Genomic DNA, 55,676 nt, shown 5'->3' with positions numbered 1-55,676 from the left:
CGGATACACCAACGGCGGGGGCCCGGGGCGCCGGCCCGGCGTGCACGGTATGGTCACGCCGCGTTCCGCCAGGTAGGGAACGGGGTCGATGCCATGATTCATGCTGGTGTCGCGTCGCACCCGCAGATGGAGATGGGGACCGTCGGCCTGGCCTTCGGCACCCATGAGCGCGATCTGCTGACCGGCCGTCACCCGGTCGCCCACGGCCACGTCCCGCCGGTACATGTGCCCGTACTCGGTCACGGTTCCGTCGGGGTGCAGGATACGGATCCACTGGCCGTAGCCGTCGGCAGGGCCTGAGTTGATGACCTCGCCGTCGCCCACAGCATGGATCGGAGTGCCGTAGGGGGCGGCGATGTCGATGCCGTCGTGATCGCGAGCGCCGCCGTAGGCATCGGAAATGAAGCCGACCGTCGGGCATGAGGCGACGTATCCGGCCGCCTGGGCTCGAGCGGCGGCCGGGGACGTCGTCACCAACGACGGCAGTACGGTGACGGCCGCCGCGAGAACGAGGCGCAGCGCGCGTCTGGAAAGACCGTGTAGCACGTGGCGTCCTTCCCCCCTCGGGGTACATGTCGGAACGGACGGGTGGGGTACGGTCGCGGCGCGTTGAGCGACGGCTCGTGCGCACCGGCGGGGTGGACGCTAGCCACGGCCGCCCGGTGAGGGCATCGGGAACGCTACGGATTGACAAGGTGGCGTCCGCGGCGACCGGGGGCCGGTGCGCAGGCCGTGGTTCTTGTCATGGGATACGGACGGGGTGGAGGAAAGACCGTCGCCTGTTCCGACAAGGCGGGCTCCGCCGTCTGCAATATGGCAATGTCCCCTCATAGGAGGGGACATTGTGGACTACTTGGCGCGCACCTTGCGGCCCTTTGGCGGCTCACATTCCTTCGCGGCCGCAATGAAGGGATTGAGCGCATCATGGAGCTTATTCAGCGAGTCGGGCCCGAGCTCGATCTGGTAATACTGGACGGACGGGATCAACCTGGTTTCGAATTCGCCGCTTCCGTCCTCATCGCTCTTCGCGGCCCCGACCCGGACTTCCATGCCTGGGACTGCGAACGTGTGCAGATGGACGTCCCCGGTCACGGTCGGATCGAGGTCGTCGTAAGCTTCGACCTTCACCCATATCTCCTGGGTGAAGGACTGGTCTCCTACCGTCAATGTTCTCCCTCCCTTCTGCACACCCGGCTCACCTTGCCGCGATTCGTCTACCTCAATAAATCTGGTGCCCATCAGCGCCCCTTCTCAAGAACGACCAAATCCTAGCCGCTGGTGGGGAGTTACACTCAATCGGGAAGACACCAGGACGCACCCGTCGCTCCGGGCATCCTTTAACCGCCGTCCCATTGGGTGAGTCGGCAGCAGCAGATGGGGGTGCGCACGATGCCGAGAGGCCGTCTCAACCCACTCCGACGCTCACCGGTCGCGCCTCGGCACAGGGCCTGCCCGGCGGATCTTCATGGATCAGCGAGCGGCTTGGGGGCACCTCCCGGCAGTAGCCGGTGGAGCGTGCGACCGCAAGGCGGAGGGTCGCCCTCGTACTGGGAGCAGCGGCCCGCCGGACAGGGAGCCAGGTGGCACAGGTTGGGCCCGTCGATAAATGCCTCGACAACGGTCGCGGTGATCGGGGACGCTTCGCGCGATGACCAGAATCGACGACACCCCGCCCGCGTGGGACGAGCGCACCCAGCTCACCACGTTCCTCGACTACACACGTGACACCGCCCGCGCCAAGTGCGTAGGCGTCTCCGCGGAGAACGCCCGCAAGGCGCTCCTGCCGGGCTCACCACTGATGACCATGAGCGGATTGATCAACCACCTCCGCTGGGTCGAGTACTACTGGTTCCAGGTGGTCTTCCTCGGCGAGGAAGACCGGGCCCCCTGGACCGAGGAGGACCCCGACCGCGAGATGCGCATCGCCGTCGACTTCCCGCTCACGCAGTTGCTCGACGAATACGCCGAACAGAGCGCCCGCTACCGCGAACTGGTCGCCTCGAACGGCCTGGACAACCAGGCCAAGCGAACCGTCCGCGACGGCCTCCACGTCGACCTGCGCTGGATCCTCCTCCACCTCACCGAGGAGACAGCCCGCCACAACGGACACCTGGACATCCTGCGCGAGCTGCTCGACGGCACGACCGGCGACTAGGGACTGCCCGGCGGGGTCACGGGCCGAGCCGGAGTCAGGTCGAGGCGTCCGTGAACGACCAGCGCGGGTCCGCCCGGCGCGGGCGAGGGCAGTGTCAGTCCCAGGGGTTGGCCGGCTGGTCGTTGATGGCTGTCCAGAAACGGGTGCCGGCAGGGACGTCACCGTAGGCCCAGTAGCTCCAGCCTCCCGAGTTCTCCAGGCCGGGGCCGTATCTGCCGTCGTGGAACTCGGCCATGCGCCATCCCGGCCCGAAGCTGTTCGCGCAGACTCCGTCGGCGACCGCGCGACTGGTCAGGCGGGTGCCGCGGATCGGGCCGGTGGCCGCGACCACGCCGCGCGCCCAGCCCGCATAGAAACCGGGTGTGATGCCGGCGGGGGCCGTCCGGCCGTCGATTCTCAGGCAGAGCAAGGGCAGCGCCGTTGCCGTGGGGGTGTCGCCCTGGTAGGGGTTGCTCAGAGGACCGCCGCCCACCTGGACCGTTCCACTGGGGCCGTCCGCGAGCAGAGTCCAGGTCATGGCCTTCCCGTTGGCGCCGGCGGAGGGAGTCGCGGCTGCCGCAGCCGGGGTCATGGTGCTTCCCGTCACGGCCAGCGCCGCGACACCGAGAGCGAGGACCGTCTTCACCGAGCGCATGTCTTCTCCTCACCGAGGTGACCTGAGATGTCTGGCGCGACGGTCGGGATTCTTCACGTTCCTCACAAGACATCCAAGGGGGGAACCGGACACCGCGCGTACGTCGCCTGCACCTCGGGGAAGTGGCGGCATGACCACCCCCGTGACCGGCCCCTTGAGTGAACACCCCCGGCGCTGCCGGGGGTGTTCGTCTTGCTACAGGCCTCTTTCCACCGTCCCCGGCGGCGGTCCGGGGGCCGTGCCGACGTGCTTTCGGCCAGGCCCGGAGGCGGCTCGGGGGTCGGAAGTCAGGACAGGGTGCCGGTGACCACGGAGGCCGCTTCCGCGATCAATTTGTTGTCGTAGGGGGCCTTCTCCTCAGTGCGGTTGGACATGATCGCCATGACGATGGGGGCGGCGTTGGGCGGCCACACCACGGCGATGTCGTTGCGGGTGCCGTAGCCCTGGCCGGCTCCGGTCTTGTCGCCGACCACCCAGCCCTTGGGCACGCCGGCCCTGATGAGCTCGTTTCCGGTGGTGTTGGTTTGCAGCCACTTCGTGAGCCGGGCCTTTTCGCTCTTGCCGAGGGCGTCTCCGAGAACGTACGCGCGCAGGTCCTTGGCCAGTGCTCGCGGTGTGCTGGTGTCCTGGGTCCCGCCGGGGGCCCATCGGTTCAGCTCGGGCTCGCGGCGCTCCATGCGGGTCTCGTGGTCACCCATCTCCTCGAGTGCGGCATCGAGGGCCTTGGGGCCTCCGAGCGCGTCGAACAACAGGTTGCCCGCGGTGTTGTCGCTGTAGCGGACGGCGGCGTCACACAGCTCGCCCAGGCTCATGCCGGTCTCGACATGTTTCTCGGTCACGGGGGAATAGTCGACCAGATCGTCCTTGGAGTACGTGACCACCCGGTCCATCCCGCTCAGCGAATACTTTCGCAGCACGGCGCCGGCGGCCAGTGCCTTGAACGTGGAGGCATGGGCGAACCGCTCGCCGTCGTTGTAGGCGACCTCGCGCCCGGTGCCGGTGTCGACGGCGTAGACACCCAGCCGCGCGTCGAACTTTCTCTCAAGTTCCTTGAATGCGCGGGCGAACGGCTTCGTGGCCGTGCTCGGCCTCGTCGTCGCGGCGGACGGGGACGACGAGGCCGGGGAGCTGCCTTGGCCGCAGGCGGTGAGCGGCACGAGGGCGAGCGCGGCGAGCGCGCCGAGAACAGCGCGGCGGGCACGAGTGTGGTGCATGGTCGAAACCTCCAGAGGCGCCCACAGTCCGGGCGCGTCGGGGACGGGTAATACGGCCGTCCCGGTGCGTGGTCATGACGGCCCGACCACCCTCGCCTTCGGGCGGCCATGCGGTCCAATACGCTTGTGCGTCGTTTCATGCCGATCCGGCATAGAGTGCAGGGTGTGGATCTGGTGGGGGCATGTCGCGCGTTCGTCAGCGTCAGCAAGCACGGCAGCTTCACCGTCGGAGCGTCCGCTGCCCGGATGTCCCAGTCGGTGGCCAGCCGTCGCGTCGCGGCGCTGGAAGAACGTTTCGGGGAGCAGTTGTTCGAGCGCACGTCGCGGCGGGCCGTCCTCACCCCCTTCGGCCGGGATCTGCTGCCGGTGGCCAGGCAGCTCGTGCAGGCGGCCGATGTGCTGCTCCATGAGGCGGAAGCCGCCAAGAGCAAGCCGTGGCGGCTCGCGGTGCCCGGCACCTGCTCCACGGTCGATCTCGCGCGCCTCGTCGCCGACGCGCGGGGGCACGGTGTCACGCTCGACGTCCGCCGCGCGGAGCCCGTGCAGCGCAGGGAACTCGTCCACGCGCAGCAGGTACGTGCCGCCCTGCTCGCGGTGCCGTCGGACGAGGCGGGGTGGTCCGTGCCGCTCGGGCTCGCCGCCGCGCGGGACACCGGCGCGAAGCGCGTCTACATGGAGACGCTGCGGGTCGGACGGGGCTCGCCCGACCCGGCTCGTCGTATCTGGCTCCAGCCGGAGGACGACGTACCGCACATCCGGGACCCGTTGGCGCGACTGCGCGACGCGGTCGGCCTGCGGCCCGCGCAGCTCGTCGTAGCGGCCGACCTGACGGCCGCCGCGGCCGAGGTCCTCTGCAGCCGCGACCTGCTGTTGTGCTCCCCCGCGCAGGCCGAGGAACTCGCCCTCCGCTGGCGTCCCATCGGCGAGATCACCCTCCGCCGGGGGTACGCGCTCGCCGTCGCCGCGGACGGCAATCCCCAGCACATCGAAGCGCGCCTGGGCGACGCCATCGCCCGCTGCCTCGGCGCGGACACCCTGACAGGCACCGCGGAAGGGACGACGACGTGAACACCGAGGCCCTGCTGAGCGACCTGCGCCGGCAGTTGCACGACGGCGGTCTGCACGGCTGTCTGCTCGTACGCGACCTCCACACCGGCGACGAGCTGGGGATCGAGCCGGACACTCCGCTGCCCTCCGCCTCCCTGGTCAAGATTCCGCTCGCGCTGGCGACGGCGGAACGCGTCCGGCGGGGCGAACTCGACGGCGCCACGACGCTCGACGTGCGACCAGGGCGGATCACCACGCCCGGTCCCGCCGGACTGAGCCGCTTCCGCCACCCCGCCCGGATCGCGATCGACGACCTGCTCTACCTGAGCACCTGCGTGAGCGACGGAACGGCCGCCGACACGCTGTTCGACCTCACCCCGCCCGCCCGCGTCGCCGACATCCTCCACGAGCTCGGCCTCCGTGGCATCACCGTCCGCCACACCATCCACGAGCTGTCCGACACCCCCGCGGAACGCTTCGATGCCGCCCAAGCCCACCTCGCGCACGCCCTGGCCATCGACGCCGGCACCGGCGGCCGCGGGCACCGGGTCCCCCAACTCGACACCACACGCGCCAACACCGGCAGCGCCCGTGCCTGGGTCGAACTGCTCGAGGCCCTGTGGACCCCGTCAAAGATCCACCCCACGGTGGCCGAGCGGGTACGTGACCTCATGGCACACAACGTGCTCCGGCAGCGACTCGCCCCGGACTTCAGCTCCGACGCCTCCACCTGGTCCTCCAAGACCGGCACCCTCCTCAATCTCCGCCACGAGATCGGCGTCGTCGAGCACTCCGACGGTCAGGCCTACGCCATCGCCGTCCTCACCGAGTCAGTCGTACCGGCCGGCACCCAGCCCGGTGCCGAAGCCCTCATGGCACAGGTCGCCCGGACCCTTCGCGACCACCTTCGGCACTATTAGGGGCTGTGCCCTCTGAGCGAAGGCGAGTTGGGCATCTGACGTCACCCCCAGCACAGGCCCGGACCCGGAATGGTCGTCGCGAGCCTCGGGGAGCGCTGCCGCATCGTATGCCCCATCGCTGGGCCTGATGGGATGCATGGCCAGATACCGTCCCATGTGACGGGGTGGCCGGTTTTAAAGCCGTGGTGTTGCCGGGGAGTTAACTCAGGGACATGATCACTGCTCGTATCGACCTGATCACTCATCCAGGAGCCGAGAAGTGATACGCAGAACCGCTCTCCGCACCTTCACCACCATCGCCGTGACCGCGACCCTCGCCCTGCCCCTCGGCCAGGGAGCCCAGGCAGCCACCCCGGATACGACCGCTTTGGCGACCACTACCACAGCTGCCACGATCAATGCGGACGACGACAACCCCTTCCGCTGGATGGAACTGGACGGCCTGCGGGCGGACTTCCAGTTCATGTGTCCCGCGGGTCACTGTGTGGGCTTCTGGTCCTTGGTCCTGACGGACGATGTCGCGCAGCAGAAGTTCGAGGGCCGCGAGTTCTTCGTCTACGCCCCGGCCACCGGTGAGTTCAGCTTCTTCCTCGACACGGACATCGCCGTGCGCACGGTCGACCACCCAAGCCAGGTCCGCCTGGTCGACACCGAGTTCATGCGCTCCCACCCGCGCGTCGAGGTCCGCTACGGCGACCCCGACCACCCGGACCGGGCCCGCGTCGTCGCCTCGGCGACGACCCTGATGTAGCGAGCCACCGGCCCCGCCGGACCGGGCGGCCGAGTCGTGCCCAGCCCGCCCTGCGGCCACCACGGTCATGACCGGCGACGCCTTCCTGGCCACCGGTGCAGCGACACAGGACACCGCAGCCAAGTCCCTGAGCGGCAGTTCGCCGCGACCCCCTCCAGTGCGTCGCGCTCTCGCATGCCCTCGTTCCACGAGGCTTCACCCCAAAGGAGTTATTGATTTCCATGTACAAACGTCAGAGATTTCTCACCTTCGCCACCATGGGCGCGGTCATATGCACCGCTGGATTCACGCCGTCGGTCGGCCAGGCCGCCAGCGGCGGCGACAAGGCAGAGAAGGGGTCCTACGCCGAAACGCACGGCCTGACGGCGGATGACGTCAAGAACATCAACGCACTGAACGACAGGGCTCTGGCTATCGGTCGGCCCGGCAAGCCTCCGGCGGAATTTCCCCCGAGTGCCGGCGCGCCCACCCGGACCCCCGACTCTGCCGACGACAGGGAAACCCCTCCCGCCGAGCCGCTCGACAGGATGCCTGACGCATACCGGGCCTACGGAGGCAGAGCCACTACGGTCGTCAACAACTACATACGCAAGTGGCAGCAGGTCTACAGTCACCGCGACGGCAAGAAACAGCAAATGACCGAAGCGCAGCGGGAAAGGTTGTCCTACGGTTGCGTTGGCGTCACCTGGGTAAATTCGGGGCCCTACCCGACGAACAAATTGGCGTTCGCGTTCTTCGACGAGAACAAGTACAAGAACGACCTCAAAAACGCCAGCCCCCGGCCCAACGAAACGCGGGCCGAGTTCGAAGGTCGCATCGCCAAGGGCAGCTTCGACGAGGGGAAGGGTTTCAAGCGGGCGCGTGATGTGGCGTCCATCATGAACAAGGCCCTGGAAAACGCCCACGACGAGGGGGCTTACGTCGACAACCTCAAGACGGAGCTCACGAAGAACAATGACGCTCTGCTCCACGAGGACAGCCGCTCGAACTTCTACTCGGCACTGAGGAATACACCGTCCTTCAAGGAAAGGGACGGCGGCAACTACGACCCGTCCAAGATGAAGGCGGTGATCTACTCGAAGCACTTCTGGAGCGGGCAGGACCAGCGCGGCCCCTCCGAAAAGAGGAAGTACGGCGACCCGGAAGGCTTCCGTCCCGCCCCGGGTACCGGTCTGGTCGACATGTCGAAGGACAGAAACATTCCGCGCAGTCCGGCCAATCCCGGCGAAGGTTGGGTCAATTTCGACTACGGTTGGTTTGGGGCTCAGACAGAAGCAGACGCCGACAAAACCACATGGACCCACGGCGACCACTATCACGCGCCCAATAGCGACCTGGGCCCCATGCACGTACACGAGAGCAAGTTCCGGACGTGGTCTTCCGGGTACGCGGACTTCGACCGTGGAACCTACGTGATCACGTTTATACCCAAGAGCTGGAACACCGCCCCCGCCGAGGTGAAGCAAGGCTGGTCGTAACAGGCCGACCGCTCGGGAGGGGGGCGAGGGGCGGGTGAAACTCCAACGGGGGTCGGGGGAAGAGGGTGGGACTCGGGATTGCGCAGCCCGGATGTGGCGTGGCCGGGGTAGAACTCACCGGGTAGCCTCCGCGAAGGTGCACCCAGTCAGCATCCGAGCCGCCGGCCGACGGGCGCAAGGTCTACTACCGCATCCGCAGACGAAAGCGCTGGCGCGAGTTCCTTAGGCTGCTCAAGGCCCTGTGGGCCCCGTGGACCGGGGAGAAGCTGTACGTCGTGCCGGACAGCTTCTCCCCGCGCAAGCGCCCCAATGTCCGGGCATCCGCCCCGGGCCGACGACGCGTACCGCCGTACTCGGCGCGCCACCTCTTCGCGAGACGCCTGCCGGTTCCAGCGGACGACAAAAAGGAAAAGGCAAAGAGATCTCTCTCCTTGCCACTCCTAATGTATAGCGCACTGGGGGGCTTGCGGCAAGACCCGGGTGGTGGCGCAAAATCGTCGACCGAGGCCACAACCGGCGGAAATAAGGGGCACGACGTGCGTGTGTTGTCGACGAACCAGTGGGGGGACCGGCAGTGCGGTCACGAGCGTTCGGGGCGGTGGTGGCGGGGTTCGTGCCGCCCGACTCGTCAGGAGGGCAGCCAGGGACGAGGGCGTGCTCGACAGAGGGTTCGACAGGGGGCGCCGGTGGTTCGATCGGCCGCCGCAGTGCACCGGAGCACGGCTGCCTCGGAGGTATCGCAGTGATTGAGCAGTACGTGCGGGATCTTCAAGAGGTTGACGAGACGCAGGTCGCGGTCGTTGGCGGTAAGGGCGCGCACCTGGGCGGGCTGTCGCGGATCGAAGGCATCCGCGTGCCGGGTGGCTTTTGCGTGACGACGGATGCCTTCCGGCGGATCATGGCGGAAGCACCGTCGATCAACGATCGGCTCGATCAGCTGTCGCGCGTGAACCCGGACGACTGGGAGGCGATCCGCACGCTCAGCGCGGAGATCCGCCGGACCATCGAGGGGATTGCCATCCCGGGCGATCTCGCGGCGGCGATCACCCGCTCGCTCGCTCAGCTCGGCGAGCAAGCCGCCTGCGCCGTCCGATCCAGCGCGACGGCAGAGGACCTGCCGACGGCCTCCTTCGCCGGCCAGCAGGACACGTATCTGAACGTCGTGGGGCCGGCAGCGATCCTCCAGCACGTCAGCCGGTGCTGGGCCTCGCTGTTCACCGAGCGGGCCGTGGCCTACCGTCGGCGGAACGGCATTGACCACCGTACGGTCCACATGGCCGTGGTCGTGCAGCAGATGGTCTTCCCGCACGCCGCCGGCATCCTGTTCACGGCCGACCCCGTCACGGGCAACCGCAAGGTCGCCACCGTGGACGCCGGCTTCGGCCTCGGCGAGGCCCTGGTCTCCGGCCTGGTGAACCCGGACGTCTTCAAGGTACGACACGGCGAAGTCGTCGCCAAGACGATCGCCGCCAAACAGCGTGCCGTTCATGCCTTGCCGACCGGCGGTACGCAGGAAGTGGCGATCGACTCGCAGCGGCAGGAGCAGCCGGCGCTGACGGATGCGCAGGTCGTGCGGCTCGTGCAGCTCGGGCGGCGGATCGAAGCGCACTTCGGCCGCCCGCAGGACATCGAATGGTGTCTGGTCGACGATGGCTTCCAGATCGTCCAGAGTCGGCCGATCACGACGCTGTTCCCCGTCCCCGAGACCGATGACCAGGAGAATCACGTCTACGTCTCCGTCGGCCATCAGCAGATGATGACCGACCCCATGAAGCCCCTGGGGCTCTCCATGTGGCAGCTGACGGCCATGGCGCAGATGCACGAGGCCGGCGGGAGGCTGTTCGTCGACGTCACCCGGCGCCTGGCCTCGCCCGCGAGCCGCGCCGGTCTCCTGGACCTCATAGGGAGAGGCGATCCGCTGGTCAGGGACGCTCTGGAGACCGTCCTCGACGGCGACGACTTCGTCCCGTCGCTCCCGGACACAGGTCCCGGCGGGCCGCCGGTCGGCGGTGCGCCCGCTCCGATCGAGACCGATCCCGCCATCGTCACCGAGCTGATCGAGCGCAGCCGGGTATCCATCGCCGCCCTGGAGCGCAGCATCCGGACGAGGACCGGACCCGCACTGTTCGACTTTCTGCTGGAGGCCTTCGAGGAGCACAAGCGAGTCCTCAGTGATCCGCTGAGCATGCAGGCCGTCATGGCGGGGATGGAGGCCACGTGGTGGCTCAACGACAAGCTGCAGGAGTGGCTGGGCGAGAAGAACGCGGCTGACACGCTGACGCTGTCCGCCCCCGACAACGTCACGTCGGAGATGGGACTGGCGCTGCTCGACGTCGCAGATGTGATCCGCCCGCAGCCGGAGGTGGTGGCCTTCCTGCAGGGCGTCGAGGACGAGGGCTTCCTGGACGAGCTGGCGAAACTCGCGGGCGGGACCGAAGCGCGCGACGCCATTGAGGCCTACCTCGACCGGTACGGCATGCGCTGCGTCGGCGAGATCGACATCACGAGGCCACGTTGGCGCGAGCGCCCCACCACGCTCGTGCCCGTGATCCTCGACAACGTCAGGAACTTCGAGCCGGGCGCCGCCGGGCGGCGCTTCGAGCAAGGGCGGCAGAAGGCGCGGAAGAAGGAACAGGACGTGCTGTCACGCTTGCGGGCCCTGCCTGACGGGGACCGGAAAGCCGACGAGACCAAGCGGATGATCGAACGGGTCAGAACCTTCATCGGGTACCGGGAGTACCCGAAGTACGGCATCGTCAGCCGCTACTTCGTCTACAAGCAGGCCCTCCTGGCGGAGGCCGAGCGCCTCGTGCAGGCCGACGTGCTTCCTGAGAAGGAGGACATCTTCTATCTCACGTTCCAGGAACTCCACGACGTCGTGCGCACCCACCAGGTGGACGACCAGCTCATCCAGCAGCGCAAGGACGCGTTCCGGTCGTACCACGCGCTCACGCCACCGCGGGTGCTCACGTCGGATGGCGAGGCCGTCACCGGGGCGTACCGGCGCGATGACGTGCCGGCCGGCGCCCTGATCGGCTTGCCGGTCTCCGCCGGGACCATCGAGGGGAGGGCCCGCGTCATCCTTGACATGGCGGAGGCCGATCTCGAAGCGGGCGACATCCTGGTCACGACCTTCACGGATCCCAGCTGGTCGCCGCTGTTCGTCGGAATCGCGGGCCTGGTGACGGAGGTGGGCGGCTTGATGACCCATGGCGCGGTGATCGCCCGGGAGTACGGCTTGCCGGCCGTCGTGGGCGTGGAGCAGGCCACCCGGCTGATCCAGGACGGGCAGCGGATCCGTGTGCACGGAATCGACGGATACGTCGAGATCCTGCCTTGACCTCCGGGTGGTGAGCAGCCGGGTTCCGTGCACCTTCGGTGGTCCGACTACCGCGGGGAGACGGGGTGCTGTGGGCCACCGCCGCCGCGCCCTTGACGGCGGTGACAGGCGCGAGGGCGGCAGTTGTCGCTGCTGCTGGGCGCCTTCGCGCTGACCGGCGTGGACGTGCTCGTAGGCCACAGCCCTCTTCCACGGCGTGCGCCGCGTGGCGCCCGGACGCGTTTTCGTCCTGCCCGACCACGGCACCGCCCCGACCGTCCCGACCCGCGAGGACTCCCGGCCCGTACCGCCCGGGCAGGGCGCTCAGCGGTTTCGCGCCGCCGTGCAGACGACCGTCGGGCAGCGGAGCGGTCGTCCACGGACCTGTCCGGCGGGATCGACAGCAGCTTCCTCGCCTGCCTACCCTCTGCTTCCTTGCCAAAGTGCCCGTCCACGGTGTCCGCGCTTCCGTCACGAAACGGGCGGCAGGATATGCGTGACCGGTAGTACAGCGAGCGGGGGAGCGCTGTTCTACGGTGTCGGCCATGACCGAAGAACAGACTGACCACAGTCTGGCGTGGCTCGGGCATCACGCCCATGACGCCAGGGGGACTGTGGACGGGATGCTCGGAAGCATCTCACTCACCGCCATACGCAGTACGGACCCGGTCGATTTCCTTGTACGCATGGGGGCGGACCGAGACGTGCTGGAGCGAGGGGTCCCGTACAAGGACATCGCTGCCCAGTGGTCCGGGGGCGACTTCAAAGACGGACAGTGCATGTTCGGCACCAGCGGGGAATGGACGTTCCTGCTGGAGGACTTCTTATGCGCCACGTGGTACCTGGACTGGATCGAAGAGGTTCAGGACGCGATGCCCCGCCCCAGCGAGGAACTGGTGTGCGTGACGCTGAACCATCAGCAGTCTCCCTCCAAGCTCCTGTACTCGCCGGGCGACGGAGAGGTGTGGAGCATGAGGATCGGCGAGGAGAGCCTGCTGGACTACCCTGAGCGCGACGATCCAACGGGGAAGGTCGCCGCGCTGGATGAAGCCCTGCGCAGGGCCGGTGTGGTGTGGCAGGGCGAGGACCTGCTTCCCCGCACCTTCCAGACGGTGGGAGAGCATCTGGGCATCCGTCTTCCCCGCCAGGAGATTGTGACGGGGTTGCTGCCTGCCGCGGGCTTGCCGGACCCGACTCAATAGGGGTGCGGGCGGCACACCGGATGGTGTGCCGCCCACACCTGTGTCATGGCTGCGGTTGCCGGTTCACCGGCCGGTTCGGCCGAGCACTCCGGTCACGGAGAAGTCGAGGCACGGACCCAATGTGACGGATAAGCCCGAAGGAGGAATGACTGGTGATGGTAGGGATTGACTGGCCCGTAGTCGTTGAACGGGCCGCGCCCGGCGATCTGCTGAGGTTCCGGCCCGACGTGGCGGCATGGATCTGGCCGGACGGGGACGGCGCGCGCTTCGTGACCGAGGTCGGGATCCCGCACTCCAACGGGCTGTTCCGAATCCTCGAGGAGCTGGCGGACCGGGATCCGGCGAGCTCAGAGACAGCCTTCACAAAGGACCTGGGCGCCGAGCCGGTCGACACCCCGCACGGGAGGCTGCAGCCGCTGGGCATGCTCTTCCAGGCGGTTGTCTTCGTGAGCCTCGACGACGGGACGATCTGGGTCTCCGACCCGGATTCCGAGATCGAGTACGAACTGATCCACGGGGACGTCTCCTCGCTCGGCTACCTCGTCTACAAATTCGAGGTGGAGCGGCCGGGACCGGACGAGCGCCCGGACCCCAACGACTGGGCCGACGTGGAGGAGATCGTCCGGGAGGGGATGGAGGCCTGGGATTCGCTGCCGTTCATGAGCGAGTTCTGGACGTCGTTTCTCGACTCCTACCCGATGCTGTGACAGAGCCGGTTCGGACGTGAGCGCGGACATGGACGACGAGCTGGCGGGCTGGCACTCTTCGGGCCGCGCGGGAGCTCAGCCTGTCGATTACTCCCGCGGGGCCAGTTGAGGCACTACCTCACAGCGCCGTCACGACGCCGCCCATTTGAGTCCGAGTTGTGGGAGTGCAGTGCGTTTGTCGGCACCGCGATGCGAACCCTGGCTCTCACCGTCTACGACCACCGCGGCGAGCACTGACCCCACCACGCTGCTGCGCAATGTTTGCCCTGTTGGACGCGATACCGCCCGAAGGGCCGATTCATCAGGGCCCACTGAAGATGTCGTGTCCGCCGATGCGGCGCCAGACGATGTGCTGCGCACCCCGTATCCGCTCCGGCCCGTGACCGGGTCGTCCAGCCGCCGCTGGGCCAGGTGAGTTCGTAGACGCCGGGCGCGCAGCGGACGCGCTTGAGGAAAGGCACCGGCGGCCGACACGTCAGCGACTGCGGAACCGGGCAGGTGGGCCGCTGCCGGCGGAGCAGCGATGGCAGGCCCTCGGGTAGCACCCCTACCTCTGGTGGTGCTGTCCGAGAGCCGAGTGCCGGGATCAGACGGCTTCGGCTTCGATGATCGACGTCAGTGCGGGGGTCGGCATGACGCGGTCGAGGCGGAAGCCGGAGCGGCTGAGCAGGTCGGCGAACTCCTCGGCTGTGCGCTCACGTCCTTGGAGGGTCATCAGCATGACGATGTCGAGGGGGATGGCCGGGTGGGGGTGGCGTCGTCGGGCAGGGTAGGCGACGGCTTCGGCGACCTCTTCCGGTTCGATGAGCCGTTTGAGTGCCTGCCCGGCCAGCAGTACCTCCGTCAGAACGCGTTCGACGGGCAGGGAGTGCGCGGTGGCCTGGTCGGCGAGCTGCCTCTCGACCAGCGGTGTACGCACGTAACCGGGGCTCACACAGTTGGAGGTGACGCCGTGGGGCGCTCCTTCGAGGACGGCGGTCTTCGAGAGCCCTTCGAGGCCGTGTTTTGACGGCCACATAGGCGGACTTGTAGGCGGACGCACGCAGCCCGTGGACGGAGGAGACGTTGACGATCCGCCCCCAGCCCCGCTCGTACATGTGCGGCAGAGCACCCCGCAGTAACCGGAAGGGGGCCTCCAGCATGACGGTGATGATCCGGTGGAAGGCATCGGGCGGGGAGTCCTCGATGGAGCAGACGAGTTGGATGCCTGCGTTGTTGACGAGGATGTCGGTTCCGGCCGCCGCGGCGCGCTCGGCCGCGTCGAGGTCGCCGAGATCGAGCACCACGGCCTCGACACCACCGGGCAGGACCTCCGCTCTCCGGCCGAGCGCGTCGAGGCCGACGGCGTCGAGGTCCAGGGCGCGCACTGTCGCCCCGGCGGCGGCGGGCCGCAGGGCGCAGGCCGCGCGGATACCACTGGCGGCGCCGGTGACGAGGGCGGTACGCCCCGCGAAATCAGCACGGCGCTCCGCGACATCAAAGGCATTGAGACGGACGTCGCGGGGAATGGCCGTGGGGCCGGTCATACGGAAGCCCAGGGAGGCGATGCCGGCGGATCGACGGGGTGCGGGTACGTAGGGTCCGCGCGGTGAGGGGGCGCAGGCCACATAAGTCAGAACGACAGCCTGGATAACATCCCTGCATGGCACACACATCCTTAGCCCGACCGGTATCAAAGGCGCTGGCTCTGACGCTCGCCCTGACGGCATTCCTGAGCGCTGCCACCGCCACCGCGACGGCGGCCGGGCCGCAGGTCGGTCCGCCTCCCACTCTCTCGGTCTCCGACCACGATGTGGTCACCGGACTGGAGCGGTACGCGCACCGGTTGCGCGCCACCGAGCCCGGCGGTTCGGGAGAAGACCTGGCCGCGTTCGCCTCGATGACGCGGGGCGCGAACATCGTCGGACTCGGCGAGGCCTCGCACGGCTCGAAGGAACTGTTCACCGTGAAGGACCGGTTGCTCAGGCAACTGGTGACGCGCGAGGGGTTCTCCGCCTTCGCCATGGAGATCACCTGGTCGGCGGCCGCCCGGATCGACACGTACGTCCGTACCGGCGAGGGCGACCTGCGGCGGATCCTGCGTGAGGAGTTCCAGGACGGCTACTCCTTGTTGAACACGGAGGAGCTCCTGCACCTGTTCAGCTGGGTGCGGGAGCACAACCGCACCAGTGCGCGACCGGTCCGGATCGTGGGCCTGGACTTCTCCGACGCCGCACCGGAGCAGTACGAGCACATCCTCACCTGGGCAGAGGGCAACGAGCCCGCTCTCGTTCCCGAACTGCGCCGCCGCTACGCCACACTGCGCGCCTTGCCCACCGGGGTGGCCGCGCGCATGGCGGCGTACAACGCCCTGCCGCTCGGTGAACGCAAGGCGATCGAAAAGAACGCGGCGGCCGCCTACCGGCTGCTGTCCGAGGCCGGGACGCGGGATCCCTGGGTGTTGCAGGAGGCCCGGGTCATCTCGCACATGGCCACGGAGTACACCGTCGACTGGAGCGATCCGGCCCAGGCCAAGGCCGCGAGCCGCCACCGCGATCGGACCATGGCCGAGACCGCCGTGTGGTGGCAGCGGCAGACCGGCCAGCGGCTCGTGGTCTCGGCGCACAACGGGCACGCCGCCTACGAGTCCGCGGTGCCCGAGTACTACCCGGTCACGATGGGGGCGGACCTGCGTGAGCTCGTGGGCCGGGAATACCTCGCCGTCGGCACCTCACTGAACAGCGGCGACTACCGCGCCAAGACGGCGACGGGAGAAGCGGGTACCTACAGCGTCGGTCCCGCCGCGCCCGGCAGCAACGAGTACACCCTCGACAAAGTTCGTCACCGCGACTTCTACGTCGACCTGCGCGCGGCGCGCCGCGATCCGGCGGTGGCCGGCTGGCTGGACACGGCACGTCCGACGTTCGTCATCCCCGGTCGTTACCCCAACCAGCCGACGCCGCCGCTCGCACTGGGCCGTGCCTTCGACGTCGTGGTGCATCTGCACACGGTGGGGGCGTCCGTGCCGGTGCCGCAGCCGGAGTGACGAACGCTCGGGGGCTGCCGCACGCGCAGACGAGCCGACGGCGGCCCCCTGCGGCGCGGACCGGCGTCAAGGAGGCCGTCGGCCGCCCAACGGCGCTCCGGCCGATCCGCCCCCGCCCGCCGGGGAGACGCCGACCGTGCAAAACGTCACCATCCACCGCCCAACTCCGCTCAGACCGTCACGTAACGACAGGGCGCTGCCCCGGACTATCCCAAGGACGGTTTCCGGACGCACATGACCGATCATGACCGGATGCATGCTGTTGCACGGCTGTCGCCGTGATGCAGGCTGAATTGCCCTGCCGCCCGGCCAGCCGCAGGAATGACACACGAATCCCCGGCGTTTGACGTGAGAAGGCGTAAGAAAGGCGGACCGCACGGTGCTGGTCGAGTTAGCGAAGGAGGACTACGCGCGCGTCGAGCCATTATTCGGGCCGCAGTACCCGAATCTGGCGTTCGTGCACGGCGTCCTCGACGAGAAGTTACCCGGCCGTGTATGGGCGCACGAAGAGAACGGGGTCCCGGTCGCCTGTCTGACCGCCACCCTTTCGCCCTTCTGCTTCGCCGCGGGAACACTGACCCGCGCCTTCTTCGACCAGGCCCGTACCCTCCTCGAGGGACGCGGCACGGTCCAGATCGTCCACCCGGCCGAGCCGGGCATCGGCGAACTGGCGGCCGGCAGCGGCTTCACCCCGGCCCTGCGACGGCAGTTCAGCCAACCGCGCGTCGGCTGGAGCGCCCCCGAGCCGGCGCTGCCGGACGGTTTCGAACTGGTCCGCATCGACGCCGAACTCTTCGACCGGCTCGACTCGCCCATGGCCCGCAGCATCTTCGGCTCCGGCGCCGACTACGCCGAACACGCCATCGGCTTCGCGTTGCGCAAGGACGGGCGGATCGCCGCCGACGCCCATGGCGTGCTGGGCGGTGGCCTGTCCGAACTGGGCACCTTCGCCCACCCCGACTACCGCGGCCAGGGACTTCCCTCGTTCCTGCTCGCCGAAGTCACCCGCTGGAGCGCGAAGAACGGCCTGCGGGTCATCATCACCTGCGCCGAGGACAAGCACGCCAGCATCTCCATGGCCCGCAAGCTCGGCCTGACCGAGGACTTCCTCTACCCGGTCGCGGAACTGGCATGCTGACCTCCCACGACGTGCACGCCGTCTCGCCCACGGCCGTGCGGAACATGCAGCAGCTCATCCGCCCGTACATCCGGCACACCCCGCTGCTGCGCTCCAAGGCCCAGAGCACCGCCGATGTGTACATCAAGTGCGAGAACCTCCAGCTCACCGACTCCTTCAAGATCCGTGGCGCGCTCAGCGCGCTGCACGGATACCGCCGGTTCGAGCCCGACACCTGGCACCACATCACCCGGCACGGCGTGGTGACCTGTAGCTCGGGGAACTTCGCGCAGGGGCTCGCCCACGCCACCGCCGAACTGGACCTCGCCTACTCCGTCGTGGTGCCCGAGGGGATCCCGCGCACCAAGCGGGACCAGATCACGCGCTACAACCCGATGGCACAGATCCTCGAGCTCCCGTACGCCACCTGGCGGCAGACGATGACCACCTCGCGCTACCCCGAACTCCCCGGATTCTTCCTGGCGTCCGAGAGCAACCCCTACGTCGCGCTGGGCTGCGCCACGGTCGGCCTGGAGATCCTGGAAGACCTCCCCGACGTCGATGCCGTGCTCGTCCCGTACGGCGGCGGACACCTCGCCTACAGCATCACCTCGCTACTGCGCGCATCGGGCAGGGACATACCGGTGTACGCCGTGGAGATCAGCACGGGCGCGCCACTGACCGCCTCCCTGCGGGCGGGCCGCCCCACGGACGTGCCGTACGAGAAGTCCTTCGTCGACGGCATCGGCGCCAGCTTCGTCCTCCCCGCGCAGTTCCAACGGCTCAAGGACAAGCTGGCCGGGGTCTTCACCGTGACCCCGGACGAGATCGCGAGTGCGCTGGCGTCACTGGCGTTCACCGACAAGATCGTCTGCGAGGGCGCAGGCGCGGCCGCGTACGCGGCCGCGCTCCAGCACGCCACCAGCCACGGCTGGCGCCGGCCGTGCGCGATCGTCAGCGGCGGTGTGATCGACCCGAATGTCCTCGTGCGCATCCTGGCCACCACCGCGTCGCCGGACACCACCGACTCCCTCGCCGCACCCGCAGGACAGCATTCCTAAATCCCGAGGAGAAGCATGAGTACGTCCCTGCCCACCATCGAGCCGGTCAGCCCCGCCATCGGGGCCCGGGTACTCGACATCGACCTGTCGCAGGACCTCACCGACGAGGTGTGGACGACCGTTCACGACGCCTTCCACCAGTACAGCGTGCTGGTCTTCCCCGGTCAGGACCTCGACGTCGAGCAGCAGAAGCGATTCGCTGCGCGGTTCGGTCCGCTCCTGAGGCACGACCACCTGCTGCCCATGACGGTGGAGGGGCACCCCGAGTGCATGGTGCTCCACAACAACGAGCAGAAGCCCCCGGGCCTGAACGCCTGGCACACCGACAACAGCGGATGGGCCGAGCCCCCGCTCGGCACCGTGCTGCACGCCAAGACGACGCCCAAGGTCGGCGGCGACACGCTCTACTCCAACATGTACCTCGCCTTCGAGACGCTCTCCGAGCCCATGCGGGAGATGCTGCTCAAGCTCACGGCGATACACGACGTGCGCAAGGCGTTCGGCGCGGACTACGGCAACCTCCAGCGGTCCCTGAAGAAGAAGGGCATCGACCCGGACGAGCAGTTCGCCGACCAGGAGCCGGTGGAGCACCCCCTGGTGCGCACGCACCCGGTGACCGGCAGGAAGGCCCTGTACATCTCGTCACCGTACGTGACCCGCATCAACGGGCTCAGCGACTCCGAGAGCCGGGCGATCCTGGAGTTCCTCTACCGGCACATCGAGACCAACGAGCTGATCTACCGCCACGCCTGGACCACCGGCGACCTCCTCGTCTGGGACAACCGCTGCGCCCAGCACCTCGCGGTGGCGGACTACTTCCCGCACGAGCGGCTGATGCACCGCATGAACATCGCGGGCGAGAAGCCGTTCCTGACGCTCTGAACCAACCGCCTTCAGCGGGTGACGCCGACACGGGCCGGACCCCCGTAAGGCGACGGCATAGTGGCCAGGAACTGTCCGGTGAGTCGTGAGTGACCTCACCGGGCAGTTCCTGGCCAGGCGTCTTTATCGCTCGCCGATGACGCTTCCCCGGCCCGGCCCGGCCCACACGCGGCCCGCGAGCAACGCGGCGGCCTCATCGCTTCGACGATCCGCGCGAGCGGACCACCCGGACCGCTCAGACGCGGGCGTTGAGGGTCATGAAGAACCGTCGCTCGATGAAGCGGTCGAAGACCGGCCTCACCCCGCCGGCCACGAGGTCGACACCACACATGTACAACTCCGGGCGGTGGGACAACAGCTCGAAGTCCCTGATGGCGTCCTCGAACCGGCAGATCACTCCCGGCTCGGCCGCCGAATCGATCAACAGCACGTGATCGTGCTGGGCCATGGGCGTCCGGCGGGCCCATGCCACCGCCTCGTCGTCCGAGACACCGTCCAGGACGAGCGAGCGGTGCGGGATCTCCCGCCAGTCGATACCGGATCCTGCCCACGGGAGCGAGCAGAGGTACGCGTCGAACTCGGTCGAGAGAGCACCCGGCCCCGCACTCGCGTCATGCTCGTCAAGCCAGGAAGAGATCTCGTCGATGCGCATACGCAGAGGCTAGGCCAGAGGCTTCACCTTCCCGCGCATCGGGCCGGTGATCGAGCCGGGACGGTCAGTGGACGGAGACGTGGTCGTGGTGCGGCTGGACGGCCGGGGGCCCGGCGTGGTGGCGGCCGCGGTCGCGGCCCGGGCGGACCGGCCACCACGTGCCCCGGCCGAGGATCGCGGCGAGCGCGGGCACCAGAACGATGGAGAGGACGAAGGCGGAGAGCATGATGCCGAGCGCCGTCGCGAAGCCGATCTGCTGGGTTGAGGGGTCGGCGTTGACGGCGAGGCTGCCGAAGGACGCGGCGAGGACGACGCCCGCCGTGGCGATGGCGGGTGCGGTGTGACGCACGGCCCGGGCCACGGCGGCGCGGGCCGGGCCCGGGCGTTCCATCTCCTCGCGGATGCGGTCGCTGATCAGGATGTTGTAGTCGGTGCCGAGGGCGACGACGAAGAGGAACAGCACCAACGGCAGGACGAAGTTGACGCCCGGCTTGTCGAGGAGGTGCTGGAAGAAGAGGGCCGCGGCACCGAGGGTGGCGGCGAAGCCGAGGCCGACGGCGATCATGAGGATCGCCGGGGCGAGCAGGCTGCGCAGCAGGACGAGCAGGATGAGGGCGATCAGCACGGCAGCGACCGGGAACACGATCCTCAGGTCGTGGTCGACGGCGGTGGAGATGTCAGCGAAGATCGCGGCCGTGCCGCCGACGTGGGCTTGCGCACCGGCCGGGGTATGGCGGGCGACGGTGTCACGGACGGGCCCCGATACGAGGTCACGGGCCTGCTGCGTCTGGCTGCCGACGGTGAGGTAGAGGTCGATGCGGGCGGCGGTGCGATCGTCGTTGAGGGTGGTCTTGCCGATACTGCCGATGCCCTTGACCTCGGCGAGGGCTTTGGGGAGGGCATCGAGTCCGGTGGTGGTGAGGGTGCGGCCCTCCTTGGCAGTGACGTAGACGGTGGCAGGATCGGACACTCCGGCGGGCAGGGCGCGGGAGATCTCCGCGGAGGTGGCGGCGGCCGGGGTGTCGTGGCTGCCGGCGCTCTGGCCGAAGTCCATCCGGATGCCGACCAGGCCGGCCGCCAGCGCGCCGAGCAGGGCGACGGAGGCCAGTACGAGGGTGAACGGGCGGCGGGCGACCAGATCGCCGACGCGCGCCGCCGTCCCGGCGCGGGGTTCGCGCTTGAGGGAGCGGGACGGCCAGAACATCTTGCGTCCGGTGACGGCGAGCAGCGCGGGCATCAGGGTCAGGCTGGCCAGCAGCATGACGAGCACCGAGACGGCGATGGCGGGGCCCAGCACACGGAACTGACCGAAGGTCGCGACACCGAGGGTGGCGAAGGCGGCCACGATGGTGAGGGCGGCCGAGGTGATCGCCGTGCCGACCCGCGCGCTGACCTCGGCCGACACAACGCGCGCGGGCAGGTCGGGGCGGGCCCGCAGCTGTTCGCGGAAGCGGAAGAGAAGGAAGAGGAAGTAGTCGACACCGATGCCGATCAGCACAACGTTGATCATGTTCGGGGTGGAGGTGTCGAGCTTGATGCCGGTGAGCATCGCGGCGCCGACGACCGCTCCCGCGGCCGCGCCGCCGGTGATGACGACCGCGAGCAGCGGAACGATGGCGGCCAGCGCGCTACGGAAGACCAGAATGTTGATCAGCACGATCAGACCGACCATCAGGAAACCGACGACCTTCTGGGTGGTCTCCTCGGCTTCGGCGGTGTCGACGAGGTCGGCCAGTCCCCCGGTGAAGCCGGTGCGCATCCCGGCCTCGGCGAAGTCGCCCTTCGCCCGGTCGCGGAAAGCGCGGTAGAGGTCGTGCAGGGCGGGGTCCGTGGAGTTGCCGGTCAGTTGCACGGAGAGCAGCTCGAAGCTGCGGTCGGGCGCGGCCATGGCGGGGCTGACCTTGGGCGTCTGGGCGTAGTCCCGGCGCAGGAAGGAGGGATCGTCGTCCTCCTTGGGCTCGGGCATCTCGACGCGCCGGTGGCCCAATTGCTCGGCGACAGCGGCGATACCGCGGTGGTCAGGGCCGGTGAGGGGCTTGCCGTCGGCGCGAGCGACGAGCACGGTCACCGCATTGGCGTCGGGCTTCACCCGGAACCGCTCCTCGGCGATCTTCAGCGCGGCGGCCGAGTCGTACTTCGCGGGCAGGAAGTCGCCGCTCTGGGTCTGGGTGACCCGGTAGATCAGCACCTGGCTGAGCATGGTCAGGGCCATGCCCAGCACCGCCCAGAGGGCGATGACCTTCCATGGGTTACGGGTGGAGAACCCGGTCAGGGCGCGGATCACGTTTTTCCTCCGGCAGTGGGTGGAGCGCCGGGTTCTCCCGGCCGTTGTCCAGCTCATCAGCGCGGGAGGGGAAAAACGTCCGGGGCCGGGATGAGAAAGGGACTGGGAGCGAGGGCCAAGAGGAGCCGCTGACCAGGACCGTGGTCCTGGTTCGGGGATCGGCTCAGGGGCCCGGGGCGGGGCCGGGGGACGGTGCCAGAATGGATCAAGAGATGACAGTCGTGGCGCACCGGCAACAGTCGGCGGGGCGGCTGGGGGGAGGACCACGATGTCGACGACGCGCCCTGTGCCCGGAGCATCCGGGGCGGCCGGGGCACCCAGGGGGCTGCGGGGCGGTGACGCGCTGCCGTGGACACGCAACGACGCCCTGGTCGCGGTCGGGGCAGCGGCTGTGGACCTGATCGGTTTCACACTCACCAGCCAGGTCGAGCGGGGCTCCGTCCCGGCAGCCGGGTGCGTGCTGCTGGTCGTGTCCGCGCTGCCCCTGCTGGCCCGCCGCCGCGCCCCGGTGCTGACGCTCGCGGCCGTCCTGCTGCTCGGCCTGGTGCTGAACCTGAGCGTGCCGGTGGAGCAGCACTTCAACGCCACGGTGGTGGTCGCGCTCTACACGGTCATACGGTCCAAGGGCGCGGCCGTGGCGGCGCCGGCGACGCTCATTGCCGTGACGATGCCACTGGTGGGGCAGACGCCGTGGTCCCAGCCGAGGATCGTCGACCTGGTGGGCAACGGGGCCGCCGGGTTGCTCGTCGTCATCGCCGCGACCGTGATGAACCGCTGGCACAGGGACATCGAGGCCAACCGCCGGCTGCTCGCCGACCGCGCCGTGGCCGACGAACGGCGGCGCATCGCACGGGAGTTGCACGACATCGTGGCCCACCACATCACCACCATGCAGTTGATGGCCGGGGGCGCCCGCGCCAACCTCTCCCGTGACACGGAGGTGGCCAGGGAGGCGCTGGTCACCCTGGAGGGGTCCGGGCGGATGGCACTGCGGGAGATGCGGCAGCTGCTGGACGTGCTGCGGGCCGGGGAGGAGGCGGAGGATGAGCCGACCGCCCCGCAGCCGGGGGTCGGGGACCTGGAGCGGATCGTCGCCGAGTCGTGCCGGGCGGGCTTGTCCACCGCACTCGACGTGCGGGGCGAGGAGCGCCCGTTGCCGTCGAGCGTGGGCCTGACCGTGTTCCGGATCGTCCAGGAGGCGCTGACGAACGCACGCAGGTACGCGGGCGGGTCGCGGGCGTCCGTACGGCTGACGTACGGCCCGGACGAGGTGACGGTGGAGGTGACGGACGACGGCTCGGGGTCGGATGCGGGATTCGGGTCGGGTTCCGGGGCTGGCTCTGGATACGGCCTGATCGGGATGCGGGAACGGGTCCTGCTGCACGGCGGCACGCTGAAGACGGGGCCGTTGGACGAGGGCGGGTTCCTGGTGTCGGCCCGGCTGCCGTTGAAGTCCGATGAGGGGGCGCTGCGATGAGCGAAGTGATGGGGGATGCGATGGGGGACGTGCCGGGCAGGCGGATGATCAGGGTGCTGATCGCGGACGACCAGCCGCTGGTCCGGCGTGGGCTGGCGCTGATCCTCTCGCCCGACCCTGCCTTCGAGGTCGTGGGCGAGGCGGGGGACGGCGCGGAGGCGGTGGCCCTCGCGCACCGGCTACGGCCCGACGTCGTGGTGATGGACATCCGGATGCCGGTACTGGACGGGGTCGCCGCGACCGGTCAACTGGCGCGGGAGCTGCCCGGGTGCCGGGTGCTGGCGCTGAGCACCTTCGACATGGACGAGTACGTGGTGGCCGCGCTGCGCGCGGGTGCCTACGGGTTCCTGCCCAAGGACATCTCGCCGGAAGAACTGGTCGCGGCGGTCCGGGTGGTGCACACCGGGGAGGCCACGGTCGCGCCCCGGCTGCTGACCCGGCTGATCTCCACCTACGTCAGGGCCCCGCACCGCCCGAAGCCACCCGTCGTGAGCACGAGCGAGCTCACACCACGGGAGTTGGAGGTATGGCGGCTGATGGCCACGGGGCTCGACAACGCGGAGATCGCGGGGTCGATGGCCATTAGTGTGTCGACCGTGAAGAACCACATCACCAGTGTCTTCGGGAAACTCGGCGCCCGTGACCGGGCCCAGGCGGTGATCGCCGCGTACGAGACGGGGCTGGTCGAGGTGGGCGACGGCCAGAGGTAGCGGAGGCGGCCCGACTCGTCCGGATACCTACCGGCCGCGACGTGCAGCCTACGGCTTGGGCGCTCGACGGAACGAACGCGCCGCTACGAGCGCCGATGTACCGGGTCGGGCTCTCTTGACCACACTGGACTTGAGCCGCATGGGACCGAACCCGTCGACCTTGCAGTCGATGTCGTGGCCGTCCACACCCGCCACAAGGCGGATGTAGTCGAGTTGAAGCGCGAACCGCCCTGGAAGGGGTTCGCCGCATGCAATAGGGGGTATTCGGCCACGGACACCGGTTCCCGAGGCTGGGCTCGGGGCAGAGACGCGGAAGGCCCCGCACGGAACCGGGCAGGTCGGGGGTTCACGTGCGGGGCCGCGCTCACGGAGTGGGGGCCGTCAGACTCCGGTCAGGGTGTACGTACCCGTACCGTCCTGCCTGCCGCTGGAGAACTGGCGGATCAACTCCCCATCCGCGTACCGGTCGTGACCCAACATGGAGCCTGTGTACTTGTTCTGCACACCGATCTTCGAGCTGCCGGGTACGTCGCGGTAGATGTAGAACCGCTGGAGGTCGTCCTCACCGCAGGTGGCCGTCGTGAGGTAGGCCTGTTCCCGGTTGGCGATGTCCGCCGGGATGGTCGCGCAACCGCCGTTGCCCCAGTTCCACAGGGACGCCTCGAGGACTCCGTTGCGCTCCGTCACGTTGCACAGGCGCCAGTTGTCCAGGTGGGCGCTGGTCCAGTTCGATTCGCGCAGGCGGATGCCGTCGTTGGCCAGCAGCGGTGCGCTCCAGTTCAGGGGCTTGCCGGGGACGTCGATCTTGTAGGCGCCGGGCTGGCAGTTCAGGGCGGCCCGCGTGGCGGGGGCCGGGCTCCCGGTGGCCTTCACGCTCTTCTCAGCCTTGGCGGCTTTCTCGGCTTCGTGCCTGGCCCGGTCGGCCTTCGCTGAGGGGACGGGCCCGGCCGGGTGCTTGGCGGTAGCGGTGGCGGAGCCGCAGTCGAGGAGGTTCTGCGCCTTGCGCATGATGCTGTTGGCGGGGACCGTGTCCTCGCAGCGCACCGCGCCTTCTTCGAGGGTGGTGTAGGTGGTGTAGCTGCCGGTGTCGGCCCCTTCGATCCACTTCAGCGCCCAGCTGCCGTCGTTCTGCTGGACACGGTTGCAGTTGAGGCTGCCGTAGGTGCCGGTGACCTTCTTGGTGCCCTTGTAGAGGCCGTAATAGCCGGGATTGCGGAAGTTCCACGTGACGGACGTCGACGCGCTGCTGGTGGAGGTGTAGTTCACCTGCACGTTCAGGCCCAGGCTCGCGCCGACTTTGCCGAGCGTCTCGACGGCGAAGCCGCCTTCGACGTTGCCGGTGACGCCGACGGACACCGAGATGGTCGTCTGGACGCTGGTGGTGACGGACTGGGTGCCGGTCGAGCCGTTGGTGACGTACCAGCCTTTGAAGTGGGTGATCGTCGGGGTCACTTCGGAGGCCTTGATGTACGGATGCCGTGTCCCGAGGTCGGCCGCCGTGCAGGCGCCGCCGGGCTCGGCCTGCGTGGTGGTCGTGGTGGTGGCGGGTGCGGCGGCGGCCGGTGAGACGGCAAGTCCCACGGTGGCTACGGCGGCCGAGGCGGCACAGGCCATGAGTGTTCTGCTTATGCGACTGACGGGTCTGGTGGGGCGCATCGTTGCCCTTCCCCCTGATTGTCGGTGTCCAGTCAAGGGGTGACCGTAGTGGCCCCGAGGATGGCGGTGTGAGTCCGCAACGGGTCAAAAACGATCGTGGAGGGGCTGGTTCTGGCCCTGTGCGCACGGTGCCGGACCGGTTCGATCCCTAGTGGCCCCGTACACCACCGATCGAGGGGAACCACCCTGTGAAACGCCTCAGACGCCTGCTCGCCACCGTGGCCGCACTCGCCCTCACCGCGACCCTCCTCGCCCTGGGCACCTCACCGGCCGCCGCCGCACCCACCAAGGTCGCCCCCAAGGGCTACGGCGCCTGCAAGGCCACCGCCGCGGGCTGGACTTGTACCAAGGCGGTGCCCATAGCCGCGCCTGCCGCTATGACCGCGCCCGGCGTGTGGGAGGCCTCGGATGGTCCGTGCAAGAACGGCCGTGACTCCGACCGGCACAACTACTGCTGGGGCGAGAAGATCACGATCTGGGGCTTCGACAGCAAAGGCAAGGAGACAGGCCGCGCCGTCGTCGTGGCTTTGAGTTTCGCCCGCCTGAGCTCTTCCAAAGCGGAGTGGACGGAGAACATCGCCGTCAAGGCCACCGAGATGGAGGGTGAGGCGAAGACCGTGTCGATGGAACTGTCCGCCACCTGCAGCGGACTGTGCACCGTGACCTCACCGGCCTGGGGCGGCGCGCCCGTCGAGCTGAAGCTGGGCGACGAGGAGATCGGGCACCTGTCCTTCACGTCCGCTGTCGCCAAGGACACTCATACGCTCATCACCCCCACCTACACATCGTTCGAAAACATCCTCGAGATACCCGGCAGCCCGATCCCGTCGACCTGGAACAACGGCCGCGAGCTGCGCTGTGATGCGGAGGTCGGCGGCTATCCCGGCTGCATCGTGATGGGACACCTGGCCAACGTGACCATCCGCGAATCCGCCTATGGGGCTGCCGCCATCGCCTACGCGTGGGCGCAGAGCAGCCTCAGCGGCAACGACTTCGGTACCCCGACGAGGCCGTTGCAACGCAATGCCGGCGGTGACAAGGAGGCGAACAAGAAGCGCCGGCAGTCGTGCACGGCGGCCCCGCTACCGTTCAAGAAGGACCCCAGTGTCACGGACGACTCCTGTGACGAGTTTCCCTTCGCCAGAGCTGTGCAGGGCGGCACGAACGGCTCCGAGTGCACGGAGATCATTCCCAGGAAGACCGACGGGGTGTGGCGCGTGGAGGTCGTACGGGAAAGCCCCCATGGTAAGAACGCGCCGTGTATCCGGGCCCATGTGCCCCTGAAAGACAACACGGGAGCGGGCGGTGAACTCGGCCGGGCCGTCGTCTCGGACCGCATACTCGAGTTCGAGTCGTACGAAGTGATCCTCGCACCCTAAGGCGGCGGGGCTCTCCCCGGGCGGTGCAAGCGATTGGCCTGCTGATTCCTCGGCTCAGGGATGGTGTGCTTGATCTGTCGGGGCCGCAGGTAGCGGCGGTTGCGCCGAGAGCTGTAGGCACGATCGCCGCTGAGGGGGTCCGGGCGGGTGCGCGGGTGCCCGCCCTTCGGCCGCGGGACGCGGATGCGCTCCAGGACCGGAATCATCTGAGGCGCGTCGCCCCATTGGCCGGGTGTGATCAGTAGGGCCAGGGGCCGCAGGCCGCCCTCACCAACTAAGTGGATCTTTGTGGTCAGGCCGCCGCGGGAGCGGCCAAGACCTTCATCGTCCCGGTGGTGGGCTGGCTGGACTCGTCTGCCCGGCACCGTGGCGGTCGGCACCTGTCGCCCAGAGGGCGCCGTTTCCTGTCCCGCCCGGGTCGCCGTTCCCTACTTCGTCGTTGGCGTGGCCGTTTCCCGCCCGACCACCTCCGTCGCCGGGGCCGCCTTTCCCGCCTTCCCGGCCTGGCCTCCTTTTCCTCCCTCGACCACCGCGGGAGTGCTGCCGTCGGGCAGTGCCAGGGAGCTGGACCCGCCGTCGCCTCCGGCGGTTCCGTCCTTGCCGCCGCGCCCACCGCGGCGAGAGGTGTTCTCCTGGCCTCCGGCACCCTTGTCTCCTCCCTCACCACGGGCGCCGCCGCGTCCTACGGTGATGGTCAGGGTGGTGCCGCCAGCGACCGCTACGGTGCGCACGGTGTGGCCCCCGCCACCTCACCGGCACCGCCCTCCAGGAACACCACACACCCGCCGGGTTGACCCGCGCGCGGCCCCGCACCCGCCTCCGCCTCACACCATGCGGAAACTCCAGCTTCCCGACGGCCCCGGCCGGGGGCAGCGCCAGGCACACTCCCGTCAGCGGAATGAGTCGGTGTTCTCCCGCGCCCAGTCGTCGAAAGTGCGCAGCGGGCGCCCGATGATGTCCTGGACACTCGGGCGCTGGTCGAGTGTCCACTGGATGAGTTCGGCGAAGTGGGCGCCGTACTCCTCAAGTGCGTACAGCGTCACGTCGATCGCACCGTCCGGCCAGCCGAGACGTCGCCAGGTATCGCGGCTCTCGTCCGCCGCCAGATCGACCGTGCCGATGTCGCGGCCGAGAGCGGCGCCGATGCTCCGTATCCGTGACAGTGTGCTCAGCGGCGGGCCCACAGCCTCGACTACCGTCCCGGTGTAATCGTCGCTGATCAGGGCCGCGGCGACGACGGCGGCGAGGTCCTCCTCATGGATGAAGGGGTAGTGGCCCTGGCCGAGGAATGCCTCCCGGACCACCCCGTCGGCGCGTATGGACTCCGGCCAGTCCGACCCTGTCGCCGGGTAGGTGCCCTCGATGGCGGCACCCATCACGGCCGACGGCCGGATGTGCGTCCAGGCGATATCCGAGTGCTCCACCGCCTTCTCGATCGCCAGCCAGAACCAGGATTCCGGCGGATACGCCTCTTCGTACTCCGGCCCGTGTGATGACAGCAGAACGACCTTACGGGCGGAGGCGTTTCGCGCCAAGGCGAGGGCGTCCTGGACCGTCGACGGGTGTGCGCCGGCGAGGAACACGGCCTCGACACCGTCGAAGGCTCGGGCGCACTCCCGTGGCCGGGTGATGGAACCTTCCACGACGTCGACCGCGTCAGGCCAGCCACCGCACTGGTCCGGCTCGGCCATCACTCGCACTTGTCGGCCCATGCCGAGCAGTTGTCGGGCCAGGCACCGGCCGACGATCCCGGTCGGGCTGTTGCCTTCGCCCCTGCGCGGGCTGACGACGGTCAGCAGGCAGATGCCTTCGCGTGCCGGCGTCTTCTCATTCGGCTCGAACCTGTCCACGGCAAGACCTTTCCACGCGTGAGCGGAGATCTTGCACCTGGCCCGGGCACCGGACGGCTGCGGATCGATGCCGGGAGCCTACCGGCATGCTGTTGGCGCCCAACTTCGTTGACGGCAGGCCGAGTAGCGCGCCGGAGGCGTCGTGACACCACACCCGGGATCGGAGACGCGGTGGCTCGGTGGCACGGAGACGCGGAGCAAAGAATTCGAAGCGCACCACTAGAGGCGAGACGGATCGTCTTGCTACAGTGGGCGCATGGCTTTTTTCTACTTTCTCTGAGTCCGGGCACGGCCGATGCCGCCGTTTCTGCTGCCCGTAGACACTTCACATCCCCAGGGAAAGTCACATGCTCGAACGCGCCTGTACCACCGCGCCCGCTGCCGTGGCGCAGTTGTCCGTCAGGGACGTCACCAAGTCCTTCGGCACCCGGGCCGTCCTCGACCAGGTCTCCTTCACCGTCCGCCCGGGCGAGAAGGCCGCGGTCATCGGCGAGAACGGCTCCGGCAAGTCCACCCTGCTGCGGCTGCTCGCCGCGGCCGAGGCGCCGGACGCCGGGGAGATCACCGTCAGCTTCCCCGGCGGCACCGGCCACCTCGCCCAGACCCTTGACCTCGACCCGGACCGCACCGTGCAGGACGCCGTCGACCTCGCCCTCGCCGAACTGCGCGACATGGAGCGCCGGCTGCGTACGGCGGAGGAGCGCCTCGGTGAGGCGTCGGAGGGCGAACTCGTCGCGTACGGGGAGTTGCTGAGCGCGTACGAGGGGCGCGGCGGGTATGACGCGGACGCCCGCGTCGACGCCGCCCTGTACGGGCTCGGGCTCGCCGGGATCACCCGCGGCCGCGAGTTCGGCTCGCTCTCCGGCGGCGAGCAGTCACGGCTCGCGCTCGCCTGCGTGCTGGCCGCCGCTCCCGAGTTGTTGCTCCTCGACGAGCCGACGAACCACCTCGACGCGGGGGCCGTGCGCTGGCTCGAGGAGCACCTGCGCGCGCACCGCGGCACGGTCGTCGCGGTCACCCACGACCGCGGCTTCCTGGAACGCATCGCCACCACGATCCTCGAGGTCGACCGGGATGCGCGCACGGTGCACCGGTACGGCGACGGCTGGGCCGGCTACCGCGCCGCGAAGGCCGCCGCCCGACGCCGCGCGGAGCAGGGACACGCGGAATGGCTTCAGGAGGTGGCCCGTGCCGAAGAACTGCTCGAGGCCGCCGGGAAGCGGCTGGCCGTCACCGGCAAGGACCCGCGGCAGGGCTTCGGTAAGCACCGGCGCTCGCACGAGGCGAAGCTCGGCGGGCAGGTGCGGTCGGTCCGGGAGCGGCTGGCCCATCTGCGGCGCAACCCGGTGGCCGCGCCGCCTGAACCGCTGCGGTTCGCGGCGACGCTGTCGGCGGCAGGCAGCGGCCGCCCGGTCGACCGCCCCGTCGACCCCCCGCTCGCCGAGCTCGACGGCGTAGCGGTCGGCGAGCGGCTGCGCCTGGACGGGCTGCTGGCGATCGCACCCGGGCAGCGGCTGCTGGTCACGGGCGAGAACGGGGCGGGCAAGACAACGCTGCTGCGCGTTCTGGCGGGCGACCTGGAGCCGGACGCGGGCACGGTACGCCGCCCTGCTCGGATCGGGTACCTGGCGCAGGAACTGCCCGTGCGCTCCACGCGGCTTCCGCTGCTCGGCGCCTTCGCGGCCGGGCGGCCCGGGCTGCCGGAGGAGCATGCCGAACAGTTGCTGGCGCTGGGCCTGTTCCGTGAGGAGGACCTGCACGTGCCGGTCGCGGCGCTGTCCGCGGGGCAGCAGCGGCGGTTGCAGATCGCGAGCCTGGTGACCCGTCCCGCGGACCTTCTCGTGCTCGACGAGCCGACGAACCACGTCGCGCTCGACCTGGTCGAGGACCTGGAGGCGGCACTCGCGGCATACCCGGGAGCGGTGGTCGCGGTCTCGCACGACCGCGGCTTCCGTGAGCGGTTCCCGGGCGAGCGGCTGGAGCTGCGCGACGGCCGGAGGCGCTGACCTGCCGCCCTGGCCCGGGCCGCCCACCAGATCCGACGGACCGCCGACCGGCCCCACGTCCTGACGTGGGCCGAGTCCTCGCGGTGGGCGAGGCGTTCAGCCGCGTCGCCCACCGCGAGGTGGGCACGAAACCGTGTCGCACTGGGCGACCGGAACAAGGTCAGCGCCTGCGGGCCGTGCCGAGCCGGGGCACGGTCCGGGCACGCGCCCTCGCCGTCATCACCCTGGACGACCGCAGGCCGCGTGCGCAACCGCCGTTCCGCCCACCACTGCCTGGCACGACACACCACCGAACAGAACACCGCCCCCGGCGGCGCCCATGCCGTTCACCCCCGCGCCAGGGGCGGTTCGGGAAGCCAGTCGTGAGCCGGGTCGTACTCCAGCCATCGACTGCGTCCCGCTTCCGCGGCGCAGGCGGCGGTCAGATCGTTCAGCCCCGGGTGCACGTTGCCGGCCCGCCACAACAGCGACCAGGCGTACAGCGGTGTGGGATCGACCAGCGGGACGGAGCGCAACCCCGCAATCTCCGGCAGGGGTACGTCGGCGGGCAGCAGCGAGAAGCGTCGCGGGTCGCCGGCCACCGCGGCGAGGAAGTGGGCGAGCCCCAGGTTGACACTCGCGGCCCTGTCCCGGATGTCGAATCGTTCGGCGAACTGGTGGAGGAAGTCGAGCCGGTCCAGCGCACCGGGTGCCCACAGCACGCTGTCGCGCAGTTGGTCCGGGCGCAGCGCCGGTTCGGCCGCGAGCGGATGGTCCGCACTCAGTACGACGTCCACCGGCTCAAGGCGGACGAGGCGGTGTGTCAGCCCCGTGTGCAGCGGGGGGTGCACCCGGCCGAAGGCCGCGTCGATGTCTCCGTGCAGCAGCGCCGCCGTCACCGACGGGAGATCGCGCCCGTGACCCAGCACCAAATCCCCCGTCTGCCCCTCCACTTGGGCCAGCGTTCGCATCGGCGCGTAGAGGTGCCCCCACACGTCCACGCGCAGCGGACGGTCCTTTCCGACCGCCTCTGCCACCGCGGCGTCGGCGGTGGCCAGGGTCTGCCGGGCCGGTGGGAGAAAACGCTGTCCGGCCGCGGTGAGGCTCACCCCGCTGCCATCGCGCTGGAACAGCTCGGTGCCGAGCAGGGATTCCAGCCGCGCGATCCTCTTGGACAGCGCCTGTTGAGAGATGGCGAGAGTCCCGGCCGCCCGCCCGAAGTGCAGTTCCTCGGCGGCGCGCACAAAGGCACGTACCTGTGCCAGGTCGAGATCCATGGCTCTCACCATAGGTGACAACCAAAAGTTGTCAGCCTTGCTTGTTCGTTGTTGGATCGCGGGGCGGGTGCGGGGGTTGCATCCTCGGCATGCGAAGACTGATTCCCACGGGTGACACGGCGCGGCCGGTCGCGTTCGCCGAGGTCGCCCAGCCCACGCCGGAGCCCGGTGAGGCTTTGATCAAGGTCGAGGCGTTCGCGCCGAACAGGGGCGAGACGTTCCTCCTCGAACACCCCCGGCCGGGGCTGCTGCCCGGCAAGGACATCGCAGGGCTCGTCGTGCAGGCCGCGGCCGACGGCTCGGGCCCCGGCATCGGTACCCGCGTGGTGGGTCATCCGGCGCAGGGAGGGTGGGCCGAATACGCCGCCGTGCCCACGCACTCGCTCGCGGTGCTCGCGGACGGCATCGACAGCGTACGGGCGGCGGCCCTGCCCCTGGCCGGGATCACCGCCCTGCGGTTGCTGCGTACGGCCGGTTCCCTGGCCGGCCGACGGGTGCTGCTGACCGGCGCCTCGGGTGGCGTCGGCCACTACGTCACCGAACTGGCCGTAGGGGCCGGGGCCGAGCTGACCGCGGTGACGGCCACGCCGGTGCGCGGCGAGCGGCTCGCGGAGCTGGGCGCGCAGGTGGTGCACGATGTCGCGGCGGCCCAGGGGCCGTTCGACGTGGTGCTGGAGTCCACGGGCGGACGGAGCCTGCCGATCGCCCTCTCCAAGGTGCGCCCGGGTGGCCTGTTGCTGTGGTTCGGGCAGGCGAGCCGCAGTCCGGTGACCCTCGACTTCTTCGAGCTCCTGGGCGGGCCCGCGGGTGTCACGATCCAGCACTTCCACTACGCCGGCGCCCCCTACGGCCCCGATCTCGCGGCCTTGGTGCGCCTTGTGGAACGGGGCGGGCTCCACCCGGAGATCGGCCGGATCGCCGACTGGGCGGACACCGCCGACACCCTGGTCGACCTGCGGGAGCGGCGGATACGCGGCAAGGCTGTTCTGCTGACGGGAGAGGGACGTTGAGCGCCACCGAATTCGCCGCGGCCCAGTGGACACGCGCCACCGGCGCGGGCGTCGACCCGCATGAATACCGTCGCGTCACCGAAGACCTCACCTCCGTCGCCGACTGGGGGCCGTCCTTCCTGCGCACCGGGCACTCCTACCTCCAGCGCGCGGACAACGCGGGATCGTCCGTCTCCGCGGGTGAGTACCTGCTGATGGCGGCCCGGTGGTTCCACCTGGCCACACTGGCGCCGTACGCGGAGGCCGGCCGTGCCGCCGCCGAGGCGGACGACGCCCTGGGCAGGGCGGTCACGGTGCTGGAGCCCGGCGCCCGGCGTGTGAGCGGCGAGGGATTCACCGGCTGGCTTCGCGGGCCCTCCGACGCGCCCGGCACCGTCGTCGTCGTTCCCGGCCTGGACTCGGCCAAGGAAGAGTTCCTCGACCTGGTCTCCGCGCTGCTGGCCAGAGGGCTGGCCGTGTTCGCGATGGACGGCCCGGGGCAGGGCGTGCTCGCGGCCACGACGGTCCTCCGACCGGACTACGAGCAGATCGTGGGACGAGTCGTCGACGCCCTCGGCGTACCACGCATCGGGCTCGTCGGCCTCAGTCTGGGCGGCTACTTCGCGACCCGGACAGCGGCGCTGGAGACGCGGGTGGCGGCGGTCGCCACCGTCAGCGGTCCCTTCCGTCTCGACTGGGACGAGCTTCCTCCGCCGGTACGCGACATCATGGCCCGACGCACTGGTGGGTACGATGCCGCCCGCGCGTTCGCCGCCCATGTGGACCTCGCCTCCCTGGCCCCCCGCATCGCGGCCCCGCTGCTGGTCGTCGACGGAGGCCAGGACGCCATCCCCGGCGTGACGAACGGCGAGCCCCTGGCCCGTCTGGCACCACACGGCAGCTATCTGTCCGTCCCGCACGGCGACCACCTCCTCGGCAGCGCACGGGCCGATTGGCTGGCTCACCTCAGCGACCACATCAGCCACGCACTGGCGGGAGTATCGGGGTCCGAGCCCGTCACGGCCACCTGGACCGCGGGACTCGCCCCGCGCGGAATCCGCGTCAACTCCGTCAGCCCCGGCTGCATCGACACCCCGATGTATCCCGCTGCCGGGTTGACCAAGGCAGAGGTGGAGGCGGGGACCAGCCAGATCGCCGCCGGACGCTTCGGGCTCCCGGAGGAGGTCGCGGCGGCCTGCTGGGAGCCGTGCTCGCCTGACGCGGGCGCTACACGCGGCAAACGCAGCATCGGGGCCCGGGGGGCATGACGGGGGGCCGCGATCCGGTTCCGGGCCCTGCTGCTCCGTCTGTCCGGGAGGCGACGTGGTGCTGTGACCTATGCGGTGCCGGGCTCGTCAAGGAACCGAAGCAGCACGGCGGCCTCCGCGCGGAGGCGCGCGGCTCGGTCAGCATGCGCGAGCGCGGTCAACTGCGTTGCGGCGTCCAGCCGTTCGGCGACCTCGGCGCGCACAACATCGACCATGTCGCGCGCGCTCAGCTCACGCCGTGGTGCTTCGGTGGCGCCGGCACCCACCGGCGCATGCTCGAGGGCCACGCCGCGGAGCCCGGCTTCGTCCACGGGCACCGCCTCAGCGTTGTCCAGCGCGGCAAGTGTCGCGCGCAGCGCACTCACCGCGGCCTTGTCACGGGCGCGCATCGCTTCCGGCAGTGCTTGACGCATACGAAGACGTACAGACATACCGTTGACCCTATGGCCGTACCCCTGGACCCACAACGCGATAGAGGCGCGACGTCAGGTTTCCCGCCAACTGCTGTGCTGGGACCCGACAAGAACGTGATCCGGCCTGCCTGCCGAGGACGACCGACGGGTCTACCGGTACCAGGCAGGCGCCCCGGGCCGAGGCCGGGCGCGGTTCCCTTCGGGGCCGGGGATCAGCGCTCCAGTGAGAGTGCGTTCTTGGCGCGCGCGACGGATTCCTCCGAGGCGGGTCCGCCGGGATTCTCCGTGGCCAGGGCTTGGTTGAGGGTGACGAAGGGGCGCATGCGCTGCTCGTAGCGGGCGTACGCGGTGCGGTGGTCGCCGGTGGCCTGGGCAAGGCAGTCGGCCAGCACGTAGGCACCGACGAGGGCCAGGCTGGTGCCCTGCCCCGAGAGGGGGGAAGGGCAGTAGCCGGCGTCTCCGAGCAGGGTCACCCGGCCTCGCGACCACTGGTCCATGCGTATCCGGGCCATGGCGTCGCAGTAGAAGTCGGGCGCGGTTCCGGCGGCCTCGGCCAGGCGGGCCCCTTCCCACCGCATCGAGGCGAGCTTGTCCACGACGAGCCGCCGCAGGGCGCCGCCGTCGCGGAGGTCGTGGGCGAGGGGGGCGGACTCGAAGCCGAAGGCGACCCTGAGTTCGGTGTTGCCGCGTACGGGCATGATGCCGAAGCCCGTGTCGCCGTCCCGCAGCCACATCTGCCAGTCGTCCAGTCCGAGGAAGTTGTCCGCGCTGAACACAGAGAGGTAACTGCCCAGGTGGTGGGCGTAACGCTCCTCGGGGCCGAAGGTCAGGCGCCGTACGGTGGAGTGGAGGCCGTCGGCCCCGACCACGAGGTCGAAGACGCGGGACGGTCCGTGCGCGAAGTCGACGCGCACGCCGCTCTCGCCCTCGTCGAGCGCGGTGATGCTGTCGCCGAAGAGGTACTCGACGCCTGCGCGCGTGTGTTCGTACACCATCCGTACCAGGTCCTCGCGCAGCACCTCGATGTCTTCGCTGTCGAGCCGGCCGCTGCTGAAGGTCGCCTCGGTGGAACGGTCGACCTCGTGGCCTTCGGGGTCGAGGATCGACATACCGCGCATCCGGGTGCGGACGCTCCTTGCCTGTTCCAGCAGGCCCATCCGCTCGACGACGTCGAGCGCGACGCCTCGGATGTCCACGGCCTGGCCGCCGGGGCGTTGCCCCGGGGCGCGTTCGACGACGGTGGGCGCGAAGCCGTGACGGCGCATCCAGTAGGCGAGGACAGGACCGGCGATGCCGCCACCGGAGATGAGTACGGTCTGCATGACAAGCTCCTCAATTCTATGTACGGGGTACGCACGCTGAACGTACGCCGTACGCGCAGCCTCCTCAACTGGCCCAAAAGGCCTTCTGTACTAGGACAGGCGCCTCCCGTTCGACGTTGTCGCTGCTACCCTCTGCACTAGTACAGGACAGGAAGGCGGCAGGACGTGACGAGGGCCACAGGCGCAACCGGTGAGCCGCCCTATCTGCGCATCGTCACCGAGATCCGGCGGCGCGTCGCGGACGGTGAACTCGCCCCCGGGGACCGGGTCCCCTCCACCCGGCAGATCGCCGGGGAATGGGGCGTCGCGCTCGCCACGGCCACCAAGGCCCTGACCACCCTGCGCCTGGAGGGACTTGTCGAGGCCCGCCCCCGAATCGGCACGGTCGTCGCCGGGCCCGCCCCCGCCGCGCCGGCCCGCAGGCGCCCCTCACCCGCCCCTGACCCCGAGCAGGAGCTGAGCCTCGACCGGATCGTCCGTACCGCCACCGAGATCGCCGACGCCGAAGGACTCTCGGCGCTCTCCATGCGCGGCGTCGCGGCCCGGCTCGGTGTCGCGGCGATGTCGACCTACCGGTACGTCCCGAGCAAGGAAGACCTCGTCCTGCACATGGCCGATGCCGCGTTCGGCGCGGAGCCCTACCCCGCCGACGCCCCCGAGGATTGGCGTACCCGCATCGAGCTGGGCGCACGGACCCTGTGGAGCCTGTACCGGAAGCACCCGTGGTTGGCCCAGCTCGGCTCTCTCACGCGCCCGTTGCTCGTCCCCAATCTGATGGTCCACGGCGAGTGGATGCTGGGCGCCCTCGACGGACACGGCCTCGACCCCACCACGCTGTTCGACATCCACGTCCTGCTCTACAGCCATGTCCAGGGCCTGGCGGTGCACTTGGAGATGGAAGCGCACGCCGAAGCCTCCACGGGACAGTCGGAAGACCAGTGGATGGACAGCCGCGCCCCCGCCCTCCAGGGATTGGTGGAATCCGGCCGCTTCCCGACCTTCGCCAAGGTCGTCGGATCCCTCACCGCGGGCTATGACGTGAATCTCGACGCGCTCTTCGAATTCGGCCTCAAGGCACTTCTCGACGGCCTGACTGCCGTCATCGAAGGACAGGAAGTGCCCGGGGCGGCCGCACCGGGCTGCTCCGGCGATGCCCATGCCAGCCCGGCGCGGCCCTGACCAGCGCGTATTCGACACGCTGTCTCGCAGGGAGTCCGGGAGCCGCCACACCGCGGCGACGTTGCCGTCGTCCCGTCCAACGCCCTCGGTCAGCGAGCGTGCGGTGCTCCGACTACGGAGCGGACCCTTCAGGCGTGCGAGGCATTCTCGGCCTGGGCGGCGTTGCCGCACATCGCTTGCCGGTACAGCGTCGACAGCGCGGAGTCGATGGGGTGGGGCTGTGGCTTCCCCGAGGAGTCCGGCTTGTTCCACCTCTGGAGGTTGACCGCGACGGACATCTGACGCTTGCCGTCGGCCCGGGTCAGAGAGATCGTTCCGGCCCCCCAGACCGTGCCGTCGTGGCCCCAGAAGGTGCCGCAGCCCGGCCTTGTGACCTTGTGCAGGCCGAGGCCGTACTCGATCGTCGATCCGTCCAGGGCGATGACCGGGATCGTGCGCTGCATCTGCGCCAGTGACAACCGGTTGACGATCTTGCCGTCGAGCAACTTGCCATAGAAACGGTTGAGATCCTCCATGGTCGATACCAGAGCGGCCCCCGTCCCCGTCCAGGACATGTTGTAGACGCTGTAGTCGCGCGGCGGGTCGCTCACGCCCCACAGCGCCTCGTACATCCGCGAGTGCGGTCCCTCGATACGCGGCCCGGCCGGAAACTCGGTGTGCCGGAGCCCGGCACGCTCGATGACGTTCCGGGTGATGTACTCCTCGGCCGGGGTACCGGTCACCTGCTCCAGGAGTTGGCCGAGGAGCAGGTAGTTGGTGTTGGAGTACACCCCGGTGGGGCCTCCGGGCTCACCGGTGGGAGGCGCCGCGAGCCCCAGCTCGATCAGCTCGGCCGGGCGGAATTGCCTGAACCGGTTGTCGTCCAGGCTCTTGGTCGAGACGTCCGGCAGAGAAGGGAACGCCTGGAGGGAGGGGAACGCGTAGGGCGTGTAATCGGGGAGGCCGCTGGTGTGGTTGAGCAGCATCCGGACCGTAATCTTCCTGCCGCGCTCCCCCGGCACCAGATGCGGCAGATAGTCGCCGATCGGGGCGTCGAGCCGGATCCGGCCCTGCTCGACCTGCTGCATGACGGCGGCGGCGGTGAAGGTCTTGGTGACGCTGCCGACGCGCTGCCGCATGTCGGGCCTGACGGGACGGCCGGTCCTGACATCGGCGACCCCGGAAGCGCCGCGCCATGTCCGGCCGGCATCGCGCACCTCGCCGTACACGCCCGGCACCCCCGCGCGGTGGACACCGTCCATGGCGGACTTCAGCTCTGCGGGATCGAGACCGCCGCCCGCCGGGACGGCCCGTGTCTCGTGGGGCGCGGGAGCTGCCGTGGCCGTGCCCGCACAAGCAACCAGCGCCGCCACGCTTGCACATATCATCAGTCGGTTCTTCAAGACATCCGCCTTTTCATGGTCAATTGATGATTGATCAGTCCGAGGGCACGGGGGCGCGCTCTCCCTGTGTCTGCCCTTCGACATTCACGCGCGATCTAGGCCAGCGCGCGGCGCAGGGCCGCGGCGAGGTCGGCGATCTGACGCTGCGAGACCTCGGCGGACTGGATCGCCTGTGACCCGTGGAAGGTGCCGGGCCACTGGTGCAGCTCGACCGACACGCCTGCCTGCAGCAGGCGCAGCGCGTAGGCGATGTCCTCGTCGCGGTTCGGGCAGAGCTCCGCGGTGGCGATGTAGGCCGGTGGCAGGCCGGTCAGGTCGGCGGCCCGCGCGGGGGCGGCGTACGGCGTGGCGGGCTGGGAGCCCAGACAGTGCCGCCACGATGCGGCGATCTTGTCGCGGTTCATCCAGGGCGTATCGGTGAAGTGCTGCCGTGACCACGTCTGTTCCCGGTCGTCGAGGCCGGGCTCGTTGAGCAGCTGGAAGCGGATCCGCGGCCCCTGCTGATCCCGCGCCCGCAACGCCACCGCGGCCGCGATCCCCGCGCCGGCGCTGTGGCCGCCGACCGCGATCCGCTCCGGGTCGATGCCGAGCTCGGCGGCGTGCTCGGCCGTCCAGGTCAGTACGGCGTAGGCGTCGTTCAGGGCGGCCGGGTACCGGTGCTCGGGCGCGAGGCGGTAGTTGACCGAGATCACCACCGCCCCGGAGAGGTCCGCGGTCCGGGCGGCCCACGGGTGCTCGGTATCCAGGTCGCCGAAGACTCCGCCGCCGCCGTGCAGCCAGATGATGGCGCCCTGCGCCGCCTGGTGCGGGCGGTAGATCCGCACCGCCACGTCCGGATCGGCGGGCACTGCACGGTCCTCGACCTCCATGTTCGAGGTATCCGGTGCCGGCGTCGCGGCAGCACGCTCGGCGAAGTGCTTGCGGGTGGTGACCGGGTCGTTCATGTCGAGGTCCGGTAGGAACGGGACGAATGCTTCGAGTTCGGGATCCATGACGACCATCCTCATGGTCGCCGCCCACGGGGGTCACCCGCCATCCGTCGCACATCCCGCCCTGATCGCGCACCGCTCGGCGCGCCCCGGCCCTTGCCGGTGGCCGGGCATCGTCAGCGGGTGGCGGTGCTGTCCGCCTGTTGCGGGTCACCGCGGTCGGCACGTCGGCGGATTTCTCGCCATCGGCCGGCCGTTCCGGCGGCCCGCCCAGGTCGTGTCAGGCGCGGCCGAGGAGTTCCTCGCGGCGGGCCAGCGCCCACGCGCGCTCCTCCTCGATGTCCGGGATGAAGTCCTGCCGCAGGAACTCCGCCCAGGGGTCCGCACCGAGCGGCCCCAGGCGCGCGATCCGCTCGGTCTCGGTGCGCTGCAACCGTGCCAGCGCGTCCAGCACGTCGGCGGGGTCCGCGCCGTAGGCATCGCACAGCAGCCGCAGCCGTCGCGCCAACGGCGCTCCGGCCTCGCCGTAGCCGACCTTGCGCTGACGGTCGGGAAGCCGTATCGGCACGTTGTACCAGGCCAGTTGGGCGAGGTCGTCCAACGCCTCGCCGGGGATGGCCAGGTCCCAGTCGATGACGCCCACCAGGCGGTCGTCCGCCCAGACCGAGTTCCAGCTCGTGAGGTCGCCGTGACGCATGATCAGCCCGGGACGCCAGCGGGTGTCAGGGTCGCACCAGACGGCTTGCGACGAGGGCCGGAAGTCGCGTACGGCCTGGTGGTAGTCACGCAGCCACCGCCCGAGCGCGGTGATGCCCTCGTCCGCGAGGAGCGCCCGGGGCCACGGGTACAGTCCCACTTCGCCGTGCAGCAGCGACACCACTTCGTGGCCGTCCACGGGGCCGTCACCCAGGGCGCGTGGCGCGCCGGCGAATCCCGCCTGTTCCAGGTGGCGCAGCAGTTCCCGCACCGCGGGGGTCCACGCACGCCAGGGTCTGAGAATGGTCTCGCCCGCACGGCGCACCGTCGACAGGCCGCCGCGCATCGATTCACCGTCCTGGATCATGGCGGAATCCTAGTGAGCACGGTGCCCGGCGCGGGCGGCTGGTCAAAGTGCGGGCACGGCCGCCGCCCGGCCGGCGAGTACCTCAAGCCTCCGGTGCCGACTCCAGGAGGATCTTCAGGAGGTCTTCCGGGACGTCCCGCATCAGATTGTGCTTGCCTGCCAGGGCGTGCGTCGTCCACTGGGGGTCCGTCCGCAGGCGCTCGTACAGCGCGGTGAACGGTGACGCGCCATCCCACTCCGACTCCGTGGCGTACACGTACGTCCGGCTCCGGAAGCGGCTGAGATCCCCGCTGAGGCGGATGCGCTGCAGGGCCGAGGCCAGGGGGTGGGGAGTGGTGCGGGGGTCGAAGAACGGCAGCGGCGGGATCGCGTAACCGGTTTCGCCGACCGTCCGGTACCAGTCCCGCTCCGCCGGAACGAGGCCGAAGACGGAGTCGCCGTCCTGCGGGACAAGCGCGTCGAGGTAGACCAGGGAGTCCACGCGCTCCGGCAGCCGGTCCGCGACGCCGGTGATCACCATGCCGCCGTAGCTGTGGCCGACGAGCACCGCGTCCTCGATGTCCTCGGCCTCCAGGACGCCGGCCACGTCCTCGATGTGGGTGTCGAGGTTCACGGTGGAGGTCAGGAGGTGGGCGCGCTCGGCGACGCCGGTCAGCGTCAGCGCGTGCACACGGTGGCCGAGCAGCCGCAGCGGGTCGGTGAGCGTATCGAAGCTCCAGGCGCCGTGGCACATGCCCGGAACGAGAACGAAGGTGGCCATGGCTGACTCCTTTAGTGGTGACGGTCGTGCCGCGCGCGGTCAGGCTTGCGGGCTGTCGGCGCCCGTGACGCGCCGGTAGTGCTCGGTGATCCGGGCGAGTTCGGCGGGGGTACGGGCGCCCGCGCCGGCATGCAGCTCGCGGTTGGCGGCGATCACGGCCGCCGTCGCCTCCCGGCGCGTCTTCTCATACGCGGCCAGCCCCGCCGGGCAGCCGGCGTCGGCGAGCGCGTCGGCCAGAGCACGGGCGTCGACGATCGCCTGCGACGCGCCGTTCGCCCCGACCGGGTACATGGGGTGGGCGGCGTCGCCGAGGAGGGTGACCCGGCCCGAGCCCCAGGAGGGCAGGGGGTCCCGGTCGACCATGGGGTATTCGAGGATCATCGAGCTGTCGGCGATCAGGGCGGGCACATTGAGCAACCCGAGGTTCCAGTGGCCGATGTGGCGAAGGACGCCCTCCGGCCGGCCCGGGAGGTTCCAGTTGGCGTCGCCGGGCAGCGGGCCCGGGTCGGCGACCTGTACCTGGGCCACCCAGTTGATCAGGTCCGGCCCGATCGGGTACGCGATGAGTTCAAGGCCCGCCTCGCTGCCCGCGCCCCGTGCGACGATGCCCGCCCCGCGCGCGATGAGCATCGACTCGCCGCCGAGGAAGGGCCGGCGCTCGGTCACCCCGCGCCACATCCTTACCCCCGACCACGCCAGCGGCCCCTGGTCGGGGTGCAGTTGAGCGCGCACCGCCGAGTGGAGCCCGTCCGCGCCGACGAGGACGTCCGCCGCGATCTCCGTGCCGCCCAGCAGGCCCCGTACGGAGTCGGCGTCCTGCGCGAACCCCGTCAGCCGGGCGCCGGTGCGGACGGCGCCGGGGCCGAGCCGCTCGCGCACCGCGGACAGCAGCAGCATCTGCAGCCGTCCGCGGTGCACGGCGTACTGCGGCCGGCCGTAGCCCCCGGCGAGCCCGCGCTTCTCGGTGAAGAGCGTGGCCCCGAACCGGTCGCAGTAGACGTTCTCGGTGATGGCGACGCCGATACGGGCCAGGTCGTCACCGAGACCGAGGTCGGTGAGCTCCCGCACGGCGTGCGGGAGGAGGTTGATGCCGACACCCAGCGGGCGGAGTTCACGGACGCCCTCGACCAGGGACGACTCGATGCCCGCCGCGTGCAGGGCAAGGGCGGCCGTCAGACCGCCGATCCCGGCCCCGGCTATGAGGACGCGCATGATCAGCCGGCGATCTCGGGGCGGTCGATGATGCGCAGCCAGGTGCCGTCCGCCTGCCGCCGGGCGACCTGGACACGGCCGCCGGTACCGTCGGCGGGCCGCGTCGAGGTGACGGCCAGGTCACCATTGCGCACGGTCGGCAGCGGCTCCTCCACCTCGAAGCGCGGCGCCTGCGCCATCATCTGCCGGTACAGGGCGAGGATCGCCGCCCGGCCGACGGTCTGCGACCCCGGCGGGTAGGCGACGACGGCATCCTCCTCGTAGAGCTCGGCGAGCCCTTCGGCATCACCGGCGTTGGCGCGCTCCACGAACATCCGGGCCAGATCCTCGGGCTCGGTGGCGCGGGTGCGAGGGGTGGGGCTCATGGCGAATCGGCTCCTCTTGCTCCTTCTGCGGGCCGGGCCTCTGGCGGCCTGCCCTGTGCCTCCAGCCTGGCGGCACACGATCTAGAAGTCCAAGAGCTGGTCGTGCTGAGTGCCAGAACTATTCGTTATGGCATTTCACGGGCTAGCACCTTGCTTCGTCCCCCGTGGCCGAGGAGGCCAACTTCCTTACCGGTCACTCGAGATGAGGATCAACCAAGTGCATTCTGTGACTGGTGAACAGCAGCCGGGGGCCGCGGCGTCCGCGTCCGCGCCGCACTCCCCTGTGCTGCGGCGTGGACGCGGCCGCCCCCGTGCCGACGGCCTGCGGGCCGGCGTCAGCGGCCAAGAGCTCGCAGCAGTCTGACGTAGGGGCTCCAGCGCGCGGGTTTTGCCACTGCCCCGGTGCAGGCGCGTTCGGCGCGGTCGAGGCTGTCCTCCAGGCACGCGTCGTGGAGCGGGCGCCAGAAGAGCGGCCAGGTGAGGCCGGCCGGGCCGCGGGCGGCCATGGAGAGGGTGTGGCGCAGAACAGTGTGCCCGTCTCCGGCGGGCAGGGCGGCGTATTCGTGGAAGCCGTCGAAGCCGCGCGGCCCGCTGAAGGTGAAGCGGACCCATGTGCCGGGGACGTAGGCGGCGACGCTGTAGCGGACGGGTCCGTGGCCGCCGGCCGCCCCCGGCCCGAGAGGCCGGTCGAACACCATCGGCGGCCAGGATCCGCGCGGCCACAGCCGGTCGCCGTCGCTCGCGAGGCCGTCGATCAGCGCCCCCGCCTCATGCTCCGTCACGGGCAACAGGCGCTCGTGCACGTTGTGGACGTCCATGGATCCTCCGTCTCCCGAACCATATAGAGAGTCATCTCTAATATTGTGGAGAGTACTCTCTGATTCATGGCCCGACCACCCCGCTTCGACCTCGACCAGCTCCTCGACGCCGCCGTACGGCTCGCCGCGGCCTCCGGACCGGCCGGTGTGACGATGTCCGCGGTCGCCAAAGAGGTCGGGGCACCGAGCGGTTCGGTGTACCACCGCTTCGCCGGGCGAACCGTGTTGCTGGCCGAGGTGTGGCTGCGGACGGTCGAACACTTCCAGGAGGGTTGGCTCGCCGCCCTCGAAGGCGAGGCCGACCTCCGGCGGGCGGGGAGCGCGGCAGCCCGCCACGTCGTCGCCTGGAGCCGCGCCCATCCGCGGGAGGCCGCCCTCCTGCTCTACGGCGCCCAGGACTTCGGACGCGCCGACTGGCCCGACGAGCAGGCCGGGCGCGCCGACCGTGGCCACCAGCGGGTGCGGGCCGCCGTCACCCGCCTCGCCACCGCCTTGGGCGCCACGGACCCCGCAGCCCGCGAACGCGTCTCCCTCGCCGTGATCGACCTGCCGCTCTCACTCGTCCGCCGCCACCTACGGGCGGGCGAGCCGCTCCCCGGCCACGCGGAGGGCCTGGCCGAGGAGTGCACAGCGGCACTTCTCTGATCGCAGGGCAGAGAAGGGAGTCCATCCGGAACGTCGGCCCACTTGCCCGGGCCGCCCCAGGACTTCGCACGCAGGCCCCTCACCGCTCGCGGCTCGGCGGAGCTCGGCGGAACGGTCAGGCGGCGCGGCAGAGTGCCGCGGGACCGGTCGGGGCCGAGGCGCGGGCCATGGTCGCGCGCAGGGGTCGGGAGGCGTGGACGGCGACTGCGGCCTGCGAGCGGTTCCGCGCGAAGACGACGAGGCGCAGCACCGCGAACCGCGCGACACCAGCGAGTGCGGAGGCGGACAGGTAGACGACCTGCTCGAGCACCGCACCGGGTGCCGCCACCAGTTGCTGCAGGACAAGCATCGCCATGCAGGTCACCGCGTACGCTGCCGCCGCGGACCCGGCCGACTGCGCGTGCTGGCGCCAGGTCGCGCGCCTGCCCCCGCCGAAGGTGAAGCGGGCATGCAGCTCGGTGGCGAGGAGCGTGGAAACCGCGGTGATCAAGGCGTTGGCCATGACCCAGGGAATCCAGGAGGCGAGGGCCGCCACAGCGAAGCTGGAGGCGAGCCCCACCCCGCCGCCGCAGAGCACGAAGCGGGTAAAAGCGGTGAGGGCTCCGCCAGGTGCCGCCTGCTGCTGGCTCTGTGCTGTCTTCACGATCCGACCCCTCTTGATGGTTCTCCCCCGCGAACCGCGCCCCTCGGCCTGCGGGACCGAGGGGCGCGCCGCCTGTGGTGCCATCATGGCGCATCAGTGACACCATTGCGAGCCATTAATGGCACCAATGGTTTCATCAGGGGCTCCACAACCTGGTCGTAGCTCATGGACTCGCAGGTCAGGCGCCTCCTGCCGTCAGCGCCAAGCAGGCAAATTGTTGGCCGGGCGGGCGGCGGGAACGCGGACGGGGCGGCGTACGCCGACGCGGTGTCGGAGTACGCCGCCCTGGAGCGGGACGAGCCATGGGAGGCGGCTCGCGCAGCCGTCCTGGCTACTTCGGATCGCGATGGAAAGCCGCCTTCGACCAGAAGTAGCCGAGGGCGGAGAGACCTACGCACCAGGTGACCGCGAGCCATCCGTTGTGGCCGATCTCGGTGCCGAGCAGCAGCCCGCGCAGGGTTTCGATGGCCGGGGTGAACGGCTGGTACTCGGCGACCGGCTGGAACCAGCCCGGCATCGAGTCGACCGGGACGAAAGCGCTCGAGATGAGCGGCAGGACGATCAGCGGCAGTGCGTTATTGCTGGCCGCCTCGGCGTTCGGGCTGACCATGCCCATCCCGACCGCGATCCACGTGAGCGCCAGGGCGACAAGTGCCATCAGCCCGAACGCCGCGAGCCACTCCAGGGGTGTGGCGTCGGTGGACCGGAAGCCGATGGCCACGGCGACGGCGCCCACGAGGACCACGCTGGCGACCGATTGCAGCACGCTGCCGATGACATGCCCGATGAGCACCGAGCCGCGGTGGATCGCCATCGTCCGGAAGCGGGCGATGATGCCCTCGGTCATGTCGTTGGAGACGGACACCGCGGTCCCTACCACAGTGCCTCCAATGGTCATCAGCAAAATGCCCGGCACGACGTAGGCGATGTACGCGGAGCGGTCGGCGCCACCTCCCATTCCCGCGCTCATCACGTCACCGAAGACGTAGACGAAGAGCAGCAGCAGGATGATCGGGGTGAGTAGTAGGTTCAGGGTGAGGGAGGGGTAGCGCCGGGCGTGCAGGAGGTTGCGGCGCAGCATGGTGGTGGAGTCGCGTAGGGCGAGGGGGAGGGTGTTCATCGGGGTGCTGCTTCCTTGGCCTGGTGCGGGTGGTGGTGGGTGGTGGTGAGGGCGAAGAAGACGTCGTCGAGGTCGGGGGTGTGGACGGTGAGTTCGTCGGCTTCGATGCCGGTGGTGTCCAGCCGGTCAAGGAGGGAGCGCAGTTCGCGTTGGCTGCCGTCGCTGGGGATCTGCAGGGCCAGTGCCTCGTCGTTGCGGGTGGCCTCGCGCAGGGCGTCGGCGGCAAAGTGGTACGCGCCCGGGTCGGTGAAGCGGAGCCGCACGTGTCCGCCGGGGATGAGGCGCTTCAGCTCCTCGGCGGTGCCTTCGGCGGCGATCTTGCCGTTGTTCAACACTGCGATGCGGTCGGCGAGTTCGTCGGCTTCCTCCAGGTACTGGGTGGTGAGGAGGACGGTGACGCCGTCGGAGACGAGCTCGCGGATGATCTGCCACATGTTGTGACGGGAGCGGGGGTCGAGGCCGGTGGTCGGCTCGTCGAGGAAGATGATCCGCGGGCCGCCGACCAGCGTCATGGCGATGTCCAGCCGCCGCTTCATCCCCCCGGAATAGGTGGAAGCGGGCTTCTTCGCCGCCTCCACCAGATCGAAACGCTCCAGCAGTTCAGCGGCGACCCGCCGCCCCTCACCGCGGGAGAGATGATGCAGATCCGCCATCAGCAGCATGTTCTCCTCACCGGTGATCAACCCGTCCACGGCCGAGAACTGACCGGTGACACCGATCGCGGCACGCACCCCGTCCGGTGACGTGGCGACGTCGTGGCCCGCGACCTGGGCCTGCCCGCCGTCGGCGGTGATGAGCGTGGACAGGATCTTCACGACGGTGGTCTTGCCGGCACCGTTGGGCCCGAGCAGCGCGAACACCGAACCGGCCGGGATGCGCAGGTCGATGCCGTCGAGGACGGTCTTGTCGCCGTACGACTTGCGCAGACCGATGGCGGAGACGGCGGCAGGCGGCGCGTAACCGTCGACCCGACTGGACGTGGGCATGACAAAAGAAGGCATGAGGCCCTCCGTTCGAAGGCTGAAGTGAGTGGGGGCGGGGCCGGTTGAGGATGTGGCGCTCAGGCCTTGGCGCGACGGATGTCGATGTTGCCGTGCCGGGTCCGGGCGCGGACCTCGACGGTGCCCTCGGCCGTCTCCGGGGCCTCGGACGCGGTGAGCGTGTTGCGCACCTGACCGAAGCCCGAGTTGGCGTCGAGCCAGGCGGCGGTACCCTCACGGATGCCGACCTCGATGGAGCCGTAGGAGGTCTCCAACTGGACGACTCCGCGCGCCACTTCGCCTACCCGCAGGGTGCCGTGGGCAGTAGTGGCGGCGACCGAGCCCTCGGCGCGCGTGATGTCGATGTCGCCGTTGGCGCCACTCACCCGCAGCTCCCCGGTCGCGGCGCCGACGGTCGTGGTGCCGTGTGAGTTCTTCAGGACGGCGGGGCCGTCGACGAAGCCGACGCGCAGACTGCCGGAGCTGGTGGTGATCTCGGCCATGCCCTCCACCCGGTCCACGGAAATCGAGCCGTGGGAGGCGGTCAGCTTCAGCGGGCCGGTGGTGTCGAAGCGGGCATCACCGGACGAGGTCTTCACGCGGACCTCGCCGAGCCGGCCCTCGCCGTGCACCTGGGTCCAGGCGCCGGCCACCTCGACGCGCGAGCCCGTGGGCAGTTCGACCGTCACATCGACGATGCCGGTCCGGCCGAACGGATTGGACTTGGGCGTCCTGACGGTCAGGACGCCGCTCGCGTAGGTGACGTCGGTCTGGTCGGCCGTCCGCACGTCCCGGTCCTTCTTCGGGTTGCGGGGCCGCACCTCGACGACGGTGTCGAGGCGGTCGACCGCGATGAACTGGATGGAACCGGCCTCCACATGTGCCGTGGCCGAGATCGGTTCGGGAGTGTCGTAAGAAGGCATGGCTGTCCCGTCCTCATGAGTCTTTGGGCCGTCCCCGCAGGTGGGGCGCGGTGTGGGTGAAGTGGTGCGAGCGGGGACGCGCGACTAGCGCACCCAACCCGTGATGCTCTGCCCGATGCTCTGGGCCTTCCCCGTCGTACGCGGCCGGGTGCCACCGTCGACCGCGGCCGACACGGCGCGCACCAGCCACGCGTTGACCGACAGGCCCTCGCGACTCGCGGCCTCCTCGGCGCGGGCCTTGAGATGAGCCGGCAACCGCAGGTTGACGCGCGCGGTGCCGCCCTCGTCGCCGTCGGCCGGTGCCGATGCCTTGAACGGTTCGACGGGCGCGGCCGGTCCCGCGGGGGCACCACCGTCGGTGGGCGGCAGTGTCACCACGAAGTCGGGGTCCAGCCCGCGCAGCCGTACGTCGACCGAACCGGGGGCGAGCTCACGGGTGATCTCGTCCATCGCCGCGGAGAGCACATTGAGCATGGTCAGCCGGGTCGCCGACTCCAGAGGAGCGGTGAGCCGCTCGGCCAGCTCGCGGGCTTCGTCGCCGCCGGCCTCGGCGGCCACCGCGAGTTCGCGGCGGAGGGTGTCGACATACGGGGTGAGGTCCATGACGTCATCATGGCACCACAGTGGCGCCATACGCAAGCCTGGACGGTGTCGCGCCAGGGAGATCCCCAAGGACACCCCGCCCCACCTGCGGAAACGCCAAGAGGGCGGCCTGAACCCTTGCGGCACCCCGCGCATCCGGGCGCTACCGGTGGCGACGGAACGGCGACGGGTGGCACCGAATGGCGTCAAGCGGTGCCACATGACACCACGTGGCGCCATGTGGCCTCGTAGGAGGTGGTCTGCCCCGCCTCCCACAGCCCGCCGCCGACCCGGGCACGACCACGGCGGCGCGAGCGGACCGAGAGGCGCGGGCCCATCGGCAGAACGACCGATGCGCCGGAAAGATCTTGGAACCTACGTTGGCCGCATGCAAGCACCGAACACACCCAGACCGATCGAGACCGGCGACGCTCCTGAGATCACGCGCATCCTGGCCCGCGCTTTCGGGGACGACCCGATGATGCTGTGGCTCTTCCCTGACGAAGAAGGGCGTGAGGGCCGTCTCGCCCAGTGGTTCGACGTCATGCTCACGCACAAGTACGGCCCACTCGGTCACTGTGAACGCACCGACGCGGCAGCGGCCTTCTGGACGCCGCCCGGTACGGCCGAGCAGCATCCGGACGAGGGGACGCTGGCCCTCATCAACGGGCTGCTGGGCGAGCACGTTGCCCGGTTGGGGGAAATGCTGGAACTGGTCGGCGAGGCAACCCCCCAGGAACCCCACTGGTACCTGGCGGTGCTCGGAGCCGACCCGGCGGCCCAGGGCAGCGGTCACGGCGCCACCCTGCTGCTTTCGGGCCTGGCCAAGGCCGACGCGGCCGGACTGCCGACCCACCTCGAATCGTCGAAGCAAGCCAATATCGGCTTCTACGAGCGGTTCGGGTTCACCGTGCGGGGCGAGATCCATGTGCCCGGCGGCGGCCCGACGCTCTGGTCGATGTGGCGGGAGGCGCGCGGAGACGTTCGCCCGTAGGCCCCAACCCGGCCGGCCGGCTCGGGCCGGCGTTTCCCGTGGAAACGCCGGCCCGATGTGTCCCCGCTACGCTGCCGCGCGCTCGCCGCGCACCCTGCTCCGCCTGGCCGACGTCGCCTCGAACAGCACTCCTCGTTACCCGAACTGGCCGGGCTGGTAGTCGCCGGCGGGCATCTGGAGCATGACGTTCCCGCGGTTGAAGGCGTTGATGACGGTGATGACACCCACCAGGGCGCCGAGCTGGTCCTCGTCGTAGTGCTGGGCGGCGCGCGCCCAGACCTCGTCCGGGACGCCGCCGGCCGCATCGGCGATGCGCGTGGCCTCCTCCGCCAGCTCCAGCGCCGCGCGCTCGGCCTCGGTGAACACCGTGGCCTCCCGCCAAGCCGCCACCAGGTTGAGGCGCTCCGCGGACTCTCCGGCGTGCACGGCGTCCTTGAAGTGCATGTCCGTGCAGAAGCCGCAGCCGTTGATCTGGCTGGCGCGGAGCTTCACCAGTTCCTGCGTCGATGCCGGCAAGGTCGAGTCCTCGAGCACCTTGCCCGCGGCGATGATGTGCTTGAAGACCTTGCCCAGGACCGGGTTGGTGAAGGGGTTCAGACGTGCTTCCACGATGCGCTCCGTTGCCGTAGTCCGACGGTTACACACCTTTGACGTGGCAGCTCGGCGAGATGTGACATCGGCACCCTGTGACCTGCGCCATCCCTCTTGCGTTCCGGCAGCGGGCCCCGCACTTCCCCGGCTCCCCCGCCTACTGCTCAGCAGCGACCTGGACCGCCGAATCCTATGACTCGCGTCGGTGGTGTTGTCCGCTGTCGTTCGGGGCGGGGCGCGTCGATGGAGCCCCGGCCCGTCATCGGGGAGGGGAGTTCACGATGGCCGACGTCGTGACCGTACCCAGCCATCTGCCCATCCCGGAGGTGCGTACCCATATGACGGGTCGAGGCGGCCCGGGACATCGCGGCCCCGGACACACCGACGCCGGGCGCCGTCGACGAGGCCGGGCGGTCCGCCCAGCCCGTCCGGGCCGCCACAGGAGCAGGCGGCGTCCGTCCTGCCCGTCCGCGCCACCCTGCGCCACGCCGACTGGACGCCTGCCGCGCTGCGCCGACCAGGCGAAGACTGCTGTTCGTGCAGTCATCGAGCGAACGGGCCACCGGTGCCGAACGAGATGCGTGCGAAGTTCTCGCCGATGCGCCGGTGTCCCGCGGGGCATGGGTGGATCTCGTCGGGCAGGGGCAGCTCGGCGTAGTCGCTCTCGCCGTAGAGGTCGCGGCCGTCGAGGTAGTGCAGGTTCGCGTCGTCGGCGGAGCGCGTCTCGACGATCCGGGCGAGCTCGTCACGGATGACCCGCAGCGTCAGGCGTCCGGCGGCGACGTCGGCCGGGTCGCCCGTGGCCGTGAACGTGAGTGTGCCGCCGGCGAAGTCCGGGGCGAGCGGGCCGGGGGTGTCTTCCTGGAGCGGGCACCAGGTGGGAGAGACGACCAGGAGGGGTGTGGTGGGGTGGCCTTCGCCGATGGTGTCGAGGAAGCCGTGCACGGCGGGGGTGAAGGCGCGCAGGCGCATCGCGTCGGTGTTGACGAGGTTGATGCCGATCTTGGCGCTGATGAGGTCCGCGGGGGTGTCACGGATGGCGCGGGCGGTGAAGGGGTCGAGGAGGGCGCTGCCGCTGAAGCCGAGGCTGACCAGTTCGACATCCGCTCGGTGGGCGGCGAGGGCGGGCCAGGTGCCGGTGGGGTGGGTGGCGTTGGAGCCGTGGCTGATGCTGCTGCCGTGATGCAGCCACACCCGCCGCCCGGCGTCGTGGGCAGGCTGGACGGGGGTGTCGCTGCGCAGGGCGATCAGCTCGGTGATCTCCGTGTGCGGCAGCCATATCTCGATGTCCTTCATGCCCGGGGGCAGGGTGGTGAAGCGTGCGGTGCCGGGCTCCCCCTCGTGGAGCTCGGCGGCCCCGGTGGACAGGTCGATCTGAAGGAGCTTGCCGCCGCTCACGGTTGCCTGCGAGGTGAGGCGGCCGTCCACCAGCAGGTCGTACACGCCGTCAGCGGGTGCGGGCATGCCGTGGTAGGCGCGTTTGGTCGGCAGCGTGTCCAGCTCGACGACGGTGGCCTCCGTGCGGAAGGCCAGGCGCACGCCGGAGGGTTGGGCTTCGGCCATGGCGAGCTGTCCGTCGGGGATCTGCCGCCGGGCCCGCTCGGGGAGGCGGTGCGGGAGCAGACCGCGCTCGGTGCGCTCGATGTCCAGGGCGCCGCGCAGCATGCCGGGGGTGATGGGCGTAAGTATCACGAGGTGGTCCAGGTGCGGAGAAGGCGGTCGAGGGAATCGATGGTCCAGGTCCACGACTCACCGGGACCGGGGGTGCTGTGGGCGAAGGATCCGGCGAGCTCCAGGGCGGTGAAGCCGTGGAAGACGGCCCCGAGCAGCCGGATCGCGTGGGTCTGTTCGGGCTCGGGCAGGTCGTAGCCGCGCAGGACGGCCCGCATCAACTCCGCGTGCCGCACCCCGGCGCTGCCGGCCGCGGTCTGCGGGTCGAGCCGGTAGCGGGCGGCCTCGTAGCGGCCCGGGTGCTGACGGGCGTAGTCGCGGTACACGGCGGCGAACGCGGCCAGGGCATCCTTCCCGGACCGTCCCGCCACCGCGTCGGCGGCCTGGTCGGCCATCTCCTCCAGGGCGAGCAGGCAGATGCGGGTCTTCAGATCCTGCGCGTTCGCCACGTGGGCGTACAGGCTCTGGACCTTGACGCCGACGTGCCGGGCGAGGGCCGAAGGGGTCACCTGGTCGAAGCCGAGCCGGTCGGCGAGTTCGGCACCGGACCGGGTCAGGGTGTCCGGGGTCAGTCCTGCTCGGGCCATATGGGTACTCCTCCGCTCGACTCCACTCCCCAACGAAGACCATCATGCATTTACCTGAAACCTTTAGGCAAATTGATCTCGTGATCACTCGACGAGCAGACCGGCGACGCGCTCGCCGGGACCGCGACGTGAAGGTCACTCCGCACACGAACGGCCCCGTGGTTCCCGCGATCGCGGGAGCCACGGGGCCGATACGCCGGTTGTCCGGGCCGGTAGGTCAGACGACGAACCAGACGCGCTCGATGCGTTCCTCGCCCACCTCGTACATGGCCACGGCGGTACGCTCCTCGTCACCCATGAAGCCGGTCACGCGCTCCTGGTCGATGACGACGCGGCCCTGCGTGACGCGCGAGACGAGTTCGGCGTGCAGGTCGGGGCTGGAGGCGAAGAGCTTGGCGTAGCGCTCGCGGAAGGCCGGACCCGAGCGGTCGGTGAGGATGTCGCCGGAGGGGAAGGCGTGGACGGGTACGTCGTCGATGTAGTAGCTGAGGAACTTCTCGAGGTCGCCCGCGTTGTAGGCCGCGAGCTGGCCGTCGACGATGTCCTGCGCAGACATGGGAAAACTCCTCTTCTCACCCGGCCGGCACGAGCGGGCGGCGGGTACGTGTGCGGATGACGAGCAAGGAGCCGGCCGGCGCGATGCCGCCCGCCACATGGGCCGGACCCAGGAGCAGCAGGCCCGACCTCGGCTCCAGGAGAAGGCCGACGAGCTGCTCACCGACACCGAACTCCAGACCGAAGTAGAAGATCATACTGGCCCTGATCCGGCCGTACCGTGCGGCAGGGGCGGGTTCGAGGACTCGTGCGTCGGTGAAGTGGATCCACCATGGCCCCCTGCGGGGAGGTCACCATCTGGATTCAGATATCCGCATGGCGGCCCCGCGTTCCAAAGGCGTCCCCGAGGCGGGCGATCTCCTCGGTGCTGAGGACGAGGTCGGCAGCGGCCGCGGAGTCGCGGATCGATGCCGCGCGGCGCGCGCCCGGGATGGGGACGACGGCCGGGGACAGGGCCAGCAGCCAGGCGAGGCAGACGCGTTGCGGGCTCACGCCGTGCTCACGGGCGACCTCGTGGAACGGCTCGTACGCCGTTCCGTGCCCGGAACCTCGGTCGTCCGCCGCAGGGCCTTCCAGGACGCTTCTGGAGATGCCTCCGAGCGGGCTCCACGGCAGGAACGCCACCCCGAGTTCCTCGCAGAGCCGCAGCTCGGGGGCGCTGTCGCGGGCCGCCGGGGAGAAGCGGTTCTGTACGGATGTCAGACGGCCGCCGAGTACGGCGTGGGCCTCGCGGATCCGGTCGGTGTCGACGTTGGAGATGCCGGCCGCGCGGATCTTGCCCGCGTCGAGGAGTTCGGCGAGGGCACCGACGGACTCGGCCCACGGCACCTGCGGGTCGGGTTTGTGGAGTTGGTAGAGGCCGAGCGTGTCGACGCCGAGGCGCCGGCGTGAGGCGTCGCAGGCGCTCTTGAGGTGTTCGGGCGTGCCGGTCACGGTCCACGAACCGTCGCCGGGTCTGCCGCGCCCGCCCTTGGTGGCGACCAGGACCCCTCCGGTGTCGCCGCCGTAGCTGGTCAGGGCGCGGGCGACGAGCGACTCGTTGTGGCCGGTCTCGCCCGCGTGCCAGTGGTAGGAGTCGGCGGTGTCGATGAGGGTGACTCCGGCGTCGAGGGCCGCGTGGATCGTGGTGATGGCCGCGCCCTCGTCGGGCCTGCCTTCGACGGACAGCGGCATGGCGCCGAGGCCGATCGCGCTGACGTGGACATCGCCCAGGCGGCGTGCGCGCATGGCGGGAACCTCTCTGTACGCGGATGGGGTGGTGGGATTACGGCTGCAGCGCTCCAGCACTTCAGCCCTTCAGCGCGGCGATCTGCTCGGCTATGGCGTCCGGCAGCCAGTCGGCCGTGTCCGAGAAGCGGAAGCCGAGGCTTTCGGCGCGGGAGTTGTCCATGCCGTAGTAACGGTCGAAGGCGAACGGCGACGCCTCGGCCCCCGGCTCCACCGTGCGGTAGACCGGCGGGCGGCTGCCGTGCTCGGCGATGCGCGCACAGAGGTCCGTCACGTCGAGTTCGCCGTGGGAGCGGGCGTTGACGGGGCCGAGGAAGTCCGCACCCGCCGCCCAGATCAGGAAGTCCGCGATCTCGTGTTCGCCGATGAACGAGGATGGGTGGTTCACCCGGTGGATGTCGACGGGCCTGCCGGTACGAACGCGCTCGACGTAGTGGCGCAGCCGGCCGGTGAAGTCGGCGTCGCCGCCGCCCAGGACGTGTCCGGACCGGACGGCGACGAAGGGGAACGCCGGGTCCCGGGCGAACTCCGCTTCCGCCTGGCGCTTTCCCTCGCCGTAGTGACGGTTACGGAACTCCCCCTACTGATCTTTTCGTAAGTTCGGTGGGGTTGCTGAGTGGATGGTCAGGCCGGTGTGGGCGAGGAAGGACCATGGCAGTTGTGGGTTGTGGTTGAT

Annotated in this window: 52 protein-coding genes and 4 pseudogenes (1 of these 56 running past the window's edge); 23 read left to right on the top strand and 33 right to left on the bottom strand. The window is 69.9% G+C overall.

Annotation, left to right across the window (positions count from 1 at the left end):
- Both ACZ53N_RS15060 and ACZ53N_RS15055 read right to left on the bottom strand, forming a co-directional pair.
- On the bottom strand, window positions 1–546 hold the start of the coding sequence (locus ACZ53N_RS15060; protein WP_469141280.1) for a DUF8189 domain-containing protein. Its footprint begins 978 nt before the window's first position; 546 of the gene's 1,524 nt are visible here — the first part of the coding sequence; it begins with the start codon at window positions 544–546; the stop codon falls past the left edge of the window.
- 303 nt (window positions 547–849) lie between these two features.
- Window positions 850–1,128 (bottom strand): hypothetical protein, encoded by a 279-nt coding sequence (locus tag ACZ53N_RS15055; RefSeq protein ID WP_469141279.1) that lies wholly within the window; start codon window positions 1,126–1,128, stop codon window positions 850–852.
- A gap of 520 nt (window positions 1,129–1,648) precedes the next feature.
- On the opposite strand from ACZ53N_RS15055, the gene ACZ53N_RS15050 reads away from it, so the two are divergent.
- The gene (locus tag ACZ53N_RS15050) at window positions 1,649–2,155 is read left to right on the top strand and encodes a DinB family protein (protein ID WP_469141278.1); all 507 of its coding nucleotides are present in this window, start codon (window positions 1,649–1,651) and stop codon (window positions 2,153–2,155) included.
- A gap of 94 nt (window positions 2,156–2,249) precedes the next feature.
- On the opposite strand, the gene ACZ53N_RS15045 is transcribed toward ACZ53N_RS15050, so the two are convergent.
- The gene (locus ACZ53N_RS15045) at window positions 2,250–2,789 is read right to left on the bottom strand and encodes a hypothetical protein (protein ID WP_469141277.1); all 540 of its coding nucleotides are present in this window, start codon (window positions 2,787–2,789) and stop codon (window positions 2,250–2,252) included.
- 287 nt (window positions 2,790–3,076) lie between these two features.
- Entirely contained in the window at window positions 3,077–4,003 is a 927-nt protein-coding gene (gene bla / locus ACZ53N_RS15040; RefSeq protein ID WP_469141276.1) for a class A beta-lactamase, read from the bottom strand.
- 165 nt (window positions 4,004–4,168) lie between these two features.
- Here bla and ACZ53N_RS15035 point away from each other — a divergent pair, with 165 nt between their 5' ends.
- The 7 genes from ACZ53N_RS15035 (at window position 4,169) to ACZ53N_RS15005 (ending at window position 13,427) form a co-directional block, all read left to right on the top strand.
- The gene (locus ACZ53N_RS15035) at window positions 4,169–5,071 is read left to right on the top strand and encodes a LysR family transcriptional regulator (protein WP_469141275.1); all 903 of its coding nucleotides are present in this window, start codon (window positions 4,169–4,171) and stop codon (window positions 5,069–5,071) included.
- Entirely contained in the window at window positions 5,068–5,970 is a 903-nt protein-coding gene (locus ACZ53N_RS15030) for a serine hydrolase (protein WP_469141274.1), read from the top strand. Before ACZ53N_RS15035 ends, ACZ53N_RS15030 begins: the two co-directional genes overlap by 4 nt.
- 259 nt (window positions 5,971–6,229) lie before the next feature.
- Window positions 6,230–6,721 (top strand): hypothetical protein, encoded by a 492-nt coding sequence (locus ACZ53N_RS15025; protein ID WP_469141273.1) that lies wholly within the window; start codon window positions 6,230–6,232, stop codon window positions 6,719–6,721.
- Window positions 6,722–6,942: 221 nt separating this feature from the next.
- Window positions 6,943–8,199 (top strand): protein-glutamine gamma-glutamyltransferase, encoded by a 1,257-nt coding sequence (locus ACZ53N_RS15020; protein ID WP_469141272.1) that lies wholly within the window; start codon window positions 6,943–6,945, stop codon window positions 8,197–8,199.
- Between the two features lie 742 nt (window positions 8,200–8,941).
- Window positions 8,942–11,539, top strand: coding sequence for a rifamycin-inactivating phosphotransferase (gene rph / locus ACZ53N_RS15015; protein WP_469141360.1), 2,598 nt, complete (start codon window positions 8,942–8,944; stop codon window positions 11,537–11,539).
- Between the two features lie 524 nt (window positions 11,540–12,063).
- Window positions 12,064–12,720: a hypothetical protein gene (locus ACZ53N_RS15010; RefSeq protein ID WP_469141271.1), complete on the top strand. Its 657-nt coding sequence runs from the start codon at window positions 12,064–12,066 to the stop codon at window positions 12,718–12,720.
- 155 nt (window positions 12,721–12,875) lie between these two features.
- Entirely contained in the window at window positions 12,876–13,427 is a 552-nt protein-coding gene (locus ACZ53N_RS15005) for an SUKH-4 family immunity protein (protein WP_469141359.1), read from the top strand.
- A 769-nt stretch (window positions 13,428–14,196) separates the two neighbouring features.
- Here ACZ53N_RS15005 and ACZ53N_RS15000 read toward each other — a convergent pair.
- Window positions 14,197–14,953 (bottom strand): annotated as a pseudogene (locus ACZ53N_RS15000) (SDR family NAD(P)-dependent oxidoreductase); the annotation flags it as partial.
- A 116-nt stretch (window positions 14,954–15,069) separates the two neighbouring features.
- On the opposite strand from ACZ53N_RS15000, the gene ACZ53N_RS14995 reads away from it, so the two are divergent.
- From ACZ53N_RS14995 to ACZ53N_RS14980, 4 genes are all read left to right on the top strand, one after another.
- Complete coding sequence (locus ACZ53N_RS14995) at window positions 15,070–16,452, top strand: erythromycin esterase family protein (RefSeq protein WP_469141270.1); 1,383 nt, start codon at window positions 15,070–15,072, stop codon at window positions 16,450–16,452.
- A gap of 379 nt (window positions 16,453–16,831) precedes the next feature.
- Window positions 16,832–17,590 carry a GNAT family N-acetyltransferase gene (locus ACZ53N_RS14990; protein WP_469141269.1) on the top strand — a complete coding sequence of 253 codons (759 nt, stop codon included), beginning with the start codon at window positions 16,832–16,834 and terminating at the stop codon, window positions 17,588–17,590.
- Window positions 17,584–18,630, top strand: coding sequence for a pyridoxal-phosphate dependent enzyme (locus tag ACZ53N_RS14985; RefSeq protein WP_469141268.1), 1,047 nt, complete (start codon window positions 17,584–17,586; stop codon window positions 18,628–18,630). Before ACZ53N_RS14990 ends, ACZ53N_RS14985 begins: the two co-directional genes overlap by 7 nt.
- 15 nt (window positions 18,631–18,645) lie before the next feature.
- Complete coding sequence (locus tag ACZ53N_RS14980) at window positions 18,646–19,512, top strand: TauD/TfdA dioxygenase family protein (protein WP_469141267.1); 867 nt, start codon at window positions 18,646–18,648, stop codon at window positions 19,510–19,512.
- A gap of 235 nt (window positions 19,513–19,747) precedes the next feature.
- Here the strand turns inward: ACZ53N_RS14980 and ACZ53N_RS14975 are convergent, their stop codons facing one another.
- Both ACZ53N_RS14975 and ACZ53N_RS14970 read right to left on the bottom strand, forming a co-directional pair.
- The gene (locus ACZ53N_RS14975; RefSeq protein ID WP_469141266.1) at window positions 19,748–20,164 is read right to left on the bottom strand and encodes a hypothetical protein; all 417 of its coding nucleotides are present in this window, start codon (window positions 20,162–20,164) and stop codon (window positions 19,748–19,750) included.
- A 64-nt stretch (window positions 20,165–20,228) separates the two neighbouring features.
- Window positions 20,229–22,448: an MMPL family transporter gene (locus ACZ53N_RS14970; protein WP_469141265.1), complete on the bottom strand. Its 2,220-nt coding sequence runs from the start codon at window positions 22,446–22,448 to the stop codon at window positions 20,229–20,231.
- Window positions 22,449–22,716: 268 nt separating this feature from the next.
- Here ACZ53N_RS14970 and ACZ53N_RS14965 point away from each other — a divergent pair, with 268 nt between their 5' ends.
- Window positions 22,717–23,925 carry a sensor histidine kinase gene (locus ACZ53N_RS14965; RefSeq protein WP_469141264.1) on the top strand — a complete coding sequence of 403 codons (1,209 nt, stop codon included), beginning with the start codon at window positions 22,717–22,719 and terminating at the stop codon, window positions 23,923–23,925.
- Entirely contained in the window at window positions 23,922–24,635 is a 714-nt protein-coding gene (locus ACZ53N_RS14960; protein ID WP_469141263.1) for a response regulator, read from the top strand. Before ACZ53N_RS14965 ends, ACZ53N_RS14960 begins: the two co-directional genes overlap by 4 nt.
- 108 nt (window positions 24,636–24,743) lie before the next feature.
- Here ACZ53N_RS14960 and ACZ53N_RS14955 read toward each other — a convergent pair.
- Both ACZ53N_RS14955 and ACZ53N_RS14950 read right to left on the bottom strand, forming a co-directional pair.
- A pseudogene (locus tag ACZ53N_RS14955) lies at window positions 24,744–24,842 on the bottom strand (PhnA domain-containing protein); the annotation flags it as partial.
- Between the two features lie 174 nt (window positions 24,843–25,016).
- Window positions 25,017–26,249: a hypothetical protein gene (locus ACZ53N_RS14950; protein WP_469141262.1), complete on the bottom strand. Its 1,233-nt coding sequence runs from the start codon at window positions 26,247–26,249 to the stop codon at window positions 25,017–25,019.
- Window positions 26,250–26,479: 230 nt separating this feature from the next.
- Between ACZ53N_RS14950 and ACZ53N_RS14945 the strand changes: the two genes are divergently transcribed.
- Complete coding sequence (locus ACZ53N_RS14945; RefSeq protein WP_469141261.1) at window positions 26,480–27,670, top strand: NucA/NucB deoxyribonuclease domain-containing protein; 1,191 nt, start codon at window positions 26,480–26,482, stop codon at window positions 27,668–27,670.
- Between the two features lie 20 nt (window positions 27,671–27,690).
- On the opposite strand, the pseudogene ACZ53N_RS14940 reads toward ACZ53N_RS14945, so the two are convergent.
- Window positions 27,691–28,095 (bottom strand): annotated as a pseudogene (locus ACZ53N_RS14940) (transposase); the annotation flags it as partial.
- 465 nt (window positions 28,096–28,560) lie between these two features.
- Window positions 28,561–29,520: an SDR family oxidoreductase gene (locus tag ACZ53N_RS14935; protein ID WP_469141260.1), complete on the bottom strand. Its 960-nt coding sequence runs from the start codon at window positions 29,518–29,520 to the stop codon at window positions 28,561–28,563.
- A gap of 347 nt (window positions 29,521–29,867) precedes the next feature.
- Between ACZ53N_RS14935 and abc-f the strand changes: the two genes are divergently transcribed.
- A complete protein-coding gene (gene abc-f, locus ACZ53N_RS14930; protein WP_469141259.1) occupies window positions 29,868–31,526 on the top strand; it encodes a ribosomal protection-like ABC-F family protein in 1,659 nt (552 codons plus the stop codon).
- 326 nt (window positions 31,527–31,852) lie between these two features.
- Here the strand turns inward: abc-f and ACZ53N_RS14925 are convergent, their stop codons facing one another.
- Window positions 31,853–32,782, bottom strand: a complete 930-nt coding sequence (locus tag ACZ53N_RS14925; RefSeq protein WP_469141258.1) for a LysR family transcriptional regulator — start codon at window positions 32,780–32,782, stop codon at window positions 31,853–31,855.
- Window positions 32,783–32,871: 89 nt separating this feature from the next.
- Here ACZ53N_RS14925 and ACZ53N_RS14920 point away from each other — a divergent pair, with 89 nt between their 5' ends.
- Both ACZ53N_RS14920 and ACZ53N_RS14915 read left to right on the top strand, forming a co-directional pair.
- Complete coding sequence (locus ACZ53N_RS14920) at window positions 32,872–33,792, top strand: zinc-binding dehydrogenase (RefSeq protein ID WP_469141257.1); 921 nt, start codon at window positions 32,872–32,874, stop codon at window positions 33,790–33,792.
- Complete coding sequence (locus ACZ53N_RS14915; RefSeq protein ID WP_469141256.1) at window positions 33,789–35,039, top strand: alpha/beta hydrolase family protein; 1,251 nt, start codon at window positions 33,789–33,791, stop codon at window positions 35,037–35,039. Before ACZ53N_RS14920 ends, ACZ53N_RS14915 begins: the two co-directional genes overlap by 4 nt.
- A gap of 68 nt (window positions 35,040–35,107) precedes the next feature.
- Here ACZ53N_RS14915 and ACZ53N_RS14910 read toward each other — a convergent pair whose 3' ends face one another.
- Together ACZ53N_RS14910 and ACZ53N_RS14905 are read right to left on the bottom strand one after the other, a co-directional pair.
- Window positions 35,108–35,428, bottom strand: coding sequence for a hypothetical protein (locus ACZ53N_RS14910; protein WP_469141358.1), 321 nt, complete (start codon window positions 35,426–35,428; stop codon window positions 35,108–35,110).
- Between the two features lie 236 nt (window positions 35,429–35,664).
- Complete coding sequence (locus tag ACZ53N_RS14905; protein ID WP_469141255.1) at window positions 35,665–36,774, bottom strand: FAD-dependent monooxygenase; 1,110 nt, start codon at window positions 36,772–36,774, stop codon at window positions 35,665–35,667.
- A 165-nt stretch (window positions 36,775–36,939) separates the two neighbouring features.
- On the opposite strand from ACZ53N_RS14905, the gene ACZ53N_RS14900 reads away from it, so the two are divergent.
- Window positions 36,940–37,953 carry a TetR/AcrR family transcriptional regulator C-terminal domain-containing protein gene (locus ACZ53N_RS14900; RefSeq protein WP_469141254.1) on the top strand — a complete coding sequence of 338 codons (1,014 nt, stop codon included), beginning with the start codon at window positions 36,940–36,942 and terminating at the stop codon, window positions 37,951–37,953.
- Between the two features lie 128 nt (window positions 37,954–38,081).
- Here ACZ53N_RS14900 and ACZ53N_RS14895 read toward each other — a convergent pair whose 3' ends face one another.
- The 7 genes from ACZ53N_RS14895 to ACZ53N_RS14865 form a co-directional block, all read right to left on the bottom strand.
- Window positions 38,082–39,194: a serine hydrolase domain-containing protein gene (locus ACZ53N_RS14895; RefSeq protein WP_469141357.1), complete on the bottom strand. Its 1,113-nt coding sequence runs from the start codon at window positions 39,192–39,194 to the stop codon at window positions 38,082–38,084.
- 236 nt (window positions 39,195–39,430) lie between these two features.
- Complete coding sequence (locus ACZ53N_RS14890; protein WP_469141253.1) at window positions 39,431–40,327, bottom strand: alpha/beta hydrolase; 897 nt, start codon at window positions 40,325–40,327, stop codon at window positions 39,431–39,433.
- A 217-nt stretch (window positions 40,328–40,544) separates the two neighbouring features.
- A complete protein-coding gene (locus tag ACZ53N_RS14885; RefSeq protein WP_469141252.1) occupies window positions 40,545–41,327 on the bottom strand; it encodes a phosphotransferase in 783 nt (260 codons plus the stop codon).
- An 82-nt stretch (window positions 41,328–41,409) separates the two neighbouring features.
- The gene (locus ACZ53N_RS14880) at window positions 41,410–42,087 is read right to left on the bottom strand and encodes an alpha/beta fold hydrolase (protein ID WP_469141251.1); all 678 of its coding nucleotides are present in this window, start codon (window positions 42,085–42,087) and stop codon (window positions 41,410–41,412) included.
- Between the two features lie 39 nt (window positions 42,088–42,126).
- The gene (locus ACZ53N_RS14875; RefSeq protein WP_469141250.1) at window positions 42,127–43,299 is read right to left on the bottom strand and encodes an FAD-dependent monooxygenase; all 1,173 of its coding nucleotides are present in this window, start codon (window positions 43,297–43,299) and stop codon (window positions 42,127–42,129) included.
- A gap of 2 nt (window positions 43,300–43,301) precedes the next feature.
- Window positions 43,302–43,664, bottom strand: coding sequence for a YybH family protein (locus ACZ53N_RS14870; protein WP_365208747.1), 363 nt, complete (start codon window positions 43,662–43,664; stop codon window positions 43,302–43,304).
- Window positions 43,665–43,999: 335 nt separating this feature from the next.
- Window positions 44,000–44,482 (bottom strand): SRPBCC family protein, encoded by a 483-nt coding sequence (locus ACZ53N_RS14865; protein WP_469141249.1) that lies wholly within the window; start codon window positions 44,480–44,482, stop codon window positions 44,000–44,002.
- Window positions 44,483–44,548: 66 nt separating this feature from the next.
- On the opposite strand from ACZ53N_RS14865, the gene ACZ53N_RS14860 reads away from it, so the two are divergent.
- Complete coding sequence (locus ACZ53N_RS14860) at window positions 44,549–45,127, top strand: TetR family transcriptional regulator (RefSeq protein WP_469141248.1); 579 nt, start codon at window positions 44,549–44,551, stop codon at window positions 45,125–45,127.
- Window positions 45,128–45,242: 115 nt separating this feature from the next.
- Here ACZ53N_RS14860 and ACZ53N_RS14855 read toward each other — a convergent pair whose 3' ends face one another.
- The 5 genes from ACZ53N_RS14855 to ACZ53N_RS14835 form a co-directional block, all read right to left on the bottom strand.
- Entirely contained in the window at window positions 45,243–45,770 is a 528-nt protein-coding gene (locus tag ACZ53N_RS14855; protein ID WP_469141247.1) for a GtrA domain-containing protein, read from the bottom strand.
- Window positions 45,771–46,101: 331 nt separating this feature from the next.
- Window positions 46,102–46,890 (bottom strand): ABC transporter permease, encoded by a 789-nt coding sequence (locus ACZ53N_RS14850; protein ID WP_469141246.1) that lies wholly within the window; start codon window positions 46,888–46,890, stop codon window positions 46,102–46,104.
- Window positions 46,887–47,876, bottom strand: coding sequence for an ATP-binding cassette domain-containing protein (locus ACZ53N_RS14845; protein ID WP_469141245.1), 990 nt, complete (start codon window positions 47,874–47,876; stop codon window positions 46,887–46,889). The genes ACZ53N_RS14850 and ACZ53N_RS14845 overlap by 4 nt, the downstream gene beginning before the upstream one ends.
- 74 nt (window positions 47,877–47,950) lie before the next feature.
- On the bottom strand, window positions 47,951–48,793 hold the full coding sequence (locus tag ACZ53N_RS14840) for a DUF4097 family beta strand repeat-containing protein (protein WP_469141244.1): 843 nt from the start codon (window positions 48,791–48,793) through the stop codon (window positions 47,951–47,953).
- Window positions 48,794–48,877: 84 nt separating this feature from the next.
- Complete coding sequence (locus ACZ53N_RS14835; protein WP_469141243.1) at window positions 48,878–49,396, bottom strand: hypothetical protein; 519 nt, start codon at window positions 49,394–49,396, stop codon at window positions 48,878–48,880.
- Window positions 49,397–49,763: 367 nt separating this feature from the next.
- Between ACZ53N_RS14835 and ACZ53N_RS14830 the strand changes: the two genes are divergently transcribed.
- Window positions 49,764–50,369, top strand: coding sequence for a GNAT family N-acetyltransferase (locus ACZ53N_RS14830; protein ID WP_469141242.1), 606 nt, complete (start codon window positions 49,764–49,766; stop codon window positions 50,367–50,369).
- Window positions 50,370–50,504: 135 nt separating this feature from the next.
- On the opposite strand, the gene ACZ53N_RS14825 is transcribed toward ACZ53N_RS14830, so the two are convergent.
- Window positions 50,505–50,978 carry a carboxymuconolactone decarboxylase family protein gene (locus tag ACZ53N_RS14825; RefSeq protein WP_469141241.1) on the bottom strand — a complete coding sequence of 158 codons (474 nt, stop codon included), beginning with the start codon at window positions 50,976–50,978 and terminating at the stop codon, window positions 50,505–50,507.
- A 251-nt stretch (window positions 50,979–51,229) separates the two neighbouring features.
- Between ACZ53N_RS14825 and ACZ53N_RS14820 the strand changes: the two are divergent.
- Window positions 51,230–51,383, top strand: a pseudogene (locus ACZ53N_RS14820) (saccharopine dehydrogenase); the annotation flags it as partial.
- Window positions 51,384–51,503: 120 nt separating this feature from the next.
- Here the strand turns inward: ACZ53N_RS14820 and ACZ53N_RS14815 are convergent.
- From ACZ53N_RS14815 to ACZ53N_RS14790, 6 genes are all read right to left on the bottom strand, one after another.
- The gene (locus ACZ53N_RS14815) at window positions 51,504–52,625 is read right to left on the bottom strand and encodes a GDSL-type esterase/lipase family protein (RefSeq protein WP_469141356.1); all 1,122 of its coding nucleotides are present in this window, start codon (window positions 52,623–52,625) and stop codon (window positions 51,504–51,506) included.
- Window positions 52,626–52,648: 23 nt separating this feature from the next.
- Window positions 52,649–53,218, bottom strand: coding sequence for a TetR/AcrR family transcriptional regulator (locus tag ACZ53N_RS14810; protein WP_469141240.1), 570 nt, complete (start codon window positions 53,216–53,218; stop codon window positions 52,649–52,651).
- Between the two features lie 217 nt (window positions 53,219–53,435).
- Window positions 53,436–53,774, bottom strand: a complete 339-nt coding sequence (locus ACZ53N_RS14805; protein WP_469141239.1) for a nuclear transport factor 2 family protein — start codon at window positions 53,772–53,774, stop codon at window positions 53,436–53,438.
- A 16-nt stretch (window positions 53,775–53,790) separates the two neighbouring features.
- The gene (locus ACZ53N_RS14800; protein WP_469141238.1) at window positions 53,791–53,970 is read right to left on the bottom strand and encodes a hypothetical protein; all 180 of its coding nucleotides are present in this window, start codon (window positions 53,968–53,970) and stop codon (window positions 53,791–53,793) included.
- Window positions 53,971–54,076: 106 nt separating this feature from the next.
- Window positions 54,077–55,000 carry an aldo/keto reductase gene (locus ACZ53N_RS14795; RefSeq protein ID WP_469141237.1) on the bottom strand — a complete coding sequence of 308 codons (924 nt, stop codon included), beginning with the start codon at window positions 54,998–55,000 and terminating at the stop codon, window positions 54,077–54,079.
- Between the two features lie 61 nt (window positions 55,001–55,061).
- Window positions 55,062–55,388: a hypothetical protein gene (locus tag ACZ53N_RS14790; RefSeq protein WP_469141236.1), complete on the bottom strand. Its 327-nt coding sequence runs from the start codon at window positions 55,386–55,388 to the stop codon at window positions 55,062–55,064.
- A 3-nt stretch (window positions 55,389–55,391) separates the two neighbouring features.
- On the opposite strand from ACZ53N_RS14790, the gene ACZ53N_RS14785 reads away from it, so the two are divergent.
- On the top strand, window positions 55,392–55,598 hold the full coding sequence (locus tag ACZ53N_RS14785; RefSeq protein WP_469141235.1) for a hypothetical protein: 207 nt from the start codon (window positions 55,392–55,394) through the stop codon (window positions 55,596–55,598).
- The last annotated feature ends 78 nt before the right edge of the window (window positions 55,599–55,676 follow it).

The organism is Streptomyces sp. NPDC033229 (genome assembly GCF_055576875.1).
Note: the sequence above shows the minus strand (reverse complement) of the source record. Positions and strands in the feature narration are given on the sequence as shown.

What these genes read in the sequence shown, in the direction of transcription:
- ACZ53N_RS15050 (WP_469141278.1), top strand. Translation starts at nt 1,649, where the DNA reads ATGACCAGAATCGACGACACCCCGCCCGCGTGGGACGAGCGCACCCAG.
- ACZ53N_RS15045 (WP_469141277.1), bottom strand. Translation starts at nt 2,789, where the DNA reads ATGCGCTCGGTGAAGACGGTCCTCGCTCTCGGTGTCGCGGCGCTGGCC.
- bla (WP_469141276.1), bottom strand. Translation starts at nt 4,003, where the DNA reads ATGCACCACACTCGTGCCCGCCGCGCTGTTCTCGGCGCGCTCGCCGCG.
- ACZ53N_RS15020 (WP_469141272.1), top strand. Translation starts at nt 6,943, where the DNA reads ATGTACAAACGTCAGAGATTTCTCACCTTCGCCACCATGGGCGCGGTC.
- ACZ53N_RS15010 (WP_469141271.1), top strand. Translation starts at nt 12,064, where the DNA reads ATGACCGAAGAACAGACTGACCACAGTCTGGCGTGGCTCGGGCATCAC.
- ACZ53N_RS15005 (WP_469141359.1), top strand. Translation starts at nt 12,876, where the DNA reads ATGGTAGGGATTGACTGGCCCGTAGTCGTTGAACGGGCCGCGCCCGGC.
- ACZ53N_RS14995 (WP_469141270.1), top strand. Translation starts at nt 15,070, where the DNA reads ATGGCACACACATCCTTAGCCCGACCGGTATCAAAGGCGCTGGCTCTG.
- ACZ53N_RS14985 (WP_469141268.1), top strand. Translation starts at nt 17,584, where the DNA reads ATGCTGACCTCCCACGACGTGCACGCCGTCTCGCCCACGGCCGTGCGG.
- ACZ53N_RS14980 (WP_469141267.1), top strand. Translation starts at nt 18,646, where the DNA reads ATGAGTACGTCCCTGCCCACCATCGAGCCGGTCAGCCCCGCCATCGGG.
- ACZ53N_RS14975 (WP_469141266.1), bottom strand. Translation starts at nt 20,164, where the DNA reads ATGCGCATCGACGAGATCTCTTCCTGGCTTGACGAGCATGACGCGAGT.
- ACZ53N_RS14965 (WP_469141264.1), top strand. Translation starts at nt 22,717, where the DNA reads ATGTCGACGACGCGCCCTGTGCCCGGAGCATCCGGGGCGGCCGGGGCA.
- ACZ53N_RS14960 (WP_469141263.1), top strand. Translation starts at nt 23,922, where the DNA reads ATGAGCGAAGTGATGGGGGATGCGATGGGGGACGTGCCGGGCAGGCGG.
- ACZ53N_RS14950 (WP_469141262.1), bottom strand. Translation starts at nt 26,249, where the DNA reads ATGGCCTGTGCCGCCTCGGCCGCCGTAGCCACCGTGGGACTTGCCGTC.
- abc-f (WP_469141259.1), top strand. Translation starts at nt 29,868, where the DNA reads ATGCTCGAACGCGCCTGTACCACCGCGCCCGCTGCCGTGGCGCAGTTG.
- ACZ53N_RS14925 (WP_469141258.1), bottom strand. Translation starts at nt 32,782, where the DNA reads ATGGATCTCGACCTGGCACAGGTACGTGCCTTTGTGCGCGCCGCCGAG.
- ACZ53N_RS14920 (WP_469141257.1), top strand. Translation starts at nt 32,872, where the DNA reads ATGCGAAGACTGATTCCCACGGGTGACACGGCGCGGCCGGTCGCGTTC.
- ACZ53N_RS14910 (WP_469141358.1), bottom strand. Translation starts at nt 35,428, where the DNA reads ATGCGCGCCCGTGACAAGGCCGCGGTGAGTGCGCTGCGCGCGACACTT.
- ACZ53N_RS14905 (WP_469141255.1), bottom strand. Translation starts at nt 36,774, where the DNA reads ATGCAGACCGTACTCATCTCCGGTGGCGGCATCGCCGGTCCTGTCCTC.
- ACZ53N_RS14895 (WP_469141357.1), bottom strand. Translation starts at nt 39,194, where the DNA reads ATGGACGGTGTCCACCGCGCGGGGGTGCCGGGCGTGTACGGCGAGGTG.
- ACZ53N_RS14890 (WP_469141253.1), bottom strand. Translation starts at nt 40,327, where the DNA reads ATGGATCCCGAACTCGAAGCATTCGTCCCGTTCCTACCGGACCTCGAC.
- ACZ53N_RS14885 (WP_469141252.1), bottom strand. Translation starts at nt 41,327, where the DNA reads ATGATCCAGGACGGTGAATCGATGCGCGGCGGCCTGTCGACGGTGCGC.
- ACZ53N_RS14880 (WP_469141251.1), bottom strand. Translation starts at nt 42,087, where the DNA reads ATGGCCACCTTCGTTCTCGTTCCGGGCATGTGCCACGGCGCCTGGAGC.
- ACZ53N_RS14875 (WP_469141250.1), bottom strand. Translation starts at nt 43,299, where the DNA reads ATGCGCGTCCTCATAGCCGGGGCCGGGATCGGCGGTCTGACGGCCGCC.
- ACZ53N_RS14870 (WP_365208747.1), bottom strand. Translation starts at nt 43,664, where the DNA reads ATGAGCCCCACCCCTCGCACCCGCGCCACCGAGCCCGAGGATCTGGCC.
- ACZ53N_RS14865 (WP_469141249.1), bottom strand. Translation starts at nt 44,482, where the DNA reads ATGGACGTCCACAACGTGCACGAGCGCCTGTTGCCCGTGACGGAGCAT.
- ACZ53N_RS14860 (WP_469141248.1), top strand. Translation starts at nt 44,549, where the DNA reads ATGGCCCGACCACCCCGCTTCGACCTCGACCAGCTCCTCGACGCCGCC.
- ACZ53N_RS14850 (WP_469141246.1), bottom strand. Translation starts at nt 46,890, where the DNA reads ATGAACACCCTCCCCCTCGCCCTACGCGACTCCACCACCATGCTGCGC.
- ACZ53N_RS14845 (WP_469141245.1), bottom strand. Translation starts at nt 47,876, where the DNA reads ATGCCCACGTCCAGTCGGGTCGACGGTTACGCGCCGCCTGCCGCCGTC.
- ACZ53N_RS14840 (WP_469141244.1), bottom strand. Translation starts at nt 48,793, where the DNA reads ATGCCTTCTTACGACACTCCCGAACCGATCTCGGCCACGGCACATGTG.
- ACZ53N_RS14835 (WP_469141243.1), bottom strand. Translation starts at nt 49,396, where the DNA reads ATGGACCTCACCCCGTATGTCGACACCCTCCGCCGCGAACTCGCGGTG.
- ACZ53N_RS14830 (WP_469141242.1), top strand. Translation starts at nt 49,764, where the DNA reads ATGCAAGCACCGAACACACCCAGACCGATCGAGACCGGCGACGCTCCT.
- ACZ53N_RS14815 (WP_469141356.1), bottom strand. Translation starts at nt 52,625, where the DNA reads ATGCTGCGCGGCGCCCTGGACATCGAGCGCACCGAGCGCGGTCTGCTC.
- ACZ53N_RS14810 (WP_469141240.1), bottom strand. Translation starts at nt 53,218, where the DNA reads ATGGCCCGAGCAGGACTGACCCCGGACACCCTGACCCGGTCCGGTGCC.
- ACZ53N_RS14805 (WP_469141239.1), bottom strand. Translation starts at nt 53,774, where the DNA reads ATGTCTGCGCAGGACATCGTCGACGGCCAGCTCGCGGCCTACAACGCG.
- ACZ53N_RS14800 (WP_469141238.1), bottom strand. Translation starts at nt 53,970, where the DNA reads ATGATCTTCTACTTCGGTCTGGAGTTCGGTGTCGGTGAGCAGCTCGTC.
- ACZ53N_RS14795 (WP_469141237.1), bottom strand. Translation starts at nt 55,000, where the DNA reads ATGCGCGCACGCCGCCTGGGCGATGTCCACGTCAGCGCGATCGGCCTC.